Source organism: Paraburkholderia sp. MM5496-R1, from assembly GCF_050436205.1.
GTDB classification, from domain to species: domain Bacteria; phylum Pseudomonadota; class Gammaproteobacteria; order Burkholderiales; family Burkholderiaceae; genus Paraburkholderia; species Paraburkholderia tuberum.
The window spans coordinates 627,143-683,444 of the sequence record NZ_JBNDLT010000001.1 but is presented as its reverse complement, the minus strand read 5'-3'; the positions used below and the strand labels follow the sequence as shown (position 1 = coordinate 683,444).

Annotated in this window: 52 protein-coding genes and 7 pseudogenes (2 of these 59 cut by a window edge); 35 read left to right on the top strand and 24 right to left on the bottom strand. The window is 62.9% G+C overall.

The window, feature by feature from the left end; translation table 11 throughout:
• The 8 genes from OKW38_RS03510 to OKW38_RS03475 form a co-directional block, all read left to right on the top strand.
• Window positions 1-1,184: the 3' portion of an NAD(P)/FAD-dependent oxidoreductase gene (locus OKW38_RS03510; RefSeq protein WP_429359984.1), read on the top strand. Its footprint begins 94 nt before the window's first position; only the last 1,184 of its 1,278 coding nucleotides appear in the window; its start codon lies beyond the left edge, outside the window; the stop codon is at window positions 1,182-1,184.
• A gap of 77 nt (window positions 1,185-1,261) precedes the next feature.
• Window positions 1,262-2,065, top strand: a complete 804-nt coding sequence (locus OKW38_RS03505) for an ABC transporter substrate-binding protein (protein WP_090811104.1) — start codon at window positions 1,262-1,264, stop codon at window positions 2,063-2,065.
• Window positions 2,066-2,179: 114 nt separating this feature from the next.
• Complete coding sequence (locus OKW38_RS03500; RefSeq protein ID WP_018422365.1) at window positions 2,180-2,836, top strand: amino acid ABC transporter permease; 657 nt, start codon at window positions 2,180-2,182, stop codon at window positions 2,834-2,836.
• An 18-nt stretch (window positions 2,837-2,854) separates the two neighbouring features.
• Window positions 2,855-3,631: an amino acid ABC transporter ATP-binding protein gene (locus tag OKW38_RS03495; RefSeq protein WP_184005824.1), complete on the top strand. Its 777-nt coding sequence runs from the start codon at window positions 2,855-2,857 to the stop codon at window positions 3,629-3,631.
• Window positions 3,628-3,939 (top strand): (2Fe-2S)-binding protein, encoded by a 312-nt coding sequence (locus OKW38_RS03490; protein ID WP_184044624.1) that lies wholly within the window; start codon window positions 3,628-3,630, stop codon window positions 3,937-3,939. The genes OKW38_RS03495 and OKW38_RS03490 overlap by 4 nt, the downstream gene beginning before the upstream one ends.
• Entirely contained in the window at window positions 3,918-5,294 is a 1,377-nt protein-coding gene (locus tag OKW38_RS03485; protein ID WP_429359982.1) for an FAD-dependent oxidoreductase, read from the top strand. The genes OKW38_RS03490 and OKW38_RS03485 overlap by 22 nt, the downstream gene beginning before the upstream one ends.
• Entirely contained in the window at window positions 5,291-6,463 is a 1,173-nt protein-coding gene (locus OKW38_RS03480) for an NAD(P)/FAD-dependent oxidoreductase (RefSeq protein WP_429359980.1), read from the top strand. Before OKW38_RS03485 ends, OKW38_RS03480 begins: the two co-directional genes overlap by 4 nt.
• A gap of 11 nt (window positions 6,464-6,474) precedes the next feature.
• The gene (locus OKW38_RS03475; protein WP_090811113.1) at window positions 6,475-6,876 is read left to right on the top strand and encodes a helix-turn-helix domain-containing protein; all 402 of its coding nucleotides are present in this window, start codon (window positions 6,475-6,477) and stop codon (window positions 6,874-6,876) included.
• A gap of 93 nt (window positions 6,877-6,969) precedes the next feature.
• On the opposite strand, the gene OKW38_RS03470 is transcribed toward OKW38_RS03475, so the two are convergent.
• The 3 genes from OKW38_RS03470 to OKW38_RS03460 form a co-directional block, all read right to left on the bottom strand.
• On the bottom strand, window positions 6,970-7,473 hold the full coding sequence (locus tag OKW38_RS03470; protein WP_090811115.1) for an Lrp/AsnC family transcriptional regulator: 504 nt from the start codon (window positions 7,471-7,473) through the stop codon (window positions 6,970-6,972).
• A gap of 88 nt (window positions 7,474-7,561) precedes the next feature.
• Window positions 7,562-8,962 carry an aspartate aminotransferase family protein gene (locus OKW38_RS03465; RefSeq protein WP_187630692.1) on the bottom strand — a complete coding sequence of 467 codons (1,401 nt, stop codon included), beginning with the start codon at window positions 8,960-8,962 and terminating at the stop codon, window positions 7,562-7,564.
• A gap of 260 nt (window positions 8,963-9,222) precedes the next feature.
• A complete protein-coding gene (locus OKW38_RS03460; RefSeq protein WP_429359978.1) occupies window positions 9,223-10,113 on the bottom strand; it encodes a GNAT family N-acetyltransferase in 891 nt (296 codons plus the stop codon).
• Between the two features lie 316 nt (window positions 10,114-10,429).
• On the opposite strand from OKW38_RS03460, the pseudogene OKW38_RS03455 reads away from it, so the two are divergent.
• From OKW38_RS03455 to OKW38_RS03435, 5 genes and pseudogenes are all read left to right on the top strand, one after another.
• A pseudogene (locus OKW38_RS03455) lies at window positions 10,430-12,011 on the top strand (ABC transporter substrate-binding protein).
• A 132-nt stretch (window positions 12,012-12,143) separates the two neighbouring features.
• Window positions 12,144-13,097 carry an ABC transporter permease gene (locus OKW38_RS03450; RefSeq protein ID WP_090811123.1) on the top strand — a complete coding sequence of 318 codons (954 nt, stop codon included), beginning with the start codon at window positions 12,144-12,146 and terminating at the stop codon, window positions 13,095-13,097.
• The gene (locus OKW38_RS03445) at window positions 13,094-14,086 is read left to right on the top strand and encodes an ABC transporter permease (protein WP_090811125.1); all 993 of its coding nucleotides are present in this window, start codon (window positions 13,094-13,096) and stop codon (window positions 14,084-14,086) included. The genes OKW38_RS03450 and OKW38_RS03445 overlap by 4 nt, the downstream gene beginning before the upstream one ends.
• Window positions 14,086-16,041 (top strand): ABC transporter ATP-binding protein, encoded by a 1,956-nt coding sequence (locus OKW38_RS03440; protein ID WP_429359976.1) that lies wholly within the window; start codon window positions 14,086-14,088, stop codon window positions 16,039-16,041. Before OKW38_RS03445 ends, OKW38_RS03440 begins: the two co-directional genes overlap by 1 nt.
• Before the next feature lie 80 nt (window positions 16,042-16,121).
• The gene (locus tag OKW38_RS03435) at window positions 16,122-16,457 is read left to right on the top strand and encodes a helix-turn-helix domain-containing protein (protein WP_409259726.1); all 336 of its coding nucleotides are present in this window, start codon (window positions 16,122-16,124) and stop codon (window positions 16,455-16,457) included.
• A 146-nt stretch (window positions 16,458-16,603) separates the two neighbouring features.
• Here the strand turns inward: OKW38_RS03435 and OKW38_RS03430 are convergent, their stop codons facing one another.
• From OKW38_RS03430 to OKW38_RS03420, 3 genes are all read right to left on the bottom strand, one after another.
• Complete coding sequence (locus OKW38_RS03430; RefSeq protein WP_429359974.1) at window positions 16,604-20,236, bottom strand: hydantoinase B/oxoprolinase family protein; 3,633 nt, start codon at window positions 20,234-20,236, stop codon at window positions 16,604-16,606.
• Window positions 20,237-20,286: 50 nt separating this feature from the next.
• Window positions 20,287-21,594 carry an MFS transporter gene (locus tag OKW38_RS03425; RefSeq protein ID WP_429359972.1) on the bottom strand — a complete coding sequence of 436 codons (1,308 nt, stop codon included), beginning with the start codon at window positions 21,592-21,594 and terminating at the stop codon, window positions 20,287-20,289.
• A gap of 149 nt (window positions 21,595-21,743) precedes the next feature.
• Entirely contained in the window at window positions 21,744-22,544 is an 801-nt protein-coding gene (locus tag OKW38_RS03420; RefSeq protein ID WP_260321448.1) for a putative hydro-lyase, read from the bottom strand.
• A 189-nt stretch (window positions 22,545-22,733) separates the two neighbouring features.
• Here OKW38_RS03420 and OKW38_RS03415 point away from each other — a divergent pair, with 189 nt between their 5' ends.
• The gene (locus OKW38_RS03415; protein ID WP_429359970.1) at window positions 22,734-23,666 is read left to right on the top strand and encodes a LysR family transcriptional regulator; all 933 of its coding nucleotides are present in this window, start codon (window positions 22,734-22,736) and stop codon (window positions 23,664-23,666) included.
• A gap of 82 nt (window positions 23,667-23,748) precedes the next feature.
• On the opposite strand, the gene OKW38_RS03410 is transcribed toward OKW38_RS03415, so the two are convergent.
• Together OKW38_RS03410 and OKW38_RS03405 are read right to left on the bottom strand one after the other, a co-directional pair.
• The gene (locus tag OKW38_RS03410) at window positions 23,749-24,606 is read right to left on the bottom strand and encodes an MBL fold metallo-hydrolase (protein ID WP_429359968.1); all 858 of its coding nucleotides are present in this window, start codon (window positions 24,604-24,606) and stop codon (window positions 23,749-23,751) included.
• A gap of 197 nt (window positions 24,607-24,803) precedes the next feature.
• Window positions 24,804-25,778: a LysR family transcriptional regulator gene (locus OKW38_RS03405; protein WP_090811886.1), complete on the bottom strand. Its 975-nt coding sequence runs from the start codon at window positions 25,776-25,778 to the stop codon at window positions 24,804-24,806.
• Window positions 25,779-25,893: 115 nt separating this feature from the next.
• On the opposite strand from OKW38_RS03405, the gene OKW38_RS03400 reads away from it, so the two are divergent.
• Both OKW38_RS03400 and OKW38_RS03395 read left to right on the top strand, forming a co-directional pair.
• Window positions 25,894-26,751, top strand: coding sequence for an oxidoreductase (locus OKW38_RS03400; protein ID WP_429332853.1), 858 nt, complete (start codon window positions 25,894-25,896; stop codon window positions 26,749-26,751).
• A gap of 91 nt (window positions 26,752-26,842) precedes the next feature.
• The gene (locus OKW38_RS03395; RefSeq protein WP_090811140.1) at window positions 26,843-27,106 is read left to right on the top strand and encodes a DUF1348 family protein; all 264 of its coding nucleotides are present in this window, start codon (window positions 26,843-26,845) and stop codon (window positions 27,104-27,106) included.
• Between the two features lie 268 nt (window positions 27,107-27,374).
• Here OKW38_RS03395 and OKW38_RS03390 read toward each other — a convergent pair whose 3' ends face one another.
• From OKW38_RS03390 to OKW38_RS03370, 5 genes and pseudogenes are all read right to left on the bottom strand, one after another.
• The gene (locus OKW38_RS03390; protein WP_187613508.1) at window positions 27,375-27,635 is read right to left on the bottom strand and encodes a hypothetical protein; all 261 of its coding nucleotides are present in this window, start codon (window positions 27,633-27,635) and stop codon (window positions 27,375-27,377) included.
• Window positions 27,616-28,134, bottom strand: a complete 519-nt coding sequence (locus tag OKW38_RS03385; protein ID WP_090811146.1) for a DUF2778 domain-containing protein — start codon at window positions 28,132-28,134, stop codon at window positions 27,616-27,618. The genes OKW38_RS03390 and OKW38_RS03385 overlap by 20 nt, the downstream gene beginning before the upstream one ends.
• A gap of 12 nt (window positions 28,135-28,146) precedes the next feature.
• Window positions 28,147-28,632, bottom strand: coding sequence for an Hcp family type VI secretion system effector (locus OKW38_RS03380; RefSeq protein ID WP_090811148.1), 486 nt, complete (start codon window positions 28,630-28,632; stop codon window positions 28,147-28,149).
• 149 nt (window positions 28,633-28,781) lie between these two features.
• A complete protein-coding gene (locus OKW38_RS03375; RefSeq protein ID WP_090811150.1) occupies window positions 28,782-29,033 on the bottom strand; it encodes a helix-turn-helix transcriptional regulator in 252 nt (83 codons plus the stop codon).
• Window positions 29,026-29,349 (bottom strand): annotated as a pseudogene (locus OKW38_RS03370) (hypothetical protein); the annotation flags it as partial. The pseudogene OKW38_RS03370 and the gene OKW38_RS03375, both read right to left, overlap by 8 nt.
• A gap of 438 nt (window positions 29,350-29,787) precedes the next feature.
• Between OKW38_RS03370 and OKW38_RS03365 the strand changes: the two are divergent.
• Window positions 29,788-30,705, top strand: a complete 918-nt coding sequence (locus OKW38_RS03365) for a mechanosensitive ion channel family protein (protein WP_184058637.1) — start codon at window positions 29,788-29,790, stop codon at window positions 30,703-30,705.
• On the opposite strand, the gene OKW38_RS03360 is transcribed toward OKW38_RS03365, so the two are convergent.
• Together OKW38_RS03360 and OKW38_RS03355 are read right to left on the bottom strand one after the other, a co-directional pair.
• Entirely contained in the window at window positions 30,660-31,418 is a 759-nt protein-coding gene (locus OKW38_RS03360) for a M48 family metalloprotease (protein WP_429359966.1), read from the bottom strand. The genes OKW38_RS03365 and OKW38_RS03360 overlap by 46 nt on opposite strands.
• A gap of 52 nt (window positions 31,419-31,470) precedes the next feature.
• On the bottom strand, window positions 31,471-32,070 hold the full coding sequence (locus OKW38_RS03355) for a LemA family protein (RefSeq protein ID WP_090811154.1): 600 nt from the start codon (window positions 32,068-32,070) through the stop codon (window positions 31,471-31,473).
• 327 nt (window positions 32,071-32,397) lie between these two features.
• Between OKW38_RS03355 and OKW38_RS03350 the strand changes: the two genes are divergently transcribed.
• Window positions 32,398-32,559, top strand: a complete 162-nt coding sequence (locus OKW38_RS03350; RefSeq protein WP_429332767.1) for a hypothetical protein — start codon at window positions 32,398-32,400, stop codon at window positions 32,557-32,559.
• Between the two features lie 52 nt (window positions 32,560-32,611).
• Here OKW38_RS03350 and OKW38_RS03345 read toward each other — a convergent pair whose 3' ends face one another.
• On the bottom strand, window positions 32,612-32,938 hold the full coding sequence (locus OKW38_RS03345; RefSeq protein WP_429360675.1) for a LysR substrate-binding domain-containing protein: 327 nt from the start codon (window positions 32,936-32,938) through the stop codon (window positions 32,612-32,614).
• A gap of 155 nt (window positions 32,939-33,093) precedes the next feature.
• Between OKW38_RS03345 and OKW38_RS03340 the strand changes: the two genes are divergently transcribed.
• The 6 genes and pseudogenes from OKW38_RS03340 to OKW38_RS03315 form a co-directional block, all read left to right on the top strand.
• A complete protein-coding gene (locus OKW38_RS03340) occupies window positions 33,094-33,954 on the top strand; it encodes a transporter substrate-binding domain-containing protein (RefSeq protein WP_429359964.1) in 861 nt (286 codons plus the stop codon).
• A 94-nt stretch (window positions 33,955-34,048) separates the two neighbouring features.
• A complete protein-coding gene (locus OKW38_RS03335) occupies window positions 34,049-34,771 on the top strand; it encodes an ABC transporter permease (RefSeq protein ID WP_429332769.1) in 723 nt (240 codons plus the stop codon).
• A gap of 18 nt (window positions 34,772-34,789) precedes the next feature.
• Window positions 34,790-35,536 carry an ABC transporter permease gene (locus OKW38_RS03330; protein WP_184012210.1) on the top strand — a complete coding sequence of 249 codons (747 nt, stop codon included), beginning with the start codon at window positions 34,790-34,792 and terminating at the stop codon, window positions 35,534-35,536.
• Window positions 35,537-35,561: 25 nt separating this feature from the next.
• Window positions 35,562-36,353, top strand: coding sequence for an ABC transporter ATP-binding protein (locus tag OKW38_RS03325; RefSeq protein ID WP_429359962.1), 792 nt, complete (start codon window positions 35,562-35,564; stop codon window positions 36,351-36,353).
• Between the two features lie 19 nt (window positions 36,354-36,372).
• Entirely contained in the window at window positions 36,373-37,983 is a 1,611-nt protein-coding gene (locus tag OKW38_RS03320) for an HAL/PAL/TAL family ammonia-lyase (protein ID WP_429359960.1), read from the top strand.
• A gap of 130 nt (window positions 37,984-38,113) precedes the next feature.
• Window positions 38,114-38,269 (top strand): annotated as a pseudogene (locus tag OKW38_RS03315) (GntR family transcriptional regulator); the annotation flags it as partial.
• Here OKW38_RS03315 and OKW38_RS03310 read toward each other — a convergent pair.
• Window positions 38,262-38,405, bottom strand: a pseudogene (locus OKW38_RS03310) (IS6 family transposase); the annotation flags it as partial. The pseudogenes OKW38_RS03315 and OKW38_RS03310 overlap by 8 nt on opposite strands.
• 154 nt (window positions 38,406-38,559) lie before the next feature.
• Between OKW38_RS03310 and OKW38_RS03305 the strand changes: the two are divergent.
• Window positions 38,560-39,627: a purine-nucleoside phosphorylase gene (locus OKW38_RS03305; RefSeq protein WP_429359958.1), complete on the top strand. Its 1,068-nt coding sequence runs from the start codon at window positions 38,560-38,562 to the stop codon at window positions 39,625-39,627.
• 149 nt (window positions 39,628-39,776) lie between these two features.
• Here the strand turns inward: OKW38_RS03305 and OKW38_RS03300 are convergent, their stop codons facing one another.
• From OKW38_RS03300 to OKW38_RS03290, 3 genes are all read right to left on the bottom strand, one after another.
• On the bottom strand, window positions 39,777-40,313 hold the full coding sequence (locus OKW38_RS03300; protein WP_429359956.1) for a nucleoside deaminase: 537 nt from the start codon (window positions 40,311-40,313) through the stop codon (window positions 39,777-39,779).
• 26 nt (window positions 40,314-40,339) lie between these two features.
• Window positions 40,340-41,452 carry a BMP family ABC transporter substrate-binding protein gene (locus OKW38_RS03295; protein WP_429359954.1) on the bottom strand — a complete coding sequence of 371 codons (1,113 nt, stop codon included), beginning with the start codon at window positions 41,450-41,452 and terminating at the stop codon, window positions 40,340-40,342.
• Between the two features lie 229 nt (window positions 41,453-41,681).
• Window positions 41,682-43,562 (bottom strand): ATP-binding protein, encoded by a 1,881-nt coding sequence (locus OKW38_RS03290; protein WP_429359952.1) that lies wholly within the window; start codon window positions 43,560-43,562, stop codon window positions 41,682-41,684.
• A 326-nt stretch (window positions 43,563-43,888) separates the two neighbouring features.
• Between OKW38_RS03290 and OKW38_RS03285 the strand changes: the two genes are divergently transcribed.
• Window positions 43,889-44,818, top strand: a complete 930-nt coding sequence (locus tag OKW38_RS03285) for a LysR family transcriptional regulator (protein WP_187619893.1) — start codon at window positions 43,889-43,891, stop codon at window positions 44,816-44,818.
• A gap of 329 nt (window positions 44,819-45,147) precedes the next feature.
• Here OKW38_RS03285 and OKW38_RS03280 read toward each other — a convergent pair.
• Both OKW38_RS03280 and OKW38_RS03275 read right to left on the bottom strand, forming a co-directional pair.
• Window positions 45,148-45,651, bottom strand: a pseudogene (locus OKW38_RS03280) (MBL fold metallo-hydrolase); the annotation flags it as partial.
• Window positions 45,561-46,283: an IS6 family transposase gene (locus OKW38_RS03275; protein ID WP_429359950.1), complete on the bottom strand. Its 723-nt coding sequence runs from the start codon at window positions 46,281-46,283 to the stop codon at window positions 45,561-45,563. The pseudogene OKW38_RS03280 and the gene OKW38_RS03275, both read right to left, overlap by 91 nt.
• A gap of 135 nt (window positions 46,284-46,418) precedes the next feature.
• On the opposite strand from OKW38_RS03275, the gene OKW38_RS03270 reads away from it, so the two are divergent.
• Together OKW38_RS03270 and OKW38_RS03265 are read left to right on the top strand one after the other, a co-directional pair.
• Window positions 46,419-46,952: a hypothetical protein gene (locus OKW38_RS03270; protein ID WP_429359948.1), complete on the top strand. Its 534-nt coding sequence runs from the start codon at window positions 46,419-46,421 to the stop codon at window positions 46,950-46,952.
• Window positions 46,953-47,134: 182 nt separating this feature from the next.
• Window positions 47,135-49,132: a PhoX family protein gene (locus OKW38_RS03265; protein ID WP_090811175.1), complete on the top strand. Its 1,998-nt coding sequence runs from the start codon at window positions 47,135-47,137 to the stop codon at window positions 49,130-49,132.
• A 223-nt stretch (window positions 49,133-49,355) separates the two neighbouring features.
• Here the strand turns inward: OKW38_RS03265 and OKW38_RS03260 are convergent.
• Window positions 49,356-49,829, bottom strand: a pseudogene (locus OKW38_RS03260) (tyrosine-type recombinase/integrase); the annotation flags it as partial.
• On the opposite strand from OKW38_RS03260, the gene OKW38_RS03255 reads away from it, so the two are divergent.
• The 4 genes and pseudogenes from OKW38_RS03255 to OKW38_RS03240 all read left to right on the top strand — a co-directional run bounded on the left by OKW38_RS03255 (window position 49,744) and on the right by OKW38_RS03240 (window position 53,232).
• Window positions 49,744-50,844, top strand: coding sequence for a DNA-binding protein (locus OKW38_RS03255; RefSeq protein ID WP_429360673.1), 1,101 nt, complete (start codon window positions 49,744-49,746; stop codon window positions 50,842-50,844). The pseudogene OKW38_RS03260 and the gene OKW38_RS03255 sit on opposite strands and share 86 nt — an antisense overlap.
• On the top strand, window positions 50,834-51,019 hold the full coding sequence (locus OKW38_RS03250; protein WP_429359946.1) for a hypothetical protein: 186 nt from the start codon (window positions 50,834-50,836) through the stop codon (window positions 51,017-51,019). Before OKW38_RS03255 ends, OKW38_RS03250 begins: the two co-directional genes overlap by 11 nt.
• Before the next feature lie 5 nt (window positions 51,020-51,024).
• Window positions 51,025-51,936, top strand: coding sequence for a hypothetical protein (locus tag OKW38_RS03245; protein WP_429359944.1), 912 nt, complete (start codon window positions 51,025-51,027; stop codon window positions 51,934-51,936).
• 254 nt (window positions 51,937-52,190) lie between these two features.
• Window positions 52,191-53,232, top strand: a pseudogene (locus OKW38_RS03240) (PDDEXK nuclease domain-containing protein).
• Between the two features lie 81 nt (window positions 53,233-53,313).
• Here the strand turns inward: OKW38_RS03240 and OKW38_RS03235 are convergent.
• Window positions 53,314-54,036, bottom strand: a complete 723-nt coding sequence (locus tag OKW38_RS03235; protein WP_429332855.1) for an IS6 family transposase — start codon at window positions 54,034-54,036, stop codon at window positions 53,314-53,316.
• 117 nt (window positions 54,037-54,153) lie between these two features.
• Here OKW38_RS03235 and OKW38_RS03230 point away from each other — a divergent pair, with 117 nt between their 5' ends.
• The 3 genes from OKW38_RS03230 to OKW38_RS03220 all read left to right on the top strand — a co-directional run.
• Entirely contained in the window at window positions 54,154-54,825 is a 672-nt protein-coding gene (locus OKW38_RS03230) for an SCO family protein (protein WP_429359942.1), read from the top strand.
• Between the two features lie 736 nt (window positions 54,826-55,561).
• On the top strand, window positions 55,562-55,843 hold the full coding sequence (locus OKW38_RS03225) for a CopD family protein (RefSeq protein ID WP_429359940.1): 282 nt from the start codon (window positions 55,562-55,564) through the stop codon (window positions 55,841-55,843).
• Window positions 55,844-56,081: 238 nt separating this feature from the next.
• Window positions 56,082-56,302 carry the 5' end (the start) of a DUF1326 domain-containing protein gene (locus OKW38_RS03220; protein ID WP_184071866.1) on the top strand. The gene runs 382 nt beyond the window's last position, so 221 of the gene's 603 nt are visible here — the first part of the coding sequence; its start codon is at window positions 56,082-56,084; its stop codon lies beyond the right edge, outside the window.

Sequence of the window (56,302 nt, the reverse complement as noted above, 5' to 3'; positions counted from 1 at the left end):
GCGGCGGCTTCACCGGGCTGTCGGCTGCGTTGGAGCTGGCCAAACGTGGCATGTCGGTGATCGTGTTCGAGGCGGGTCGACTCGCGGCGCAGGCATCGGGCCGTAACGGCGGCCATTGCAATACGGGCGTCGCGCAGGACTACGCCGCGTTGTCCGCGCGCATCGGCAGCGAACGCGCGTCCGAGTTCTACCGTGCGTATGCCGGCGCCGTCGAAACGGTGAAAACGATCATCGGGGAGGAGCAGATCGATTGCGATCTGCGCCACTCCGGGAAGATCAAACTCGCCGCGAAACCGCAGCATTTCGCGTCGCTCGCGAAGTCGTACGAGGTGTTGCGGCGCGAAGTCGATTCCGATGTCGAACTCGTGCCGCCCGAGCAGATTCGCAACGAGATCGGGTCGGACAGCTTTTTCGGCGGCCTCGTGCAACACAACGGCATGCAGATGCACATGGGCAAATTCGGCGTGGGTCTCGGCACGGCAGCCGCACGGCGTGGGGCGCAGATCTACGAGAACACGCCGGTGACGAACCTCAAGCCGCTCGGCGGCAACGCGTTCGACGTGCAGTGTCCGCTCGGGACGGTACGCGCCGAGCGCGTGCTGATTGCCACCGGTGCGTCGCAGGTCGGTCCGCTGCAATGGTTCCGGCGCCGCATCGCGCCCGTCGGCAGCTTCATCGTCGCAACCGAGCCGCTGGGCAAGGCGCGCCTCGATGCGGTGTTGCCGACGCGCCGCTCGTATGTGACGACGCTGAACATCGGCAACTATTTTCGTGCGACGCCGGACGAGCGTCTGCTGTTCGGCGGCCGCGCGCGCTTCGCGATGTCGAATCCGCGTTCGGACGAGAAAAGCGGGCGGATTCTGCGTGATGGGCTCGCGTGCTATTTCCCGCAACTTGCCGACGTGCGCATCGATTATTGCTGGGGCGGCCTCGTCGACATGACGGCCGACCGGCTGCCGCGCGCAGGCCAGCATGAAGGACTGTTCTATTCAATGGGCTACAGCGGCCACGGTGTGCAGATGTCCGTGCACATGGGTCGTCTGATGGCCGACGTGATGTTCGGCGCCGCCTCGCGCAATCCGTGGCGAACGCTCGAATGGCCCGCGATTCCAGGACACTTTGGACGCGCGTGGTTTCTGCCGCTCGTCGGCGCGTATTACAGGTTGCAGGATGTACTGCATTGAATGGATCGACTGATCGCTACCGTTAGATGGTCGGGCAGCGCATAGATTGAAAATCACTATTCCCAGAGGAAATCCCCATGTTGCGTTTCATGTTCCAGCCTGCAGCCGCCGTCCGCTTCAACACTGTGCAGCGCTTTGCCGCCGGCGCGGGCCTCGCGATGACGATGATGTTCGGCGCCGCCCACGCTGCCGAAACGGCGACGCTCACCGCCGGCTCGCCGCCGTCGAGCGCGCCGACCACGTTCATGAACGTGAAGACACAGCAGATCGAAGGCCTGATGCCGGATGTCGTCAAGGAGATCGGCAAGCGCGAAAACTTTAACGTGTCGTACGACGCGGTGCCGTTCTCGGCGCTGATCCAGTCGGTGGTATCGGGCAAGATCGACATCATCGTTGCCGGCATGACGCCGACGCCGAAGCGCGCCGAAGTGGTCGATTTCTCGCAGCCGGTGACGGCGTTTGGCGAAGGCATCATCGTGAAGGACACGAACAAGGCGGTCTATCACTCGGTGCAGGACCTGAAGGGCATGACGGTCGGGGCGCCGACCGGTACCGACTACGGCGATCAGTTGAAGAAACTCGGCATCTTCACCGAAGTGAAGATGTACGACAGCCCCGCCGACATGACGCGCGATGTCGCGCTTGGCCGCATCGTCGCGGGCTTCAACGACTATCCGATCCTGAAGGCCCAGGAAGCAGCGGGCGCGATGGCGGGGACGCGGGTCGACGACGCGTATGTGCCGATGGAAAAGTTCGACATCGCGATCGCGGTGAAGAAGGGCAATAGCGCGCTGATGGCGAAGATCAACGACGCGCTGACGAAGATGAAGGCCGACGGCACGCTCGACGCGATCCTCAAAAAGTGGCACCTGGTGAGCTGATTGGCTTCGCGTGAAAAGAGCCGTGCCCGCGGCGACGCGGGACTCGTCCTGCCAGGTCCGTCGCGCAGCGGCGCGGCGGACTGAACGAATACGAAGAGCAATGGAAGGCACGACATGCACTGGCAAGATATAGCCGACTTTGTACCGATTTTGCTGCAAGGCGCGGTGATGAGCATCGTCATCACGCTGGGTTGTCTGGTGTTGAGCACCGTGCTCGGCCTGACCTGGGCATTGCTGAAGATGTCGCGCTATCCCCTCGTCGTACGCGGTGTGAGCACGATGATCAACGTCGTGCGCGGCCTGCCGATGATCGTGCTGCTGTTCTACATCTACTTCGTGCTGCCGGAAATCCACATCCAGGTGTCGGCGCTGCAAGCCAGCATCATTGGGCTTGGTTTCGGTTACTCGACTTACGTCGCGGAAATTTTCCGGGCGGGTATCGAGGCAGTCGATCCAGGCCAGTACGAAGCCGCGCAGTCGATCGGCATGGGCCGCGTGAAGACGATGATACGGGTGATCCTGCCGCAGGCGATCAAGGTCGCGCTGCCGCCGTACAGCAACACGCTCGTGATGATGCTGAAGGATTCATCGCTCGCGTCGACCATCACGGTCGCCGAAATGACGCGCGAAGGCCAACTGATCGCGTCGTCGACGTTTCAGAATCTGACGGTATATACGCTCGTCGCGCTCGGCTATCTCGCGATGAGCTTGCCGCTGATGAGCATGACCCGCACGCTTGAACGACGTTTCGGTCGGCACAGGGCGAGATAAGTGCGAAGTGAGGATGCGATGATCGAAATCACGAATGTGCACAAGAGCTTTGGCACCGTACCCGTTCTCAAGGGCATTTCGCTCAACGTCCGCCAGGGCGAAGTGGTCTGCCTGATCGGTGCGTCGGGCTCGGGAAAGTCAACCCTGCTGCGCTGCATTAACGCGCTGGAGTCATACGACGAAGGCGAAATTCGTCTGCTCGGCGAGCGCGTCGAACAGCGCGCGCGTAACATCAACCAGTTGCGCACCCAGGTCGGCATGGTGTTTCAGCGCTTCAACCTGTTCCCGCACCGTACGGCGCTCGAGAACGTGATGGAAGGGCCGGTGCATGTCAAGCGCCTCGCGCGCGCGGACGCGCAACGCGAAGCGTCTGAACTGCTCGACAAGGTGGGGCTCGGCCACAAGCTGCACGCCTATCCTCATCAGCTTTCGGGCGGGCAGCAGCAACGGGTGGCGATTGCGCGCTCGCTCGCGATGAAGCCGAAGGCGATCCTGTTCGACGAGCCGACCTCGGCGCTCGATCCAGAACTGGTCGGCGAAGTGCTCGGCGTGATGCGCACCCTCGCACGGGAAGGCATGACGATGCTGGTGGTCACCCACGAAATGGGCTTTGCGCGTGAGGTGGCAGACCGGGTGTGTTTTCTGCACGCGGGACTCATCATCGAGGAGGGCACGGCGCAGCAGGTGCTGGGCTCGCCGCGCGAGGCGCGCACCCGCGAGTTCCTGCGCCACGTGCTGACCAATCGCAGCGACGCTCACGTCGCGCCCGACGGTATGGCAGGAGCCGCGGCATGAACGGCAGATTCGTACGCGTAGGCGAGACGGTTCGCGCCAAAGTCGAACTGACGATCAACGGCGCGCCGGTCGAAGCGCTGGCCGGCGACACGCTGCTCACTGCGATGCTGTGCTCGGTGCGGCATGTGCGGCAGTCCGAGTTCGGCGCGGAACAACGCGCGGGCTTTTGCCTGATGGGCGCGTGTCAGGACTGCTGGGTATGGACCGCGGACGGCGAGCGGCTGCGCGCCTGCACCACGGTGGTCGAAGCAGGCATGCGCGTCGTCACGACGCAACCGGAGGCGCAATGGCCGAACCTCGCATCGTAATCGTCGGCGCAGGGCCTGCAGGGGTGCGCTGCGCGCAAACGCTGCTGGCGGCCGGCATCCGCCCGATCGTCGTCGACGAAGGCAGGCGCGATGGCGGCCAGATCTACCGGCGTCAGCCCGATGGCTTCACGCGGCCGTATTCGAAGCTGTACGGCACGGAAGCCGCGCGCGCGGAGAACCTCCATCGAACTTTCGAGCGACTGCGCCCGCAGATCGATTACCGTCCGCAGACGCTGGCGTGGAACGTCGCGCAAGGCAAGCTGCATATCGTGCATGAAGGACACGCGAGCGTGTTGCGCTACGACGCGCTGATCCTGTGCCCCGGCGCGACCGACCGGTTGATGCCGGTCAAAGGCTGGCAGTTCGCCGGTACCTACAGCCTCGGTGCCGCGCAGATCGCGCTGAAGTCGCAGGCCTGCGCGATTGGCCGTCAGGTCGTTTTCATGGGTACCGGCCCATTGCTGTATCTGGTCGCGAACCAGTATGTGCAGGCGGGTGCCAGGGTAGCGGCAGTACTCGACACGTCGAAGACCGGTGCGCGCTTGCGCGCGCTGCCCAAATTGCTGGCGCGCGTCGACGTATTGCGCAAGGGCCGCGCGCTCGTGAGCGCGTTGAAGCGCTCAGGCGTGCGGGTGGAAAACGGCATCGAGCCGCTCGAAATTCTCGGCACTCCGGACGACGGCGTGCTTGGCGTACGCTTTCGCGATGCGCGCGGCAACGTCGCGCAGGTCGAATGCGACGCGGTCGGTCTCGGCTATCACCTGCGGCCGGAAACCCAGCTTGCCGATCTCGCGCGCTGTGCGTTCCGTTTCGACGCGATCACGCGGCAATGGGTGCCGCAAATCGACGAACTCGGTCGCAGTAGCGAAAAGGGCGTCTATATTGCGGGCGATGGCGCGCGCGTGCTCGGCGCGGACGGCGCCGAGGTCGCCGGACGGCTCGCGGCCCACGCCGCGCTGAGCGATCTCGGGCGGCCCGTCGCGGCGACCACGCTCGACGCGTTGACGCGTGAACAGCGCAAAATGGATCGCTTCCGGCTGGGTCTGGCAGAGGCGTTTGCGTGGCCTGCCGCGCAGGCGGCGCGTCTTTCCGACGATACGATCGTTTGCCGGTGCGAAGGCATCACCGCGGGCGAACTGCGCCGCGTGGTGCGCGATGAAGGCGCGCAGGAAGCGAACCGTGCCAAGGCCTTTAGCCGTGTCGGTATGGGGCGCTGTCAGGGACGTTACTGCGGCCATGCGGGTGCGGAGGTGATCGCGGCGGCGGCGAACGTGCCGCTCGAGCAGGTTGGCAGACTTCGTGGACAGGCGCCGGTCAAGCCGCTGGCCATTGCAACCGTGGAGGATACCGAGTGAACCGTGCACAAGCCGATGTTCTGATCGTGGGCGGCGGGTTCATGGGTGCGTCCGCCGCATTTTTTCTGAGGCAGCGGGGCCGCTCGGTGATCCTGCTCGAGCGCCAGCTCGTCGGGCAGCAGGCGAGCGGCACCAACTTCGGTAACGTGCGCCGTCAAGGGCGGTTTCTGCCGCAGTTGCCGCTGGCGAACCGTTCGCGCGAAATCTGGGGGCGTCTGCCGGAATTGATCCAGCACGACGCCGAGTTTCTGATGTCGGGCCATGTCCGCGTCTGTTATCGCGAAGAGCAGGCCGACCAGTTCGAAACCTATGCGAAGGAGGCCGCGCACTACGGTCTCAAGCTCGACCTGTTGCGCGGCGACGCGCTGCGCGCGCGGTTTCCGTTTCTCGGTGCGGAGGTGCTGGCGGGCTCCTATTCGCAGATGGACGGGCACGCGAATCCGCGCCTCGCGGCGCCCGCGTTCGCCCGCGCCGCGGCTCGGCTCGGTGCGCGGATCGTCGAAAACTGCGATGTCGTGACGGTGGAAAAAGAGGGCGCCGAGTTTCGCGCGACGAGCGCCGACGGCCGCACGTTCCATGCGCCCGTGCTGCTGATCACGGCGGGTGCGTGGGGCAACCTGCTGTCGGAGCAATTCGGCGAAGCGGTGCCGATCGCCGTCAACGGTCCACAGATGGCCGTTACCGAACCCGTGCCGTATGCGATCCAGCCGGTGGTCGGCGTGTCGTCGCCGCAGATCGAAGAGGTGGTGTATTTCCGCCAGGTCGCGCGCGGCAATATCGTGATCGGCGGCTGCGCGCGTGCGCCTGCGTATCTCGACGAACGCCGCGCGAAGGTTCTCCCGTCAAGCACGTTGCTGCAGTTCAGACAGCTGCAGCGGGTCGCGCCGATGCTGCGCAAGCTGAGCATCATCCGGGTGTGGAGCGGCGTGGAGGGCTATATGCCCGATGACAAGCCGATCATGGGCGCAAGCGGGACGACCGGCGGCCTGTTCTATGCGTTCGGTTTTTGCGGCCACGGTTTTCAGCTTGGTCCGGGCGTAGGCGACACGATGGCCGAACTGATCGACACCGGCGCCACCAGCACGCCGCTCGAGCCGTTCGACATCCGCCGCTTCGCGGCCAGTCGGGAGACGGCACCGACAGTGCCGCCCACGTCGCGCGTTGCGTGAGCGGAGCGTCGATGCTGAGCCTGAGCCCAACCTCATCATCATCCGCGCCCGAGCTTGCGGGCGCGAGCCGTCATCCGACGCGCGCGCCGAATCGCGTGAGCCGCGCCGTGCAGCGTGCGCTCGACTTCATCGATGCCTGTTTCGCCGAGCCAATCAGCCTGTCCGAACTGGCGGCCGTCGCGCAGTTGAGCATTTCGAGGTTTGCGGTGCGCTTCAGCGCGGAGATTGGCGTGTCGCCGCAGCAATATGTGCGGCTAGTGCGCGTACGGCATGCGCAGTGCCTGTTGCGACGAGGCTTGCCGCCGTCGATCGTGGCGACCGAGGTGGGCTTCTTCGATCAAAGCCATCTATGCCGGCACTTCAAACGTGTGCTTGGCAGAACGCCGGGGGAATGGCTGAGCGCGAATGGTTGACTGCAAGTCGACAGGCCACCGGCGTCGCGCCGGTGGCCTCGAACGCATTCGACCCGATCGGGCCGGCTGCGCGTAGCCGAAACCATCACCGCTTCATTGATGCTGCTGCGAGAAGAGCGTTTCCAGCGGGTATTCGGATTTCACGAATGGCGTCTTGATGATGACGTAGCTGAAATACTTCTCGATGCCGATGTCCCGCTCCAGCAGCCCTTCGATCACGCTCTGATAATGATTGACGCTGCGCGTGACGAACTTCAGCAGGTAATCGTAGCCGCCGCTCGCCAGATGGCATTCAATGATCTCGTCCACAGGACGGATCGCCGCCTCGAACTTGGCGAAGTCTTCGCGACGATGGTCGGCGAGCGTGACCTCGGTGAACACGATCTGCACGTCACCGAGTTTCTGCAGTTGGATATGTGCGCCGTAGCCGACGATATAGCCGGCCTTTTCAAGCCTTTTCACGCGAATCAGACAGGGGCTCGGCGAGAGCCCCACGGCGTCCGCAAGCTCGACGTTCGTGATACGGCCTTTCTTCTGGAGTTGCGAAAGAATACGCAGGTCGATCCGGTCCAGCTTCGTGTCGCCGCTTGTCGTCATGTATCGGTCTGCCCGTCGAAGGTTCTGCTTTTCGCTTCGTTGCGCTTCGCCTTGGTCAAGCAACGCGCAGGCCGATGTTATCACGCGCTCAGGCGGCCGCGCGGCTCGCGCCGCGCAATGCGGCACGCACCTCCGCCTGCTCGAGCACGTCGTCGAGCGTGCGCCGCAGACGGCCGAACAGTTGTTCGAACTCGGCCTCGCCGAAGCACAGCGCGGGCGCGAAACCGAGAATGCTGTCGCCGAATGCGCGGAACACGAGGCGGTTGCGGTAGGCTGCGGCCGTGATCCGGTCCGGCAGCTTCAGCGACGGATCGAAGCGTGCCCGCGAGTTCTTGTCCGCGACCAGTTCCAGCGCGCCGAGCAGCCCGCGATGACGCGAGTCGCCCACCAGCGGATGAGCGAGCAGCGCGTCGAGCCCGGCGGCAAAGCGCGGTGCCTGCGCGATGCCGTTCGCGAGCAGACCGCCCTCCTGATAGAGCCGCAGTACTTCGAGTCCGATGGCGGCGCTCACCGGATGCGCGGAGTAGGTCTGACCGTGACCGACGACCGCGGTATCGCGCGCATCGCCTGCAATGCCCTGGTAGATTTCGTCGGACATCAGCACCGCGCCCATCGGCGCATAACCGGAGGTCAGCCCCTTCGCCACCGTCATCAGATCCGGCTCGACCTGTTCGGCCTCGCACGCGAAGAGCGGGCCGGTACGACCGAAGCCCGTGATGACCTCGTCGGCGACGAACAGGATGTCGAGGCGACGGCACGCGTCGCGCATCGCCTTTAACCAGCCGACCGGCGGCACGATCACGCCGCCCGAACCCTGGATCGGCTCGCAGAAGAACGCGGCGACGTTCTCCGCCCCGAGTGACGCGACTTTCGCTTCGAGCGCGGCGACGGATGCGGCGATCAGCGCTTGCGCGTCACTGCCTTGCGGCTGACGGTACGCATACGGCGACGGCAGATGGTGCTGGTGCGGCAGCGGCAGGTCGAAGTTGCGGTGGAACGCGGGCAGCGCAGTGAGCCCCGCGCCGACCGACGACGATCCGTGATAGCCACGTTCGAGCGCGATCATCTGCTTTTTCGCCGGGCGCCCCGTTGCATTGAAGTAATGCGTAATGAAGCGTATCGCGGAGTCGATCGCATCGGAGCCGCCGAGCGTGAAATAGACGTGCTGCAGCGAAGCGGGCGCAAGCGACACCAGTTTTTCGGCCAGTTCGATCGCGGGTTCCGACGAGAAGTGGAAGTAGGTGGTCGCGTAGGGCAGCTTCGTCATCTGGCGCGTCGCCGCTTCGACGATGCTCTGCTGGCCGTAACCCACGTTCACGCACCACAGGCCCGCAAATGCGTCGAGCAGTTCATTGCCGTCGATATCGCGCAGATACGCGCCCTGGCCGGATTCGAGTACGGTGGTGCCGCGCGCTTCGTGCGCGCGATAGTTGATGACCGGGTGAATCAGGTGCTTGCGGTCGGCGTCGATCAGCGATGAGTTTGACATGATGGTGGTTCCCCGCACGTGGCGATCAGGTAAGAGTCACCCCTCGATAGTAGCGACAGCCGTATGCGTGTCGTTCAGCCAAAAAAAAGCCTAAAGAGCGTCGACGCAGCGTTTTTCACCCTGCAGACAGCATTTTCTGCTGCGTGTGCTTAATAGCAGGGCGAACCCCAACGCTGCCGTGCATGAGCGAGCGTGTTTGCGTGTGGAAGAGAGAGGCGCCGCGGTGCAGCGGGTTCAGGTTCAGCGTGGCTTCACCTGGCTCAGGTGAGCGACTGCGCGATCACCGCATACTGATGCAGCCCCGGGTCGGCGCGGCTCGACTCGCCATCGGCTTGCGCGGATGCAAGCCGGCGCATCTTCACGACCGTCTCCGAGCGTGCGAGACCGAGGCCGGTTAGCCACTCGCGCAGGCCGTGCCCGTGCGGCACGTCGATGCGCACCAGCGCGCCTTCGTTCAGCGCGAGCCAATGGCTGATCAGCGCCTTGGCCCGCACGGCGTCGGGAAACGCGCTGGCGACGACGGGGCCGATCACGAAGCCGCGTCCGAAGCGGCGGAACAGCGAGAAGCCGAGCAGTTCGCCGTCGCGATCGAGCGCGATACCGTCGGCCAGATCGAGCAGCGGCGGCAGTACGTGGCTGCGATCGAGGCCGCTAGCGCGTGATTCGAGCGCGACGAGTTGCTGCGCGTCGCTCGTCCCGAGCGGGCGCAGCCGCTCGTTGGCGGGCAGCGCAACGAGCGGCGGCCGGAACGCTGCACCCTGCATCTGGTCGAGGGCGCCGCAGCGCTCGAAGCCGAGCGCGTCGCACAACGGCTGGCCAGCCTCGGTCGCATAGAGCGTGATGTCACGCTTGCCAAGCTCGTCGAGCGCGTGCGCGAGCAACGTGCGGCCGATACCCACGCCGCGATGCTCCGGCGCGACGATCAGCATGCCCAGCGTCGCCTGATCCGCGCCGAACTTCCAGCAGACCACGGTGCCGACCAGCGCGCCCGCCGTCTCGGCGATGAAGCCGATCCCGGTGCGCGCCGAGAACCGCCAATCTTCACGGCGATGCGGCCAGCCAATCGCGGCGGACAGGCGTTGAGCGGCAGGGATGTCGTCGGCTGTCAGGCGTCTGTAGGTGAAACGTGCGTGAGGCGTTGGATCGGACACGGGGCGCTCCGTGAATAGTCGGCCGTGCCGCGACTGTTGCACGTTGCCCGGTGATTGACTAGTACGAACTTCTCATCGTGGGGGGGGCGTCCTGTCCAGAACATCAGGGTCAACGCCAGGAGCGGCAAATCATGCTGTTTTGACCACTCAAAACCATGTTTTCGAATGGTCGAGTCCACCGATACGCGATCAACGCCATTTTTTGCAGTGCTTAAATCGATTCATGCAATGCCACCGCGCCGCGACCAGCACGCGGAGCGCCGTCGAACACCAATGCTGGATACCCCGCGTTCAATCCCGAGTGAGGAGCAGTTGCATGTACGACGACCCAATCAAAACGGGCGGCTTCAGCCGCCGTGACATGATGCGTTTGCTGGCCGCCGGCGGCATCCTTGCCACCGGCGCGGGAGGTCTGCTGGCGGGGGCTCGCCCGGCATTCGCGGCACCCATGCCGAAGAAAGGCGGCAAGATCCGGGTGGCCTACGACGCATCCTCGACCGCGGATACGCTCGACCCGGCCAAGGGTTCGGCAGGCTCCGATTACATCCGCTTCTTCATGTTCTATAGCAGCCTGACGCAGCTCGATTCGTCGCTGACGCCGAGGATGAATCTCGCCGAATCGATCGATACCAGCGACGCGAAAGTGTGGGTGATCAAACTGCGCAAAGGCGTCACGTTCCACGACGGCAAGCCACTCGCGCCCGCCGATGTCGTCTACTCGCTGATGCGTCACAAGAATCCGGCAACGGCGTCGAAGGTGAAGACGCTGGCCGATCAGTTCGTGGAGGCGAAGCAGACCGGTCCCAACGAAGTCACGCTGACGCTCGTTTCGCGCCAACGCGGACCTGCCGGTGATTCTTGCCACGCCGCAATTCGTGATCATCAAGGACGGCACGACGGACTTCACGACGGCCGTCGGCACCGGCCCGTACAAGCTGAAGACGTTCAAGCCCGGCGTTTCGACCGTCGGCATCCGTAACGACAGTTTCTGGAAGACCGGCGGCGGCCCTTACCTCGACCAGATCGAACTGATCGGTATCGGCGATAACTCGGCACGGGTGAATGCGCTGCTGTCCGGCGATGTTCACCTGATCAATTCCGTCGATCCGCGCGCGACGCAGCGCATTGCCGCGACGCCGGGCTACGAGGTGCGCGAGACCAAGTCGGGCCTCTATACCGATCTGATCATGCGCCGCGACAACCCGCTGACGGGCAACCCCGATTTCGTGCAGGGCATGAAGTATCTGTTCGACCGTGAGCAGATCCGCTCGGCGGTGTTTCGCGGTTATGCGGTGATCGGCAACGATCAGCCGATTCCGCCCGGACACCGCTACTTCAATGCGTCGCTGCCGCAGCGTCCCCACGACCCGGACAAGGCGAAGTTCCACTTCCAGAAAGCCGGAGCTATCGGTACGACGCTGCCGCCGATCTATGCGACCACCGATGCGAACGGCTCGATCGAGATGGGTGTGCTGCTGCAGCAGTCCGCCGCGAAGATCGGCGTGAACCTGGAGATCAACCGCGTGCCGGCGGATGGTTACTGGTCGACGCACTGGATGAAGCATCCGCTCGGGTTCGGCAACGTCAATCCGCGCTCGAGCGCCGATGTGCTGTTCACGCAGTTCTTCAAGTCGGACGCCCCGTGGAACGAGTCGGGCTGGAACAACCCGAAGTTCGACCAGTTGCTGGCCGCGGCCCGCTCGGAAACCGACGATGCGAAGCGCAAGCAGATGTACGGCGACATGCAGGTGCTGGTATCGGAGCAGGGCGGCATTGGCATCCCGACCTTCCTGAGCCTGCTCGACGCGAACGACAAGCACTTGCAAGGGCTCCAGCCCGTGCCTACCGGCGCGATGATGGGCTTCAACTTCGCCGAGTACGTGTGGTGGAACGCGTGACCCGCTGAAGCGCCCGGACGCGGCGGGTGGCCCCCGCCGCGCCGCTCGCGGCAGGCAGCCGCAGCGCGCCCGAGCGGCACGGCTCATGTATGACTCGCCGTGTCGCGCAGCCTAACCGAGGAGCTCATGCCCATGAACGGGAATATCGCCCAGTTGATCGGCCGGCGCGTCGCCGTCACTGCGCTGACGCTGCTGATTGTCTCGATCATCATCTTCGTGATCACCAACCTGTTGCCGGGCGATGCCGCGCAGGCCGCACTCGGCCAGTCGGCGACGGCGGATACGGTCGCGGCGCTGCGGCTGCAGTTCGGCCTCGACCAGCCGGCATACCTGCGGTACTTCCATTGGCTCGTCGGTCTGCTGCACGCGAACTTTGGCGTGTCGCTGTCGAGCAATCTGCCGGTGTCCGAGATGATCGAAGGGCGCCTGCCGAAGTCGCTGACCCTCGCGGCGATCACCACCGGGGTGTCGGTGCCGATCGCGGTGTCGGCGGGCATTCTCGCGGCAGTCAAGCGCGACTCGCTGATCGATCGGATCGTGAGCCTCGGTACGCTGTCGCTGGTCGCCACGCCCGAGTTCCTGATCGCGACGCTGGCGGTGCTGGTGCTGGCCGTCAAGCTGCACTGGCTGTCGGCGCTGTCGTACAGCGGTGAGATCGAGAGCCTGCACGACTTTCTGCGCGCGTATGCGATGCCGGTCGTCACGCTGTGCGCGGTCGTGATCGCGCAGATGGCCCGCATGACACGCGCCGCGGTGATCGAGCAACTCAGTTCTTCGTATGTGGAAATGGCGATGCTCAAGGGCGCGAGCCCCGCCCGCATCGTACTGCGCCACGCACTGCCGAATGCGATCGGCCCGATCGCCAATGCAATCGCGCTGAGCCTGTCTTATCTGCTTGGCGGCGTGATCGTCGTCGAGACCATCTTCAACTACCCGGGCCTCGCCAGCCTGATGGTCGACGCGGTCAGCAACCGCGACTTCCCGCTCGTACAGGCCTGCACGCTGCTGTTCTGCCTCGGCTATCTGCTGCTCGTGCTGCTAGCCGACCTGTGCGCCATCATCTCGAACCCGAGGCTGCGGACATGACGATTCTTCGACCTTCTTCCGATGCGCCTCACCGGCTCGGTGCGCTCGAACCGGTGCAACGCAGCAGCATGATGCCGGAGGGCGCCGATCCCGCGCGGTCCTGGGGCGGCGGCGGAGGCCCGGCGCCTCGACCGGTGCGCCGCCGCAGCCTCGCGCAACGCATGAACCTGTCGACCGGCGGCTGGATCGGCCTGGCGATGGTCAGTTGCGCGTTGTTCGTCGCGGCGTTCGCACCGTGGCTCGCGCCGCATTCGATCGGCGCGATCCTCACGCCTGACGTATTCGCGGGCTTCAGCGCGAAGCTGCCGTTCGGCTCCGACTACCTGGGTCGCGACATGTTGACCCGCATCATCTACGGGATGCGCCTGACGGTCGTGCTCGCGCTGGCGGCGGCGCTGCTCGCGGCGCTCACGGGGACCATGCTGGGACTGCTGGCGGCCGTGGCCGGCCGCCGTATCGACGAAACCATGAGCCGGCTGCTCGATGCGGTGACGTCGATCCCGTCGAAGATGTTCGCGCTGATGATCGTCGCCGCGTTCGGCTCGTCACTGCCGTTGCTGATCGTGACCGCGGCGATCAGCTACATGCCGGGCTCGTACCGGATCGCCCGCTCGCTGGCGGTCAATATCGGCACGCTCGAATACGTGCAGGTCGCGCGGGCGCGCGGCGAAAGCGCGCTCTACATCGCGTGCTTCGAGATGCTGCCGAACATGATTCATCCGATCCTCGCCGACACCGGACTGCGCTTCACTTTCGTCGTGCTGCTATTGAGCAGCCTGAGCTTTCTCGGTCTCGGCGTGCAGCCGCCGTATGCCGATCTCGGTTCGCTGGTACGCGAGAACATCGCCGGCCTCGGTGAAGGCGTGCCGGTCGTGATCCTGCCCGCGATCGCAATCGCGATCCTCACGGTCGGCGTGAACCTGCTGATCGACGGACTGCCGCATCATGGCCGCCGCAAGGGCATGCCTGATGCCGATGGAGGCCACTGATGAAGGCACCCTTTTTCAGACGTGCTCACGCGGCCTTTGAGACCATCTCGAGGACCGCGCCGCTACCCCCATCGAATCTGGTCGAGGTACGAGGCCTGCGCGTGGTGGGAAGCCGGCCCGGCGAGCCGGATACGACGATCGTGCATGACATCGACTTCGAGATTGCGCGCGGCGAGGTGCTCGCATTGATCGGCGAGTCGGGCTCGGGCAAAACCACGATTGCACTGTCGCTGATGGGCCATGCACGCAGCGGCTGCCGCATCGCGGGCGGCGCGATCCGGGTGGGCGACACCGACGTGCTCGGGCTCTCGCCGAAAGCGCTCGCGGGATTGCGTGGCCGCAAGGTTGCCTACATCGCGCAAAGCGCGGCCGCGGCGTTCAACCCGGCGCGCCCGCTCATGGACCAGGTGATCGAAAGCGCGCTGATTCACGGCACGCTCAGCAAGCGCGCCGCGCGGGCCAAAGCGGTCGAACTGTTCCGCGCGCTCGCGCTGCCCGAGCCGGAGACGATCGGCCGGCGCTACCCGCACCAGGTGTCGGGCGGCCAGTTGCAGCGGCTGATGGCGGCGATGGCGCTGATCACCGACCCCGAACTCGTGATCCTCGATGAACCGACCACGGCGCTCGACGTCACCACGCAGATCGACGTGCTGCAAGCGTTTCGCAGCGTGATCCGCCAATGCGGAATGACGGCCGTCTACGTATCGCACGATCTGGCGGTGGTCGCGCAGATGGCGGATCGCATCGTCGTGCTAAGCAATGGTGAAATCCGCGAAACGGGCCGCACTGAACAGATTCTGCATGCGCCGGCGCACCCGTATACGCAAAGCCTGATTGCTGCCGTGACGCCCGTGGCCCCAACTGCCTGCACCTCGGCGGCTCCCGACGCAGCCCGGCCGAACACGCCGCTGCTCGAACTGCGCGGTCTGACGGCCGGCTACGGCCGCACCGACGCGAAGGGCTGGCCGCACAAGGTCATTCTGCGCGACGTGGACCTCGTGATCGATCGTGGTCAGACGGTAGGCGTGATCGGCGAATCCGGTTCGGGCAAGACGACGCTCGCGAAGGTGATCGCCGGGCTCGTGCCGATGGCGCGCGGCAATCTGCTGCTCGACGGTGAGCCGCTCGCCGCCAACCTCGGCCGCCGCAGCCGCGAACAGTTTCGCTGTATCCAGATCGTGTTCCAGAACGCCGACACCGCGCTTAATCCGACGCACACCGTCGAGCGCACGCTGGCGCGTCCGCTGAAGTTCTATCACGGCATGAAGGGCGAGGCCGCGCGGCGCCGCGTCGCCGAACTGCTCGGCCTGGTGCGCCTGCCTGCCGAGCTGGCGCAGCGGCGCACCGGAGAGCTGTCGGGCGGGCAGAAACAGCGCGTGAATCTCGCGCGGGCGCTGGCCGCCGAACCCAAGTTGATCCTGTGCGACGAAGTCACGTCCGCGCTCGATACGGTGGTCGGCGCTGCCATTCTCGAGCTGTTGCGCGATCTGCAAAAGAAGCTCGGCGTGTCATATCTGTTCATCACGCACGACATCGCCAAGGTGCGTGCGATCAGCGACGACATCGTCGTGCTGTACGCGGGGCACCGCGTCGAGACGGGCAACCGCGACGCGTTGTCGGCGCCGCCGTATCACCCGTATTCGCATCTGCTCGTGTCGTCGGCGCCGGAGCTTCGCGCCGGCTGGCTCGAAGAAGCGGGCGAGCGTTGTCATCAGACGTTGCCGCCGATCGGTGAGTCGACTCATGAGCCGGAGCTTTGCACATTTCTCGCGCGATGCCCGATGCGCATCGACGGTGTCTGCAATCGCACGTCGCCGAGCGTGCGCACGCTCGCGAGCGGCGCGCAGGTGCTGTGCCATCGCAGCGAAGCGGAACTGGAGCGATACCAGAGCGGGCCGCCCGACGGTGCTGCTGCGGCGAGCGTGCTCGCGCAGTCTGGCACGGTGCGGGTCTGATGCCGCTAGGAAAACGTAGCGCGAGGGGATAGAACATGACCGGAGTCTTCTACGACTGCGCAGGCGACAGGACCGTGGCGATGTCGCGCGCGATCAGGCGGGCCGTGGCTTTTATCGAGAGTTCGTTCGCGCAGCCCGTCAGCCTCGCGACGCTCGCCGGCACCGCCGGGCTGAGTGTTTCGCGCTTCGCCACCCTGTTTCGCAAAGAGGTGGGTATTTCGCCTCATCGCTATGTGTGTCTGGTGCGAATTCAGCACGCTAAACGGCTATTGCGTGACGGCGTCCCGCCCTGTGAGGTCGCTGCCGAAGTCGGATTTTTCGATCAAAGTCACCTTGGCCGACACTTTCGGCGCGCGGTCGGCGTGACGCCGGGGCATTTCGTTGCTTCGCCAGAATCGGGCAGCGCATTCAGATGAAGCGAGGGGCCGATGGAGATGAGCTGGACGCGTTGCAGTGGGGTAGGCGAAAGAGCTGCCTGGTTCCGGGATAGCGTGGGCAACCTGCTCGGCATCGGCGAGCCGACGCCGCTGTCCGGCATTGAACATCCGCAGTCCATGAAGCATTACGGTTCCCCGAAACCCCCGCCACCCGGCGTTTCCACCACGAACACGTCGCCCGCGGCCATCTCGACGCTCGCGATATGGCCCAATGCGACGATCTCGCCGTCCGCGCGCTCGACGCGATTGCTGCCCCGCGTTCCCGCGCGTCCACCTGCCGCGCCGAAAGGCGCGTGAATGCGGTTGTTCGAGAGAATCGACGCGGTCATCGGCGCGAGAAAGCGGATGCGCCGGACCGCGCCGTTACCGCCGCGCCAGCGTCCCGCGCCGCCCGACTCCGCGCGGATCAGGTGCGACTCGAGCCGCACGGGATAGCGCCATTCGAGCACTTCGGGATCGGTCAGGCGCGAGTTGGTCATGTGCGTCTGTACCGCGTCGACGCCGCAGAAGCCATCGCCCGCGCCGCTGCCGCCTGCGATCGTCTCGTAGTACTGGTAGCGCGCGTCGCCGAACGTGAAGTTGTTCATCGTGCCCTGACTGGACGCGACGATGCCCAGCGCACCATAGAGCGCATTCGTAATCGCGGACGATGTCTCCACGTTGCCCGAGACCACCGCTGCCGGATAAACCGGATTGAGCATCGAGCGGTCCGGGACGATCACCGAGAGGGGCTTCAGGCAACCCGCGTTGAGCGGGATGTCGTCGCCGACGAGCGTGCGGAACACGTACAGCACGGCTGCCATGCAGACCGCCTTCGGCGCGTTGAAGTTGTTCGGCAGTTGCACGGACGTTCCGCTGAAGTCCACGGTCGCACTGCGCGTCGCAGCATCGACGCGAATCGCGACGTCGATCACCGCGCCGTTATCGAGTTCGTAACGGTACGCGCCGTCCTTGAGGGCGCCGATCACGCGGCGCACCGCTTCTTCGGCATTGTCCTGCACGTGCTGCATGAAGGCGAGCACCACGTCGCGGCCGAATTGCGCGACCATGCGGCGCAGCTCGTCCACGCCCTTCTGGTTCGCGGCGATCTGCGCGCGCAGATCGGCCATGTTCTGTGCGACGTTGCGTGCCGGATAGCGGCCCGATGCGAGCAGCGCGCGTGTTTCGGCGTCGCGCAGCACGCCCGCTGAAACAAGCTGCCAGTTATCGACCAATACGCCTTCTTCTTCGATATGCGACGAAGCGGCCGGCATCGAACCGGGTGTGATTCCGCCGATATCCGCATGGTGGCCGCGCGAGCCGACGTAGAAGAGCGGCTCGGCCGAACCGTCTGCGAACACGGGCGTGATGACGGTCACGTCGGGCAAATGTGTGCCGCCGTGATACGGGTCGTTGAGCATGAACACATCGCCGTCGCGCATCGCGCCGCGATTTCGCTCGATGACGGTCTTGATGCTCTCGCCCATCGATCCCAGATGCACGGGCATGTGCGGCGCGTTCGCAATCAGATTGCCCGCGGCATCGAAGATCGCGCACGAGAAGTCGAGGCGCTCCTTGATGTTCACCGAATACGCCGTGTTTTGCAGACGCAATCCCATCTGCTCGGCAATCGACATGAACAGATTGTTGAATATTTCGAGGCGCACGGGGTCGGCCTCGGTGCCGATCGAGCGGCGTGTGGGCAGCGGTTGCACGCGGGTCATCACCACGTTGCCTTGAACGGTCAGCACCGCCTGCCATCCCGGCTCGACCACGGTCGTGCCGTTCTTTTCGGCGATGATCGCCGGGCCGTCGAGCGTGTCGCCTGCGCACAGCGTTTCGCGCTGGTAGAGCGATGCGTCGTGCCAGCTACCGCTCGAATACATGCGCACAACCGACTGCGCATGGGGCGCGTCGCCTGCCGCGCGCTGCGGCAGGCTGCCGGCATCGACTGGCGCGTCGGCATGGCCGATCGCTTCGACGCAAGCGAGTTCCGCGATGAGCGGCGTATCTGCCATCAGGAACGCATAGCGTTGACGATACGCAGCTTCGAAAGCGGCGCGCATCGCATCGACGCTGCCCGCTGGCACTGCGAGCGATGAATCGGTGCCCTGATAGCGCAGATGGACACGTCGCTCAGTCGTGATACGCGCGGCGTCCACGCCCTGTTCGAGCAGTGCGCCGGTTGCATCGGCCGCGAGCGCATCGAGCGCGGCTTCCAGCGTCGCAAGCGATGAGTCGTCGAGCGAGATTTCGAGCGCTCGCTCGCGCATCGCCGTCTGATCCGCGAGGCCCATGCCGTAAGCGGAGAGCACACCGGCAAGCGGATGCGCGAACACCCGCGTCATGCCGAGCGCGTCGGCCACACCGCACGCATGCTGGCCGCCCGCGCCGCCGAAAGTCGTCAGCACATACTGCGAGACGTCGTGGCCGCGTTGCACTGAAATTTTCTTGATCGCGTTAGCCATGCTGCCAATGGCGATCTCCAGGAAACCTTCAGCGAGCTCTTCTGGTGTGCGACGCTGACCCGTAGCCGCGAAGATTTCATCGGCGAGTGCCCGAAAGCGTTCAGCGACGACCTCGCGATCGAGCGACTCGTTCGCGTTCGGACCGAAGACGCGCGGGAAATAGTCGGGCTGAATCTTGCCGAGCATCACGTTGCAGTCGGTGACCGCGAGCGGGCCGCCGCGCCGGTACGCCGCCGGACCCGGATTGGCGCCCGCCGAGTCGGGGCCGACACGCAGCCGGGCGCCGTCGAAGCCGAGCACCGAGCCGCCACCTGCCGCCACGGTATGGATGCTCATCATCGGCGCGCGCATCCGCACGCCTGCCACCTGCGTTTCGAATACGCGCTCGAACTCGCCGTTGAAGTGCGAGACATCCGTCGACGTGCCGCCCATGTCGAAGCCGATCACGCGCTCGAAACCCGCTGCCTGTGCCGCGCGCACCATGCCGACGATACCGCCCGCCGGGCCGGAGAGAATCGCATCTTTGCCCTGAAATACATCGGCGCGTGTCAGTCCGCCGCTGCTTTGCATGAACTGCAGGTTCACGCCCGGCATTTCGCTGGCGACCTGGTCCACATATCGGCGCAGGATGGGCGACAGATAGGCATCCACCACGGTCGTATCGCCGCGCGAGACCATTTTCATCAGCGGCGAGACTTCGTGGGACACCGAGATCTGCGTGAAGCCGATTCGGCGCGCCAGATCCGCAAGCTCGCTTTCATGCGACGTGTGGCGATAACCGTGGATCAGCACGATTGCGAGTGCGCGGATGCCCTTGTGGTAGACCTCGCGCAGTGCGCGCTCCGCTGCCGCGTGATCGAGCGTCGCGACCACTTCGCCTTGCGCGCTCATGCGTTCGTCGATTTCCACCACGCTCTCATAGAGCGCTTCCGGCAACGCGATGTCGAGATCGAACAGGCGGGGGCGGTTCTGATACGCGATCCGCAACACATCGCGCAAGCCTCGCGTGGTGACGAGCGCTACCGGCTCGCCCTTGCGTTCGAGCAGCGCGTTGGTCGCGACCGTCGTGCCCATTTTGACCATCTCGACGTCGCGCGGCGTAATGGGTTCTCCAGCTCGCAGGCCAAGCACATGGCGAATCCCGGCGACAGCCGCATCGCGATACTGCTCCGGGTGTTCGGAAAGCAGCTTGTGCGTGGTGAGCGTGCCATCCGGGCGGCGCGCGACGATATCGGTGAACGTGCCGCCGCGGTCGATCCAGAACTGCCAGCGGGACGGCGTGCAAACATCGGAGGCGTGATCGTGCTTCATGGTGTCGTGGTCGTGATGCGAAAGTGGTAGTGGTGTGCGCAAGGTGAAAATCAGGCCGATTCGAGTTCGCGACCGCGCGTCTCGGGCAGCGTAAGCGCGGCGATGATCAGTACGCCATACGCGGCCACGGCGAAAATCCCGATGCTCGTGCCCAGGCCGAAGCGGCTCGACAGCACGCCGATCAGCACCGGAAACAGCGCCCCGATCGCGCGGCCGACGTTGTAGCAAAACCCCTGGCCCGAGCCGCGCACACGGGTCGGAAACAGTTCGGTGAGAAACGCGCCCATGCCGGAAAAAATGCCCGACGCGAAAAAGCCGAGCGGAAAGCCGAGCCATAGCATCGATGCATTCGTGAGCGGCAACGAGGTATACGCGAAGGCAATCGCCATCGAGCCCAGCGCGAACAAAATGAAGTTCGGCTTGCGGCCGATGCGGTCCGTGAGCCACGCGCTGCACAGATAGCCCGCGTACGAGCCCGCGATGATCATCGCCAGATAGCCGCCGGTGCCCATTACCGTGAGATGACGTTCGGTCTTGAGGAAAGTCGGCAGCCACGTCGTGATCGCGTAGTAGCCGCCCTGTGCGCCCGTCGTAAGCAGTGCGGCGCGCAATGTCGTCGAAAGCAGCTTGGGAGAGAAGATCTCAGTGAAGCGCGGCGTGTCCTGAGTGTCGTACTGCTGAACCCTGGCCTGTTCGAATACTTCAGGTTCCTTCACATAGCGGCGGATCGCGAGCACGAGCAGGGCAGGCACGAGTCCGATCAGGAACAATGCGCGCCACGCGATTTCAGGCGCCATCACGGAGAACAGCACCGCATAGAGCAGGGCCGCCACGCCCCAGCCGAGCGCCCAGCCCGACTGCACGAGACCGACCGCCTTGCCGCGGTCGCGCGCGCGGATCACCTCGCCGATCAGCACCGCGCCCGCCGTCCACTCGCCGCCGAAGCCGAAGCCCATCAACGCGCGAGCCGCGAGCAACTGGCCGTAGTTCTGCGCGAGGCCGCATAGGCCGGTGAACACGGCGAACCACAAGACGGTGAGCTGCAACGTGCGCACACGGCCGATGCGATCGGAAAGAATGCCGGCAATCCAGCCGCCGAGCGCAGAGGACAGCAGCGTCAACGTGCCGATGAAGCCGGCGTCCGCGAGCGAGATGCCCCAGGTAGCGACGAGCGTCGGGATGACGAAGGAAAGCATCTGCGTGTCCATGCCGTCGAGCATGTAGCCGACCTTGCAACTCCAGAACGCGCGACGCGCGTGCGGACCGGCTTCGGCATACCAGGAAAGCTGCGGGCTTCCCGTGCTTGACTTCATGTCGGCGGCATCGTCGACGCTCGCCGTGAGTGTCTTGCTGTCCATCTGCTGCTCCTATGGATAGACGCATGCGAAACGATCGAAGCCACGCACGAACGTAGGGATGCGTCATTCCCTCCGGGCCGCGCGGCCCGATGGCTTCAAGGTGCTGTGAATCGCTTGTTGCACGACGGCGCGGCGCGCCGCCGGGACGGTCAGAAAATAGCCAGCGACGCGTTAGTGATATCCGTCATCAGCATGTGGCCCGGCGCGTGCGCAACCGCGAGCGGCAGCTTCGCGGCCATCAGTGCCGTTTGCGGCGTCACGCCGCAAGCCCAGTAGACAGGCAGTTCGCCCGCGCGGATCGTCACCGGGTCGCCGAACTCGGGGCGCGCGAGATCGACGATGCCGAGTTCCGCTGGATCGCCAATATGCACGGGCGCGCCATGCACGCCCGGAAAGCGGCTCGTGATCTGCACGGCACGGATCGCGTCGGCGCCGCGCAGCGGCCGCATCGACACGACGAGTTCGCCGCCGAACACGCCCGCCCGCTGGTTGGCGATGCTGGTGCGGTACATCGGCACGTTGCGGCCTTCTTCGACGTGGCGCAGGCCGATGCCTTCCTTCGCGAGCATGTGCTCGAACGAGAACGAACAGCCAATTGCAAATACGACGAAATCGTCCTGCCAGAGCGCTTCGATCGATTCGACGCGCTCGCTCAGGTTGCCGTCGCGATATACGTTGTACGCGGGCACGTCGGTGCGGATGTCGATGTCGCGCCCGAGCATCGGCACGCGGAACTCGCCAGGCTCGCCCACGCCGAGCAGCGGACATGGCTTCGGATTCGCATGGCAAAAGCGCAGGAAATCGTGCGCGTGCGCAGCGGGCAGGATCGCGAGATTGGCTTGCGCGTAGTCGCCGCAATGGCCGGCCGTCGGGCCACGGAAGTCGCGGTGACGGACGGCCTGGCGGAATTCGGATGGAGTCATGGTGTTAGCGTGCTCTGGCGGTTGCATCGGATTGTCTGCGGTGGGCGATGCGTCTTGCCTACCGTCAGGCCAAGCATAGAAAAGAAGAAAATTTGACGCCAGCTAGTTTTCTTTGCGCCAGGTGAATAGAATTTCTTAATGGAATCGAGGGTTTTCCCGAGTCACGTTGAGATTTTTGGAGCGGTTTGCTTCCGTTGCACTGCCCACCTTTGACTGATGAATACGCGCTTCCTCGAAACCTTCGTCACGCTTGCCAAGCTGCGCAGTTTCCGCACGACGGCGACCGCGCTTCACGCCACGCCGGCGGCGATCTCGCAGCGCCTGAAGGCACTGGAAGACGAATTGCATACCGTGCTCGTCGATCGCGAGAGCCGCGAATTTCGGCTCACGCCGAACGGCGAATATCTGCTCGGCTACGCGAAGGCCGTGGTCGAGGCGACGCGCCAGTTGCAGGCCGCCGCGTCACATGAAGGCGCGATGCGCGGCAAGTTGCGACTCGGCGTGATCGAGACGGTCGTGCATAGCTGGCTTGCCGACTATCTGCGGCGGCTCTCGAAGGACTATCCGCAGCTCGAAGTGGAGCTTGCGGTGGACGTGAGCGTGGTGCTGCAGCGGCGTCTGATGGCGGGCGAACTCGATCTCATCATTCGCGTGGAAGGCAGCGACGAGGAATCGATCGTCTGCGATGCGCTCGCGAACTATCCGGTGCACTGGATCGCGCGCGCGGGGCTGCTGCCGCCTTCGCGCAGCGGACTCGCGAAACGCGTGCTGCGTCATCCGATCCTCACATTCGGGCGCGGGACGGCGCCTCATCGCGCGCTGGAGGACATCGTCAGCAAGCTCGCACTCGCCAACGGCGTGCCGCTCGCGGATACGCGCATTACGGGTTCGCCATCGATTTCGGTGATCGTGCAACTCGTGCGCGATGGCTTCGGCGTGGCGGCAATTCCGCGTCTGTTCGTCGATGATCTGATCGCGCGAGGCGAGGTGGTCGAACTGCCGCTGCAGCCCTCGCCGCCGTCCATCGTGGTGTCGATGTCCCGACGCGCGGATGCGCCGCTTTTCGTGCACGGCGCAGCGAACGCGGCACGTGCGGCGTGTCATGAATACTGCGAGCAGGGAGACCGACGCCTGATCGAGCGGCTATAGAACCCGGCTCTTGCACGTGCGGTTCGAGTTCAAGCGTTTCCACAGGGGCAAGGACGACGCGTTTTAGCGAAAAACAGCGAATTCAGTCCGTTCGCATGCGTGCAACCAATGCGAGCAAGCGGGCATTCATTTCCGCAGCCTGCAAATGCGCGTGCCAACCGTGACCAGGAAGCAGCCATTCGAAGCGATACGCGGCCAACTTGCCGAGCGATTCGGTGAGCGCTGTCCACGAGTACCAGCACGCGTCCCTGAACGCGACGAGGTCCTGCTGGCGTGGGCTCCAGGCAAGCGAATCCCCCGAGAACAGCACGCGATCATCGAGCTGGTACACGACGCTACCCCGAGTGTGCCCGGGTACAGGGATCGCGCGCACGCCGGCCGCAATGTTCAGTGCTGAACCGTCGTCGAGCAGATCCGTCGCATATGGGGCGGCCAACACGTCCTCGCGGTGAATCCAGACGCGCGCGCCGAATTGACGCGCGTATTTGTCCGCGTCTGCGACGTCGTCACGATGCGACAGCAGAATGTGCGCAATACCGCCAGCGCCGTCAAACCATTTCACGAGTTCCGCCGCATAGCGCGGAGAGTCGATGAGCAGATTGCCTTCCGGACGCGCGGCAAAATAAGAATGTGCGCCAAACGACGACCGTGCGTTGAATCCGCAGCGCCACACGCCCGATGTGATCTGCTGCGGAAAGATCGCCGCGTTAGGACGAAGCTGTTTCGTTTCGCTGCGTACCGACGCCGTAGGGCAGACGAGCACCGCACGCCAGGCATCAAGCTGCTCTTCCGGTGTGGTCGGCTGCCGAACGAAGACACTCTTGTCGTTGCGCTCGACAATCAGCCCAGGCGCGACGTGACGAGATGCACCGCAATTGATGCATGCAGTGTCGATGTACCACTCTCCTGAAGCAGAGTCGGTATTACGTATGGGCTTCATCTGATGCTCCCGGGCTGACGTGCGCATCCGCCGGCTCGACGCTCGCTGGCGTCTCGCGGTCGTTGGAGGGATTGTTACACGATCATTGATGTACAGGCGCAAACGGCTCGTTCGCCACGCCCTTGTCCCGCTACGAAGCCTTGTCTGCGTTTGGAGTGATTTACCACGGCTGGCTACGCTTGCCGCAACAGACACCCCTACGCGGCACTTCGTCTGCTCCTGGCGCGGCCGCTTCTGCTCGTCGAAGTAACCAACTCCTCTGCTGTGAGGAAAAATTGACTGTTGTCCGCGAGGCGCGCAACGATGAAGTCGATGAAGGTTCTCACGCGCAGCGGTTGTTCCGTCCGGCGACGGTAGTAGACGTAAATCGACTCGCGCTGGGTCAAATGCTGAGTGAGCAAAGGCACGAGCCGTCCAGCCCGGATGTGTGAGACGGCCGAGAAACTTCCAAGCTGCCCAATTGCCACGCCGGCCAGTACCGCTTCGGTTTCCGCGTCGATATCGTTCGAACAGACCGAAGCAGCCATCTCCCGATACACAATCTCCCCGCCCACCATAAATTCCCACGGCGCCTGCTTGCCGGTGTTCGCACGCCGGTATCCAGAACAACGATGCGCATCGAGCTCGTCCACGGTTTTCGGCGTGCCGTACCGTTCGAGATAGGCTGGCGACGCGCATACGATCAACTGAATCGGTAGCAGTCGCCTGGCAATCGCCCCCTCGGACGGCGGGGACCCGCCGCGCAAGCCGACGTCGGCGCGATCGCTGACGAGGTCCGTGAAATGATCGTCGAAGCGAATATCGATCTGCACGTCAGGGTATAGCGCCGCAAACTCAAGGATCGATGGCCAGAGTGCCGTTCGCCCGAGTGCCGTCGGAGCGCTTATCCGTAGGGGCCCCGCAACTTCTTCCCCTGAACGGCGAGCATCGTCAATCGCGGACGACAACATAGCGAGCGCTGGCTCGACACCTTGCAATAGTCTTTGCCCCTCTTCGGTCAGACTCAACTTTCGCGTTGTCCGATGAAACAGCCGGACGCCAAGCGACTTTTCGAGCTGCATGACCGCGTGGCTCGCGGCCTGCGGCGAGATGCCCAGGTCCGCAGCTGCCCGACGGAAGCTGCCGAGCGTTGCTGCGCGGACGAACACCGAAATCGCCCGGACCTCATTCATGGCTGAGTCCATTCGCAAATATTGGTTGATTATGAGTCTAGCATTCGATGCCTAGTAGCTGTTAATCGCGCGCCCTATGCTTCTCTTCACGTTCACCACGAAACGGGAGCAAATCATGAGCAACGCTACGAAGCACGAGTTCAAGCGCGTCTGGTTCGTTACGGGCGCCTCACGCGGGTTAGGCGCACTGATCGCACAAGCGGCCCTGGCGGACGGAAATGCAGTGGTTGCGGCGGGACGCAACGTTCGGGCGATCATTGAGCGTCTCGGCGAATCATCTGCGCTGTTGCCGGTCGCGCTCGACGTAACTGACGAGGAGCAGGCCAAAAGAGCCGCGCAGGCAGCTTTGGCAAAGTTTGGCAGGATCGACGTGTTGGTCAACAACGCCGGCTTCGGACTGCTCGCAGCCGTAGAGGAATCGGCCGACGCAGACGTGCGTCGCATATACGACACCAACGTTTTTGGACTGCTCAATGTCACGCGTGCGGTGCTGCCAGTGATGCGGGGACAGCGCTCGGGCCATGTGATCAACGTGTCCTCGATCGGCGGCTATCGCTCGGCGGCGGGATTCGGGGTGTATTGCTCGACGAAATTCGCCGTCGAAGGCATTACGGAAGCGCTCCACGCGGAGTTGAAGCCACTCGGCATTCACGCGACCGTCGTTGAGCCCGGCTATTTCCGTACCGATTTCCTCGATGCGTCGTCGCTCGTCGTCGGCAAGGAGGTCATCGACGACTACGACGAGACGTCGGGCAACGTGCGTCGATTCGCTGAAGGAATGAATCACAATCAGCCGGGCGACCCGCAGAAGCTTGCGAAGGCCCTCGTCACGCTTGTCGATGTACCGAGACCGCCACTGCGTCTGCCGCTCGGAACCGACACGCTGAAGGCGATAGCCGAAAAGAACGCCTATGTGGCTACGGAAACTGAAACATGGAAGGCACTGTCGGCGTCAACCGATTTCTCAGACTGAGTTCTCTCGAGATGACGAACGTGTAGCGCGGTTGCGCTGCTGAGTAGTGCCCATTTTTGTCTCAATCCCGCCTGGATAAGGGGAGTCTGTGATGTCCATAAACGCTGAAGTGCGCCCGCACATCCCACCGTTCACCCTTGAATCGGCAATCGAGAAGGTTCGACTTGCGGAAGACGCTGGTAATTGGTTTCGCTCCTACGGAAACGGGAACTGGGAGTTTGGACCTGATGGTCTGATGCACCACCGGTATGCCTGTATCAACGACATGCCGATCAAGGCAAGCGATCGCAAGTTCCATTCGCCGCTGGGTCGCCGCCCCGACGATCACCCAGGTCTGAGCGAGCTGGGTCTTTGAAAAATTGCGCTGAGCACCGTCGTTGGTCGATACGATGAGCGAGATCAGGACGAGTTCCACCAGAATCGCGGATATCACCGGGATCATCGAAGGGATCGCCTTCCAGACCAAAATTCGCGCGCGCCGTGCAAAGCCTTGTCCCGCCTGGCTCTGAGCAAACGCGCACTTTCTGACCCACCAGTTAACCCCCGCAACGCGATCATCACGCGCCGGACTGGACGGGACCGCGCAGGAATGAATTCGGCCTGATCGCTGCTCATCGACCCTGTTAGTTTTTGCGTTGATAGCGCCGCCATAGCCTCATGATCACCACATAGGCAAGCGTCGCCACAAGCAGATCAGCCAGCAGCATGACCGGGATGTATAAATCATCCGGGTCGCGAATGCCAAGCCGATTTGCAGCGTGTAACCACGCAAGCGCCTGCCTTTCCGGCATCGGTATAGGGTATGTGTGGACGTAGGGCACGGAAAGGCAGAACAGGCCGACAAATAGCGCCACCTTGAACAGCCTACGGACAAGTGTTGCCATACGTGATGACCTCAATTGTTCCGTAGGCGCGAAGCCCCGAATTGCCGGCAGGAATGGTCATGGTGTGCAGCAGCGCGTTACGGATTCTCAGAAAATCCGTGCGGCTCGGAAGCGTAATACAGCCGAGTGAAATACCTTCGCCACCTGCCGGATGCAACCGGAATTGTCCGCGCTTGACACCATCAATCCATGTCACGTCGTCAATAAGTCCATCATCCCGATACAGTGCGAACCATTCGCGATGATGTACCGCACTCCCAATCGCTGAATTAACTGTGTCCTTTATCGAAGCCCAAGCTTGAGACCCGATACCGCCAGTGGGCCGGTCTACGATCCAGTATTTTCCGGTAGGGATTGGACCGTTACTTGGCACAGCCGTGCAGCCACCGCGATTGCGGTATTGACCGTTTCCAGAATACGCGTCGAACGTGCCGACACCGAAAATTGTGAGCGGTGAAAACTGCTCGTTGTTCACCAAAAACTTACCCTGATAGGCCATTGTCACGCCCCCTTATCCGCGCTCATTCCACGAATCGGTGTATTTGATATTGCCATCAAGGTAATGCCACGTGATGCGGTCGTACATCATGGAGACCGCTTCAACGTGATTGAGTGCGGATGCCTGCGCCAGCCTGGTATTAGCCATGCCGGGGTTGATGCCACACACTTTCACACCTTCGATCGTCATCATGAAATAGACTTCCTCTTTGCCTGCATCGTTGATGCGATACCACTTGATCTCGGCGGACTGCAGCGTTTGCCCCTTCGCCACGGCCTTGTAAAGATAAGGCGTCGCCGCATCGAACTCCTTTTCGAACGCAATCGGCGAGTGCGCACGCGCGCCGGTGATCTTGCCGTTAGCCGCATCAACCGGCAGATTCACGCCGTGGCTGAAGCCGATAATTTCAATACTTCCCTCGCGATCCTGAACGGTTGACGAGCCTTTGATGTCTGCGCCGCCATCATCTTTCAGCCACATATGGGCAGGAATTGGCATCTTGAATTTTTCCTTGAATGGTCAAATGAGCGCTGCATGGTTACGACCTCATTTTTAATAAGGTATGCACTACGAACGGACAATCTTTTACCCAGATACGCAAGCATTTGCAACGGGGATGCTATGCACTGTCAATACTTTGACGTGATTTAACAAACATCGGAAGTGTGATTGCGATCTGATCGAGCGCAGCGCGCAGGCAAAAAAAGACCCGCGCGATGCGGGTCGGGTGGATGTCCTGCGATCCATTGATTGACCTCGCTTTCACGCCAGCGCACCGCCGCCACGCCGACCTTGATGGGTTTGGGGAACTTGCCTTGCGCGATCTTCAGATAGATCGTCGATCCGGTCAGGCCGATACGCTGCTCGACCTCGGCGCGGCGTAGCAGGCGCTCATTCATGCGCTGCGTGACCTCTTATCGCCGCCAGCCACCGGAAGGGTTGCCAGACCACGGCGATGCCCGCGCCACGAAAGAGTATGGCCTGGCCGAGCTCGACGAAATGCGTGGTGGGCGCGGCGAGCATGACGTTCTGCACGAACTGCGGCATGCTGCGCGCGAGCGTGGCCATGAAAATGCCCATCGAAGTGGTGGCGAACAGGTGCAGCGCCGCGCCAGCGAGAAAGAGCGCGATCGATCCTTCAATCGGTACGTGCAGCGCGCCGCGCACGATGAAGGTGAGCGAGAGCGCCGCCGCGGCGACGGCGGCTCGTCCGACACGCGTGTGGCCGCGACGCAGCCGACCTATCGGAAGCATGTGAGTGAAAACCAATGCGCTCAAGGAGTTGAGCGAGTCATGAGCCTGTTTTCCACAGGCTTGTGCCCAGCTTCTGTGGGTATCTTGAGTGGTTATCGAAACGCCTGCAGAGAAGGTCGAACGGGCCGTGAGGACATCGTTTCCGTCTTCTCGAAGTCACGCCGGCGGGGCCGTTCACCGAACTCGAGGCGGGCAGCCGCTAGCTCGGGCGGCTGCCGTTACGACAGAAGCGATCTGGATAACAGCTCAGAAAAAACACGCAGCTTTAACCGCTGATAATGTCCAAAACGGAAGTTATCTGGTTAAATTCCCGGAAGCCAGTCGAGTTCGTCCACATATACCGTCGATGCTCGCGCGCGGCAATCTACCCGCTGTCCAATATAGGGATCGTCAAGACACATGGAGAATCTTCTCGTCGAAATCAGTCCGGGCAGATGGGCCTTCCTGCTGGATATGCTCACCGCGTTCTCGATTCATCTGGGCGCCGCTGCGGGCATACTGGTGATCGGATGGTGGGTCGCGCGCCGCGCTTCGATGTCGCTGAGCCGGCTTCTTGCGCGTCAATCACGCATGGACGCCACGCTGCGACCGATCCTCTGCGACATCGGCCTGTGGGGCATTCGCATTGTCGCGATCGTCGGTGCGCTGTCGCAGTTAGGCATCCAGACGGCCAGCATCATTGCCGTGCTTGGCGCAGCCGGTCTTGCGGTCGGTCTCGCGCTGCAAGGCACGATGCAGAACATCGCGGCCGGCATCATGCTGCTAGTGTTGCGGCCGTTCAAGGTCGGCGAGTATATCGAGGGCGGAGCCGGCAGTGTCGCGGGCACGGTCGACGAAGTCAATCTGTTCACGACGCGTCTCACCAAACCCGATGGCATCTGCGAATACGTGCCGAACAGCGCGTTGTGGAGCAATTCGATCCGCAACTTCAGCCGTAATCCGATGCGCCGGCTCGATCTCGAAGTGGAGATCTCGATCGGTGACGATGTGGATCGCGCGCTTGAGGCGCTGCGCACGCTCGCCGCCGCCGACCCGCGTGCGCTCCGCGATCCCGCGCCGCAGGTGATGGTCATCCGCTTCGACGACAGCACCGCGGTGCTGAATATCCGCGTCTGGTCGAACACGGACATGTTCTGGACCATGCGCTGGGAACTCGCGCGCCGGGTGCGTCAAACATTGACCGACGCGCAATGTTCGCTGCCGTTGCGCACCCGTGAATTGCACATCGTGCCGAGCGCGACGGCCGCGTCGGTCACCGGCGCAGCCGCCGGTCAGGCAGGGTCATCCGCGATCAGAAAACCGGAGCAGGGGGTGTAACCCCCGGTTCTTCGATCCCGCGCTGTTGGCGTGGGAAGGCCGGCCGGAACCCGCCAGTTTTTGCGGCGAGCTGTGCAATGGACGCGTCTGACGCTGCGGCAGGAACTGGGGCTGCGGCCGATGATGGACAACGCCATGATCCCAAAGATCAGGCCGATCAGCCGGATGTTGAGCCGCATGTCGCCGTTGAGGATATGGCTGAACTCGTGCGCCACCACGCCCTGCAACTCGTCACGGGTCAAGTAGTCGAGGCAGCCCTGGGAGACGGCGACCACAGCATCGCCCGGGGCGTAGCCGGCTGCGAAGGCATTGATGCCGGTCTCCGGCAGAACATATACGGGGGGCACCGGCACTCCCGCAGCGAGGGCCATCTCCTCGATGACGTTGAGCAGCCGCTTCTGCCGCGCGTCGGTGGTCGTGCCGGGCACCTCCTTACCGCCCAACATCAAGGCGACGGCCTGCCCGCCAGAAGCGAGCTGGGCCACCTTGAGCGCGCTGGCACCGCCGACCAGGATGCCCACCGCCGGCGCCGCGAGCAGGAGCATGTCAGGTTGCCACCAGGACACTGGCTCGTGAGCGCCATACATGCTGAGCGCCACCAACAGACCGTACACGAGGGCGATCAGAATCAGGATCGCGAGGACGAAATAGACCACCAGCTGGAAGGTCTTGCGCCGTGCCGAATCCTGCTGCTGAAAGAAATTGGTGGCCATGGTCGGCGCGGTTTTTGAGAGCGTGAAGCGCACGGAGCCGTGGCGGTTCCGGTTACCGGAACGACACCTTGGGCGCTGCGCGCTCGGCCTCTGTGGTTTCGAGCAGTGACGCTTCCTTGAAACCAAACATGCCGGCCACCATGACGGCTGGGAAGACTTCGCGCTGGTTGTTGTAGTCGGTGGCGGCGTCGTTGAAGGCTTGCCTGGCGAAGCCGATCTTGTTCTCGGTCGAGCTCAGTTCCTCCTGCAGGGCGAGCATGTTCTGGTTGGCCTTGAGGTCCGGGTACGCTTCGGATAGCGCAAAGAGCCGGCCCAGAATGCCGCCGAGCTGGGCCTCGGCCTCGTTAAACCCTTTGATGGCCGCTGGGTCGCTGGGGTTGGCGGCGACTTTCTGCTCGGCTGCCATCGCGCTGTTGCGGGCCTTGATGACGGCGTCGAGCGTCTCCCTCTCGTGACCCATGTAGCCCTTGACCGCTTCGACTAAGTTCGGAATCAGCTCGTAGCGGCGTTTGAGCTGCACGTCGATTTGGGCGAAGGCGTTCGCGAAGCGGTTCCGGGCGACCACTAGCCCGTTGTAGATGCCCATGAGGCGGAGCGCGAGCAGTAGCCCGACGCCCAGCAGCACGAGCAGGGTGACGACGACGGGACTCATTGGCCGTGACCTCCGACGAGAGGACTGCTGGTTTGGACCATCGCGCGACTATGGAAACAGGATAAGTGAAATGACATTTAATTCAATCAATTCGTGAAACTGTTATAAGACAAAGGGTGCGAATTAAGCGTGCTTCATCAATTGCCGGGTACTGGAGTAAAGAGGGCGCAGTCCGCGTGTGTGCGACGTTTTTTCGAAGACGCTTTTCCACGATGGCGATCTGTGCGGAGAGCGTCGTAATGACCGCGACGTTCGCGCGGACCGCGAGCGCAACGTCGTCGGCGAGATGCAACTGGTCGACAGGACGCGATCGACGAGCGGCAACTCGTGCTGCCGTTTAAAACCGCCGTTGGAAGTGGTGACGCGTATTACCTCATCAGACCGGAAGATTCCGACCAAGCGGCGCAGGTGCAGGAACTCCGCACCTGCCTGGAAAGCAGGCTGCCAAAACTCACCTGGCCGGGTATCCAGTTCAAGACACTGAGCTAGCGCCTGAGCCTTCGGTCGACTCATTGAGACGATCAGGAAAGGGCGAACTTCGTTACGCAGATCGGGAGCCTCCCGAGAGGTAGCTGGCCAGCAATGCAGAGCAGCCCTCGCGCAGGAAGGCATTCAACGCGCTGATCGTCGGTGTCAGTTGCGCACGGTGAGCACAAATCAAGTGCAGCGGCGAAGGCTCGCAATACGCCGGCGGAAACAACTCCACCAGTCGACCTGCCTTCAGATCGTCGATGAGGTCCAGTCGCGACTTGTAGACAAGGCCTTCCCCGGCTATCGCCCAGCGACGAACTGCATCGGCATCGTCGCTGATGCGATTACCCGTGACTGCCACTGTGCGTTCGCCGCCAGGCGGGGTAAAGCGCCAGATCCGAGACCCTGACCTGGTGGATACCCTGAATCGGCGACATTTTCAGAAATTGCGCTTGCGCCAAAATTCGACTTCCCGCATCTTGTCTAGACAAGACGAAACCGCGATTGGCGCGCTACCGTAATGAAGTTTTCGGCAATCCAAGGAGTGTGGACATGCAGGCGAAGTGCAGATGGTTGGTCAAGAGTTTGATCGGTGCCGCATTTGGAGCGGCGGCGCTTGCGGGCAACACCGCCGAGGCGAAGGACTGGACGACAGTGACGATCGCCCTCGAAGGCGGCTACGCGCCCTGGAACATGACGCTGCCGGGCGGCAAGCTGGGCGGCTTCGAACCCGAACTCGCCGCTAACCTGTGCGCGCGGGCGCAACTCAAGTGCAATCTCGTGGCGCAGGACTGGGACGGCATGATTCCCGGCTTGCAAGCCGGAAAGTTCGATGTTCTGATGGATGCGATCTCGATCACGCCAGAGCGCGAGAAGATCATTGCCTTCTCGAAGCCGTATGCGTCCACGCCGGCGACCTTCGCGGTCACCGACACGAAGATCCTGCCGAAGGCAACCGGCAACCCGGCGCCGCTGAAGCTCGACACCGACGCCAAGTCGAACGCGCCCGCCGTCCAGGCGCTGCGCACGGCGCTCAAGGGCAAGACCATCGGCATTCAGTCGGGCACGGTCTATACGCGCTTCATCAACGAGAACTTCAAGGATGTCGCGTCGATCCGCGTCTACAAGACCTCGCCGGAACGCGATCTCGATCTGTCCAATGGCCGCATCGACGCGTCGTTCGACGATGTGACGTACTACGCCGCAAATGCCGACAAGAAGGAAGCGGTGCCGACGGTGACGGCCGGCCCGAAGATCGGCGGCCTGATCTGGGGGCCGGGCGAAGGCCTCGCGTTCCGCAAGCAGGACGCGGACCTGAAGGCGAAGTTCGACGCGGCGATAACGTCGGCGATTACCGACGGGACTGTGAAGAAGCTTTCGGAGAAGTGGTTCAAGACCGACGTGACGCCCTGAGCGTCGCTCACAACGTGACCGCGCGCTTCGGCCTGATCCGGCTCGAAAGGCTGATGCCGCGCGGCTTGTTTCGCAGGCTTGGTGAGGTGGCTTGATGGCTCTTTTCGAAATGCTCGGCTTCGGGACCGATGGCTGGGGCGGCCTGCTCCTGCTCGGTGCGTTCATGACGGTGGTGCTGACGCTTGCGGCGCTCGCGATCGGCGCGGTATTCGGCGCGCTCGTCGCAGCGGCAAAGCTCTCGCGCTTTCGCACGGCGCGCGTGATCGGCGACTTCTACACGACCGTCTTCCGCGGCGTGCCGGAACTGCTTGTCATCTATCTGTTCTACTTTGGCGGCTCGACGCTGGTGTCCTCGATCGGGCAGTGGTTCGGTGCCGACGGCTTCATCGGCGTGCCGCCGTTCGTGATTGGCGCGTTCGCGGTGGGCATGATTTCCGGCGCGTATCAAACGGAGGTCTATCGCGCCGCCGTGCTAGCTGTCTCGCGCGGCGAACTCGAAGCTGCGCGCGCGATCGGCATGCCGACGTTCACCATGGCGCGCCGCATCCTGATTCCCCAGGTGCTGCGATTCGCACTGCCGGGTATCGGCAATGTGTGGCAGTTGAGCCTCAAGGACTCGGCGCTGATCTCGGTCACCGGTCTCGTCGAATTGCTGCGTGCCAGCCAGGTCGCGGCGGGATCGACACACCAGTACTTCCTGTTCTTCGTCGTTGGCGGAGCGCTCTATCTCGCGATGACGGGCGTTTCGAACCGTGTGTTCGGCCGGGCGGAGACGATCGTCGGCCGCTCCTTCAAGCGCAACTTCGCGCGCAACTGACGCAAGGGCGGCCTCATCATGCATATCGATTTCGATTTTCTTCTCGACACGACGCGCCAGCTCGTTGCCGCCGTGCCGACCACGCTGAGCCTCTTTTTCACCTCGCTCGTGCTCGGCGGCCTGCTTTCGCTCGTGATCGTCACGATGCGCGTCTCGCCGCACTGGCTGCCTAACCGCTTCGCGCGCGCCTATATTCTCGTGTTCCGCGGCTCGCCGCTGCTGATCCAGATGTTTCTCGTCTACTACGGGCTCGGACAGTTCGGCGTGATCCGCGAAAGCTTCCTGTGGCCCGTGCTGCGCGAGCCCTACGTGTGCGCCGTGCTCTCGCTCGCGCTGTGCACGGCGGGCTACACCGCCGAGATCATCCGCGGCGGCCTGATGGCCGTGCCGGTCGGGCAGATCGAGGCGGGTCATGCAATCGGCCTGTCGGGCTTCGCGCTGCTGCGCCGCGTGATCGGCCCCATCGCGTTGCGGCAGTGCCTGCCCGCCTATTCGACTGAAGCCGTGCTGCTCGTCAAATCGACGGCGCTCGCAAGCCTTGTCACCGTCTGGGAAGTGACTGGTGTCGCGCAACAGATCATTCAGCAGACCTATCGCACGACGGAGGTGTTCACGTGCGCTGCGCTGATCTATCTATGCCTGAATTTCCTCGTGGTGCGCCTCATCGGCCTCGTCGAGCGGCGCCTCTCGCGCCATCTGCGTGCCGCGCCCACCGTCGTGCGCCGTCCCGCCACGCAACTCGAAACCCGCCGCGTCGCGTCTTGATCGGCCCATCTTTCCGGAGAATCGTATGAACGCAGTCGCACCGGTCGCCCTGTCCGTGAGGAACATCCACAAGTCGTTCGGCGACCATCACGTGCTCAAGGGCATTTCGCTCGACGCCCACGAAGGCGACGTGATTTCGATCCTGGGTGCGAGCGGCTCGGGCAAGAGCACGTTCCTGCGCTGCCTGAACCTACTTGAGATGCCTGACGACGGCACCGTCGCGCTTGCCGGCGAAGCGCTGAAGATGAAGCGCCGCCGTGACGGCAAGCTGCAACCGGGCGACCGCCGCCAGGTGGACCGCGTGCGCTCGCAACTCGGCATGGTGTTCCAGAACTTCAACCTGTGGTCGCACATGACGGTGCTGCAGAACCTGATCGAAGGCCCAATGCGCGTGCAAAAGCGCAGCCGCGCCGAAGCGCTCGAGGAAGCCGAGGCGCTGCTCGCGAAGGTCGGCCTCGCCGACAAGCGCGGCCACTATCCCGCACATCTTTCGGGCGGCCAGCAGCAGCGCGTGGCAATCGCGCGCGCACTCGCGATGCATCCGAAGGTGATGCTGTTCGACGAGCCAACTTCGGCGCTCGATCCCGAACTCGTGGGCGAAGTGCTGCGCGTCATGCGCACGCTTGCCGACGAGGGCCGCACGATGCTCGTCGTCACGCACGAGATGGGCTTCGCGAAACACGTTTCCAATCGCGTGATGTTCCTGGATCAGGGCCAGGTCGATTCGGACGGCACGCCCGCGGAGGTATTCGGCGAACTGAAGTCGGAGCGCTTCCGCCAGTTCGTGTCGAGCCATCAGGACCGCAACGCACATTGATCCATCGTCGGGGTTCATCATGACCGTCATCCGTACCGGAAACCCGCTGGACTGGCGCGAAGTCTGCGCCGTCGCGGCAGGCGCACCGCTCGAGCTTTCCGCGCAAGCGCGCGAGCGCATTGGCGCCGCGCGCGCGCTTGTTGAGCAGATCATCGCGCGCGGCATGCGCGCCTATGGCGTGAACACCGGGGTCGGCGCGTTGTGCGACGTGGTGGTGTCGCCGGCCGAACAGCACACGCTTTCGCACAACATTTTGATGAGCCACGCGGTGGGCGTCGGCGCGTCGCTCGGCGCGCAGGAGACGCGCGCGATCATGGCCGCAGCCATCAACAATTACGCGCACGGGCATTCGGGCGTGCGCGTCGAACTCGTCGAGCGGCTCGTCGCGCTGCTCCAGGCCGATTGCCTGCCCGAAGTGCCCGCGCTCGGTTCGGTCGGCTATCTGAGCCACATGGCGCATATCGCACTCGTGTGCGTCGGCGCGGGGCACGTGAACTGGCGTGGTGAGCGCATCAGCGGCGCCGAGGCGCTGCGCCGGCTGGGGCTCGAACCCTTGTCGCTCGAAGCGAAAGAAGGCTTGAGCCTCGTGAACGGCACGCCGTGCGTGACCGGGCTCGCGGCGCTCGCGCTGCAACGCGCGCACCGGCTGCTCGACTGGGCTGACGCCGTGGCGGCGATGAGCTTCGAGAATCTCGGCGGGCAGATGGTGGCGTTCGACGCGGGCTCGCTCGCGTATCGCATCTCACCGGGCCTTGCGCAGGTCGGCGCGCGCATGCGCGCGGCGCTGCTGGGCAGCGGTCTGCTGGCGGCGGCACTCGGACGGCGTACGCAGGATCCGCTCAGCATGCGCACGATTCCGCATGTGCACGGTGCGGCGCGCGATGTGCTGGCTGCGACGGCCGAAGTCGTGAACCGCGAACTCGCCTCGACGACTGACAATCCGATCATCGCCGGCACGCCCGAGGAGCCGCGCGTGTTCTCGCAGGCGCACGCCGTCGGCGCGTCGATCGCGCTCGCCATGGACAGCCTCGCGGTTGCGGTCGCGCAGGTGGCCGCGATGGCGGAGCGGCGTCTCGATCGTCTCGTCAATCCGCTCGTGAGCGGGTTGCCCGCGTTTCTCGCGCAAGCGAGCGGCACCCGCTCGGGCTTCATGATCGCGCAATACACGGCGGCGGCGCTGGTCGCGCAGAACCGCCGCGAGGCCGCGCCCGCGAGCCTCGACGGCGGTGTGACGTCCGGCTTGCAGGAAGATCACCTTTGCCACGCCACGCCGGCCGCGCTCAAGGCGCTGGCCGTCATCGACAACAGCGGCCGCATATTTGGCATTGAACTGCTTGCCGCGGTTCAGGCATACGACCTGCAGCCTATCGTGGCCGAGCGCGCGCCGTATACGCAGGCGTTGTATAGCCAGGTTCGCGCTGTCTTGCCGACCTACCGTGACGACCGTCCGCTTGCGGACGACATGACACGCGCATTCCACATGATCATGGATGATGGTCCGCCGCCGTTGCCCGGCCCGCTGACGGTCCGGCCCTCACGGGATTTCTGCATTCCGGCACCAACGGACTGCGTGGCGGGCAGCGCGGCGGCCTCGGCGAACGATGCTTTGCCCGGGGCGGTCGGTACTTGAGGCCGGCGTCGCGCGGCGCGCGCAAATCGTTCACGGTGCAACCAGGACAGTCATGACTGAGGCGGCGCAGGCGGGTGGAGAGGCGAAGCGGTTGAAGCCGCAGCGCAAGCTTGCGCCAGCATACGAATAGATCAAGCGCTATGTAATCGAGCGCATAGCCGATGGCACCTGGAAGCCTGGAGACGCAATCCCTTCGGAAACCGAGTTGGTCAAGGAGTCCGGAGTCGCACGCATGACCGTTTCGCGCGTGTTGCGCGAGTTGAGCGCACAACGTGTGCTCACGCGGCGGTATCTTTGAGCCCGAGCTTCGCCAGGTTGAATTGGCCTTTGCGAATGCGATGCGTCAACTCAATGCCTGCCAGAGTGATCGCGGCGTTCCTGAAACGGTTGAAGCCGAGCATGACATTCGTCCGCTTGGCAATTCAGATTTTTCTCTGCTTATACTCACTGTCACCTGAACGGCTCACGCCCAGGTCCCACGCTGCACGCCGACAAAAAACCACGACGTCAGTCGACAACACGGCACGCGACTCACTTTTCGCAACCGCAGTTCTTACATATCAGGTGGGACCTCTTATGCTAAATCGTGCTTTTGGTGCAGCGATTTCATCGTTGCTCGTGGCAGGCGCGGCAGTTGCACCGGCCATCGCGCATGCCGACGACAGCTTCGCGCGGGACGACGGCGCGTCGCATGGCCGGCCGGTCAAGGTGATGATCATTTCGATGTTCGGTCCGGAAGGCCAGGTGTGGCTCGATCATCTCGGCCCGTGGCAGGACATCACCGTCGCGGGCCTGTCTCCTGACTACCCTGCCGTACACTGCAATCGCCAGGAGGTCTGCGTGATGACGACGGGCATGGGGCACGCGAATGCCGCCGCGTCGATCATGGCGCTGACGTTCTCGCCGCGTTTCGACTTGCGCCATACGTACTTCATGGTGGCGGGCATCGCTGGTATTGATCCGCTTCAGGGCACCGTCGGTTCCGCTGCGTGGGCGAACTGGCTCGTCGACTTCGGGATTCAATGGGAAATCGACGGACGCGAAATTCCGCCTGGCTGGAATACCGGTTATCTCGGCATCAACACGACGGGCCCGACGCAGAAGCCGCCGCTCGACTATCGCACCGAAGTGTTCCAGCTCAATCCGGCGCTTTCGAACGCGGCATTCGCGCTGTCGCGCAACGTGACGCTGACCGACGACGCACAGGCGCAGGCTGCCCGTGCCAAATACAACTATGCGCCCGCGAACCGTCCGCCGACCGTGATCCAGTGTGACACGCTGGCGGGCGATACCTGGTGGTCGGGCACCGATCTCGGCGAGCGCGCGCGGCAATGGACGAAGATCCTGACCGACGGCAAGGGCACCTATTGCACGACGCAGCAGGAAGACAACGCCACCTTCGAGGCGCTGACGCGCGCGGCGACCGTGCATCGCGTTGACCTGAACCGTGTCGCGGTGCTGCGCGCTGGCTCGGACTTCGACCGGCCGTACGCGGGCCAGTCGAGCGCGGACAATCTGCTCAACTACTCGTCGCAGGGCGGCTTCACGATCGCGATCGACAATCTGTTCCTCACGGGCAATCCGCTCGTGCAGGACATCGTCACGCATTGGGGCGAGTGGCGCGACGGCGTACCGCAGCGGTAGCGCGTTTGCGGCGTGGTGAAGGGTACCGCGTGCCGGTCTGCACAGCGCTCGTGTCCACCGTTGTCGTCAGTTGCTGCGGCGGCCGCTGCGCGGGCGGTGGCGGCTCCGCGCGCGGCATGATGCGAACATAAGGCCGCGATGCGCCATGCTCATCGGCGTCCCCAGAACCTGCGCTGCACCTGCATCACTTCTTCCTCGACCTCGGCCACGGGTCCAACCAGTTCAATGCGCTTCTGGCAATGGTCGAAGACATACCGCGACGACACACTCATCGTCGAATTCTCTGCATGATTGCCCGTGGCTTGCAGCAGGCGCTCTTCCGTCATTGCAAACACCACCCGCCCAATGTTGGCCCAATATGCCGTGCCTGCGCACATACAACATGGCTCAACCGTCGTATAGAGCGTGCAACCCCACAAGAATTGCGGCGTAAAGTTGAGCGCGGCGATACGCGCGAGCACCGCTTCCGCATGATTGACGGAATCGACATTGCCCTGTTCTATTAGAACCGACTCCTGATCAGGCCCGACGAGTATGGCGCCAAACGGGTGACGGCCCAACAGCATCGCACGTTCTGCGATGACGCTTGCATGACGCAGATGGCGGACGATCTGCTCGCGTGTCGGCGCGAGCCCCTGCTCAGGGAACGCCGACGCGTTCTGTTTCGGAGAAGTGACAAGGCTCAAAGTGTGTCTCCTCCACGTTGGCTGGGTTACTTCGGCAACGTGCCCTCGACCCCCTGCACGAACCAGTTGAGCCGCAGCAGCTCGGCGTCGGGCAGCGACGTGCCGGCTGCCACCTTGATCGCGCCATTCTGATCCCTGATCGGGCCGGAGAACGGATCGAATCTGCCCGCGATAATGTCGTCGCGCTTTTGCGCCAGCGCCTTTTGCGCGGCAGGCGATACGGCTGCAGTGTTGATGTCAGCGAGGTCGATTGCTTTTTCCTTGAGACCCCACCACGTCGGCGCGTTGGTCCACGTGCCGGATTGCACCTGTTCGATCAGGTGAGAGTAGTAGACGCCCCAGTAGCTCACGCATGCGCCCAGTTGGGCATTCGGGCCGAACTTCTTCATGTCCGAGTCCCAACCGAACGCGTGCACTTTCTTCTGCTCGGCAGTCTGCATTGTCGCCGTCGAATCGGTGTTCTGGATCAGCACGTCGGCTCCCTGGCCGATCAGCGTTTCGGCCGCCTGTTTCTCCTTGCCTGGATCGAACCAGCTATTGATCCATATGACCTTTACCTTCGCATTCGGATTGATGGAACGCGCACCCATTGTGAAAGCGTTAATGTTGCGCACCACTTCCGGGACCGGCACCGAGGCGACGAAGCCGAGCGTATTCGTCTTCGTCGTATAGCCGGCGACGAGCCCAGCCAGATAGGCGCTCTGGTACGTGCGCACGTCATAGGTCGCAAAGTTCGTGGCCTTCTTGTATCCGGTCGCATGCTCGAAGACGACGTCGGGATAATCCTTTGCAGTCTTCAGTTCGAAGTCCTGGAATCCGAAGCTCGAGCCCACGATAATCTTGTTGCCCTTGTTCGCGAGGTCGCGAAACACGCGCTCCGAGTCAGCGGATTCGGGTACGTTCTCGACGCGCGTGACCTTGATCTTGTCACCGAACCTCGCTTCGATCGCCTTCACACCCTGTTCGTGTGCGTAGGTCCAGCCAGCGTCACCGGGGTTGCCGAGGTAGACGAACGCGACGCCCATCGGCACCGCGGCGGTGGCAGTGGGGCTCAATGCGACATAGATGCCAAGCGCGGCTAAAAGCGTAACCGCAGGGCGCAGTGAGCGCACCACCGCGCGAGCGAAGTTTGTTCTCATGGAGTCTCCGAAGATAGGGAACGGGAAGGAGACGACGCCAGTCGTCCAGACGACTGGCTGCGTCGCGTCAGCGATGATGGTGAGTCAATATCAAGGCCGAAATATCGATTCGTTATGTGTCGTATAACGGAATGGATATGAAGCCATTGGGAAATTGGCCTGCGGATCGCGGAGTTCGAATAGGAGACCGCGATCGTCGTGTGGGCCAGCGACAGGCCGCGCTCGGACATCATTGTCGGATGATGAGATCGGGGGGCAACACTTTAACCGATTCACCTTCACTATTTGCACCAGAACCGTCGCCTGTATCGCCAGCAAGAGCCAGCACTTCCGTCCACGATTGTGCCGACTTTGACACGGGCCCCTGAGCATAGATCAATGCCGAGGCGAGAGTGGCACGTACGCGCATTTCGGTGTCTGAGTCCACCGAGGCAGGGGGCAGTTCTTCAAGCGCATCGATGGCCTGCTCAGCACGCGTGCGGCATTCGTGAATCAGGCCCGCATCGAGCAGCGCCTCTGTGAGACCTGCCGCGAGCTCGACTCCAATCCGCGTATCGCCATGCTGTGAGAACGCCCAATCGAAAGCGCTGCGTGCATCATCCAGCGACTGCCGGAAATCGATTTCCAGGTCCAATTGTTCAGCGAGACTGTCAGCCAGACACGGTCGCAAGCAATGGGAGACATAGCGTGCATGGCGCGCCGCGATCAGCCTCTGCTCGCCTTGCGCATGCAGCTTCTCCAGCGCATAGGCACGTGCCGAATCGGAAAGGCGATACCTGCTTACCGGCCCCTCCAGCTCAATGTTGACGAGCGATTTCGCCACCAGATCGCCGATGCCGCCGATCGCGTCCGCCACAGCGTATTTCTCGTCGCACACCACCGCGCACATCGCATCGAACGTAAAGCCGCCGCTGAATACCGCGAGGCGCCTGAACAGTAACTGATGGCATGGATTCAGGATGAAGAAACTCCAGTCGAACGTCGCACGTAAGGTTTGATGGCGTGGCAGAGCGGTCCGGTAGCCGCCCGTCAGCAAACTGAAACGGTCGTGCAGATAGCGATGAACACCCCCAATGCCGAGGCCAGCGACGCGCGCCGCTGCCAGCTCGATCGCCAAAGGAATGCCGTCCAGCCGGCGGCAGATCTCGCCGATGAGATGAATTTCCTCGCAGCCGGCGTATGCATACCGTTGGATTGAATTGACGCGCAGCAAAAACAACTTTACCGCTGAAAACTGGACGATCTCCGCATGGGTTGAATGCGAAGGCGGCACGTCGAGCGGCTCGACCCGGTACACCGTCTCTTGCATCAGGCGAAGCGGTTCACGACTCGTTACCATCACACGCAGAATTTCGCTTGCCGCTACGAGTGCGTCGACGATCCGCGCGACCGCGTCGATCACATGCTCGGCGTTATCCAGCACGAGGAGCAGACGTTTGCCGGAAACCGCCGCAGCCAGTTGCGCAATGTCGACTGCAGCATCGAGCGTGGACAGCCCGCATGCTTCGGCGACCTCGCATAGGACCGCATCTTCGGTTGTTGCCGTGGCAAGGTCGACAAAACACACAGCGCGGGAAGAATCGTTCGATGCCTGCCGTGCTACCTCTATCGCCAGGCTCGTCTTCCCTATACCGCCGGCTCCAGTGAGCGTCAATACCTGCGTAGTCTGGAGCAACATGCTGATCTGCCGAACGGCCGCGTCGCGGCCTGTGAGGCGGGTTTCGCGTAGCGGCAGGCTACGTCTGAAGGCTCGGGACTCGACCGCAGGAGCCGGGCTCTCAACGGGTCGTCGTCGCAACTGATACCCGCGACCAGGGATCGTGACAATCAGGTTGCGATCCTCACCAAGTATTTTGCGTAACGCGGACAGATGGACCTGGATATTGTTTTCTTCGACGACGGTTTTCGGCCAGACACTATCCAACAATTCGTCTTTCGTAACGAGTCGTCCAGCGGCCGACACGAGCACGGCAAGAATATCGAAGGCGCGAGATCCGACAGGTACGAGCGTGCCGCTTTGGTGCAGCGTCCGCATCTCCAAATCGATCTGAAACCGGCCCAGGTCGATCATGCTGGTGCCGTAATTCGCGGGTCGCTCGGTAACCGTCATGTTTGTGCTCGCATTGATCGAGGTGAGTTGCGCGCCGGCTTTATGCCGGTGTCAGTCGCATTCCGGCTAAGCAGAGTAGTTGCCCGTCTGGTCTGCGGAAGCCTGAACGTCGCGGCGTATGTATCCAGAAACAGCCTGTTTGATTTATTAAATCTCCGTGACATTGGAGAAAGTTTTGTCTCACCAGACTCGACAGCGCGCCTGCGCCCTCCGGCGGCTGTATTCCCTCGCGAAGGAATTGAGGATTCTGACGGACCGAGTCTGCCAGCTTTACTTTTGTTCACAAACTGGTCTATAAACAAAATTCTTTTGAAAAGAAATCAAGAATGAATATCACCCTCGACGAATTGGCGACTTTCATGGCCGTGGTCGATACCGGCTCGATGACGGCAGCTGCCCAACATCTCGACCTGACAGTGTCGGCGGCCAGCCGGACGCTGGGGCGCCTCGAGGAAAAGCTGAAAACGACCTTGATGCGCCGGACCACGCGCAGGATGGAGCTGACCGAGGAAGGGCGCGCGTTCCTTCAACACGCGCGCGCCATCATCGATTCCGTGGAAAGCGCGGAGGAACAGATGGTCGCGCGGCGGGAAAACCCATCGGGGCTCCTGCGGATCAATGCAGCGTCGCCTTTCATGCTGCACGTGATCGCACCGCTTGTGCAAGGCTACCGCGTGCGCTATCCGCACGTTCACCTGGAGCTGAACACGAACGACGGCATCATCGATCTACTCGAGAGCCGCACCGATGTCGCTATTCGAATTGGCCGGCTCAAGGATTCGACGCTGCATAGCCGGCTTGTTGGCAGTAGCCGCATGCGTGTTCTTGCGAGTCCCGACTATCTTGAGGCGCACGGACATCCGCGCGAGGTCGCTGACCTTGGCAAGCACGTACTGCTGGGCTTTACTCAACCGGAGTCGCTCAATGTCTGGCCGTTGCTCGGTGCCGACGGTGAGCCGTACCGTATCGAGCCGGTGGCAAGTTCATCGAGCGGCGAGACGCTTCGTCAACTGGCGCTCGAAGGCGTGGGCGTTGTCTGCCTGTCGGATTTCATGACCGACCGGGACCGCGAAACAGGGCGTCTCGTGCAGATCCTCGCCCGTCAGACCAAGGACGTCCGTCAGCCAATCCATGCTGTCTATTACCGCAATACAGCCGTTTCTTCGCGAATAGCGTCGTTCATCGATTATCTGATGGGCGAGATTGGAGGCAACGGGGCGACTCAGCATCAGACTGCGTGGGCGCGTCAAGCTTAGCCCGGATCGACTACAGCCCGTGCCTGGCTATTTGCGAGGTTTAACGTTTCCAGTCGCTTGAACGTCCGTTACGGAGAAATCCAACTGTCCCTTGTGGGTCGGGATGGGCCGATCAGCGTCGGGCAGAGGTCGGCGGCGGATTCAACCGGTGGATGCAACACAATGAACGTCGCATGAGCGGCGGGAGTGTTGCAAATGAAACAGAGGCGCCGGATCTATTACAGCGAAAGCCAGAAGGCGTTGATGTGGGAACGCTGGCGTAGTGTTCGTCGTTGGTCCAGTGCAGAGTGCCGGACCGGTATCAGACATGGTTGCTTCTGTTCGCGGCCTCATGCTTCGGTCTCGTAAAGCAGACCGTAGCTTCCGCTCGTTCGCTTTATTCGCGCGAAGCCGAGTTCCCCCAAATGCATACCGGCGATCAAAAGTCCCTCCGAGCTGACCAGGTCCAGAAGCCGTGAACGTGTGGTGGCTGCCAGGGAAGGGTCTTGATCGAATGCAATCGATACGTCTGGCCGTTTAATCTGGATGTGAGGAAAATGAACAATATCTCCCCAAACAAGCAGGCCCTGATCATGGGATTCGAGAAGATATCCGGAGTGTCCATCTGTGTGTCCCGGTAGCGGCATCGCTCTGATACCGGGCAGCACTTCGCCCTCGTCGAAAGTACGGAGCTTGTCGCGGTAGCCGTCGAACACTTGACGGGCTATCAGGAAGTTACCGCGGGCACGCTCGCTGGCACGGCTTAGATTTCCGTCATCCTGCCAAAATTCGACCTCTCGCTGATGAGCAACAAGTTCCGCATTCGGAAAGGTAACTTGTCCGGCTGTGTCCACGTCCTCCGACATTGAGCTACCTCGATGCCACCGAGCAGGATGCGTGCGCACCGGAAATTCTTGAACCCGAGCATGGAGCGGGTACGCCGTTTAATCGCGCGGGGGTCCTGTTCGATGATATTGTTCAAGTACTTCGTCTGCCGGATCTTGATGGGCGTTTCGCGCTCGGCGTTGATGGCTTGCAACGCTGCCATATTGGCGCCGCTTTTGTCGATCGTCACAGTCTCGGGTTCGCCATTCAGGGCCATCGACTTTTCGAAATACCGCCGCGCCGCAGTCTTATCCCGATGGGCCCGTAACAGAAAGTCGATGGTGTTGCCGGCCTTGTTGACGGCGCGATACAGGTATTTCCATTGGCCCTTGACCTTGATGTAGGTCTCGTCGACGCGCCAGCTCTTGCGCACGGGGCGTTTGTGGCGGCGAAACGCTTTTTCCAGCACCGGCAGCAGCTTGAGCGCCCAACGGTGCACGGTTGAATGATCCACTGAGATGCCTCGCTCGGCCATCATTTCTTCGAGGTTTCGCAGGCTAAGCAGATAGGCCACATACCAGCGAACACAAGTCAGGATCACATCAAGCGGGTAATGCAGGCGTTTGAGCACGCGGGCAACGGTCGGATTCAGAGTCTTCATCAAGCTTTCAGTCGTTCATCTGTTCCGCACATCATAGGCGACTGCCTTATTGCAACAGAACCGGTCCGCCGGACGGAAAAGTAAAGCGCAAAAGCCATTCGCGCTGGGCTTCGTGTCGACGCCGAACGTGCAGCGTTGCATACACCCGTTCCATCGTCCGACACCGCTGCTGATCCCACGACGGAAGGCTCGTCCGGATTAGGCGAAGCCGTGCACGAAGCACGTCTGTGGCGCGACGACGGCTGGACCGCGCGCGTCATCAAGAACGAAGACGACGAAGGCTGGGCCGTCGAAATGATCAAGGACGGCGAAGCGGAACCGGCGCTCGTCGGGCCGTGCACGGTGGGCCGCAACAAGAAGGATCCGAAACCCCTCGACACGTCGGCGTTCAACACGCTGGTGAAGACCGCCTCAGAAGTCCTGCGCCGCCATGAGCAGCAACTGCGTGCGCAACTCCATAAAGAAGTGCGGGTGGCGAGCGCGGACGGTAACGACGAACTCGACATCACGCTGGACATCGTTGCGGACGACATCGAACCGTACGCGCTGCTGACCGCGCTCGACACCTTCGGCGAGCAGTCGGCGCAAGTGCAGGTCGCGCCCAGCTTCAAGCTCAGCAAGGCGAGCGCCGTGGCCTGGGTCGAAAACGAATTTCGCCGCCCGGGCTAGAGGCGGGGCAGGCCGGCTGACCAGGCTGATTCAAAAATTACTAACGCCTGTCAATATTCTTTCATATTAACTTCATAGAATCCTCGCGTCATAGCGGCGCGAGCGTGAACCAATTGGTTTGGGGCTGACTGCGTGCCGGCTGTGCATTCACCCACGCTACCCGAACCCTGGATCACGACAACATGGCAGAGCCGTTCGACATTTCCCGCCGCAAGGCCCTGAAACTACTTGCCGGTGCGCCGATGCTGCCGCTAGGCGGCATCGCCACGGCGTCGATGCTGACCGCTTGCGGCGGCGATCTGGCGACTCCGTCGGCCAATTCCACCACGCCTACTACGCCTGCCACCCCGGTCGCGAACTTCACTTCGGCGTCTTTCACCAGCATGCCGGCGCCGTCGCTCGCCAATCCGTCGCTGATGGCAACCACCACGGTCGGCTCAGGCCTGACGGTTTCGTATTCCGACGGCTCCCAAAAGGCTTACAAACTCGCGTACCAGCCGTTCTTCATGACCGGCGATCTGGTCCCGGACGGCAACGGCGGCACCGTGCTGGCAGGCGGGTACTTCGACATCAACAACCAGCCGATCGACGACGATTCGGTGCCCGCGCAACGGCGCCAGTTCTTTTCGGACTCGCCGGACGGTACGTCGCTGCTGAAGATCGATGGCGCGAAGGTCGCCGGCGTAAAGGGCAACACGGTGTTCGCCGTGGTCCAGTTCGAATACACGACGCGCTCGCAGTCCGGCAGTGACATGTATGGCCGCCTCCCGTCGCCGATCGCGGTGCTGACGCTGGATCAGGATCCGGCCACCGGCAAGTTGACGCTCGTCAAGTATCACAACGTCGACACGTCGCCCGCGAATGGACTGTGGATTACCTGCGGCGCGAGCCTGTCGCCGTGGAACACGCATCTGTCGAGCGAGGAATACGAGCCGGATGCGTTCACGGCCAGTTCGAGCAATCTGGCGCAGTACAAGGCGTTCAACGATAACCTGTACGGCAACGCGAACATTGCTTTCAACCCGTATCTCTATGGTCATCTGCCGGAAATCACGGTCAAGGCGGATGGCACCGGCTCGGTCAGAAAACACTATTGCCTCGGGCGCATTTCGCACGAACTGGTGCAGGTGATGCCGGACAACCGCACGGTCCTGATGGGCGACGACGCGACCAACAGCGGCCTCTTCATGTTCGTGGCGGACAACGAGAAGGACCTGTCGGCCGGCACGTTGTATGTGGCGAAAGTGGGCGCGGGCTTCTCGGTCGATCCGGCCGCGGCGGGCGCGGACCTGACGTGGATCAAACTGGGTCACGCGACGAGCGCGGAAGTCGAGGCCATGGCTAAGTCGAATCGGCCGCAGGACGTCATCGACGTCAAGTGGACCGATCCTGCCGACGCTAACTACCGGAAGATCTTCGCCGGCGGCACTGCGCAGTGGGTCAGGATCATGCCGGGCAAGGAGAAGGTTGCGGCTTTCCTCGAAACCCATCGCTACGCTTACCTGGCGGGCGGCAGCATGGGCTTCACGAAGATGGAAGGGACGACGGTCAACATCAAGGACAAGATCGCGTACTCCGCTTTGCAGAACATCGTCGACTCGATGGTGAAGGGCAACGCGAAGGGCTGGAACCCGGAGAGCAACATTTCCGTCGACGCCGCGATCAACGCCGGCGGCGTGCTTCAGCACAAGCTCGCGGGCGGCCAGAAGGATAACCAGGGTGCCGCGATCAACAGCGAGTGGGTGCCGGTGCACACCAGCGCGCTGCTGGTCGGCAAGGACATCGCCGCCGACGCGCTCGGCAACAAGGCCGACCCGGAGTTGGTCGCCAACCCGGACAACCTGAAATTCTCGGAGAAGCTGCGCACGCTCTTTATCGGCGAGGACAGCGGCTACCACGTGAACAATTTCCTTTGGGCGTACAACGTCGACACGAAGCAGCTCACGCGTCTGCTGTCGACACCCGCCGGCGCCGAATCGACCGGTCTGCATGCGGTCGACGAACTCAACGGCTGGACCTACATCATGAGCAACTTCCAGCATGCCGGCGACTGGGGCAGCCAGCATACGCAGGCGCTCAGGGACACGCTCGATCCGCTTGTGCGCGCGAATTACAGGGATCGCTTCGGCGCGTCGGTCGGCTATCTGACAGCAGACCCGACATCGATCAAGCTGGTGTGACGGCAAGGCTCGCAGAGATCCTCGCAAGTCTCATTGTGGGGAAATTGATGGCGCGTTGATCCGATACGAAAAGCACGGTTCGCGAGCGGTTCATCGCCCCCTCTCTGGAGGGGGTTTTTTATTGGAGCCGGGAGGCAAAGTTGTGTGTTCGCAAGACACTCTTCGAACTGTGACATAGACCTGCATTCAGGCAACTGCGTGGTGATAGTCAGCGACTACGGGGCGGATTGCCAGCCAGATAGCCGGCTTCGACGAGCCACGCGAACAGCGCGTTGATGATCACCATCGCCTGGTACTGGCTACTCGGCCGGAGCGTCCTGTAGAACGGCCGCCAGCGCGGATCATGGCGCGGGTATTTGCGCCCGCCGTCGGCGACCCAGCGCGCGTGCGGCAACGGGTCTTTCAGGAATTGCCGGAAGAGTTGCAGGTCTTCGTGCGTGAGCGACGACAGCGGCTTGCCCAGTTGCACGATCGCCCATAGCAGCAGCCGTTCGGCTTCCTTGCGGTAATTCTCGAAGGTGGTCTTTTTGTCGGCGACCCGCGCGAGCCATGCGCGGACCGCATTCAGGTCGTCGTGGGCGGCGATCTGTGAATGCCCGCGCGCCCGGTTGCTGCCATCGCGGCCGTCGAGGTCGGCGGACAGTTCAAGCGCATCGAGGGGCGTCCTGCCCGACGAAACCCGCCTCTCGGCTGAAATCGACCGCCTGAAAGGCGAATTCCCGAAGACCCGCGAGCTGTACCGCGAAGTCTGCGCGCTCCTGTTCTTCCGCTTCGGGATCACGCCGACCGCGAACCGGCTTTACCAGTTGGTCAAGCGCGGCAGCATGAGCACGCCGACCCAGGTGCTCGGTGAATTCTGGGCCGAACTGCGCGAAAAGAGCCGGGTGCGCATCGACCACCCCGACCTGCCCGCCGATCTGGGGCCGGCTGCCGGCGAACTGGTCGCGGCGCTCTGGACCCGCGCAACCGCCTCTGCCGAAGCCGCGCTCGACGCGCTGCGCGACGAGGTCGAGGCGCAACGCGTTGAGGCGCAACGGTCGGTCGTTGCTGCCCGCGACGAACTGGGTCGCGTCGGGACCGCGCTCGAACAGCGCACGGCGGCGCTCCTTGCCGCGCAGGTCGAGGTGCGCGAACTGGAAAAGGCGCAGGCCGAGGGCCACGCGGCGCGGCAGGCGTGCGAGGCCGAGGTGGTCCGGCTCAAGGCCGAGGCGCTCGTGCGCGACCGTGAACTGGACAAGGTGCGCGAAGGTTTCTCGCGGGATCTCGGGAAGCTGCGCGAGAGCGCGGAACGCGCCGACGAGCGCCTGCGAGCGTCGGAAAAGCGCGCGCTGCTGGAGATCGACCGCGAGCGGGGTACGGCCGCGAAGCTGCAGAAGGACCTCGATGCCGCGGTGAAGCGGGCCGACAGTCGCGGGGCGGACCATCACCGGGCGGTCGAGGCGCTGCAGGCGCAGCTCGGGGACGTGCGTCACCAGGCGGGCGTGCTGCAGGGACGGCTCGGTGCCGTGCTGGCCACGAACGTCACGCTGCAGCAACAACCGGCGGCACTGCGGCAGGCGGACACTCGCGACGCCCGCCCAGCCCGCGCGAAGTCCGCCTCCACCGCGGCGCGCCCGGTGGCGACACGCCCTTCGCGCGCGCCGCGCGTCACGCCCGCGCCAGCCAGCCAGACCGTAGTGCACCGCAAGCGGGGAAAGAGGGATGGAAAATAGAACCCGCCCGCGCAAGAGACGGAAGGCCCCGGTCTGTCCGCCGATCGGCGCGCTGATGCGCTATGGCGAGCGGACCGTGCGCATGATCATCGAGTCGGTGCACGAAGACGGCAGCACCTTCCGCAGCACGGTGAAGTGGGCTAATCTGGCCGCTCTTCACGATCAGCTCTTCTGAGCGGGATGAACATGCAGCAGCCCACCATTCAGCAGCTCGACATTTTCGCCGACAGCCGTGATGTCATGTTGCGTAACGACGTGCTGGAGCCGCTGCAGCGGCGCGATGCGGTGGCGGCGCGAACGGCACTGGAGCTGCTCGCCGGCGAATATCCGGACGATGGCGCGCTCCCAGCGATGAGCGTGCTGGTTCGTGAGCTGGAACGCGGATCGCCCACGCCCTTTTCTGATCACGAGACGCTGGCCAGCGCACGCCGGCATCTCGAGGACGAGGTCGTACTTGCCGCCCGGCGGGTGCTGCCCGCGCAGAATGTTCAGTCGTGGCTCAGGCCGTGCTGGCGAGCGCTTGCTCAGCGGGCTGAATCGCTACCGTTTCGTACCGCCGACGCAGACAGTCACGCCGTGCCGCTGTGGCTTCTGGCGGGCGACGGGGCGGCTGCGATTGAAGCAGTCGAAGCCATCGAGTCCTGGTCGCGCATCCCGGCACCGCTTGCGTGGATGACCGAGGCACGCTACCGGGCGGCTGGCCTGGATGCGGCGTGGCCGCTGCTCGCGCAGTTGGCGTGGCTGGCGCCGGCGAGGTTCGTGGCGTTGTTGCCCACCTTGGGTGATGCTTCGCTGGACGCGCTGCGCCGGCGCTTCGATGCCGAATTCCCTGGCACCGGCGAGGTCGACGACTATTCCTGGTTTCCGGCATGGCTGCTGTTGGTGAAGCCGGCGCTCGCCGGCAGGTTAGGTGAGGCGCGCGTACAGCGTGACCAGGCGGCATCGCGCGCGACGGCCCTGCTCGGGGAGATCCGGCGCCGGGAGCACGAAGGCGACCAGCATGAACTCATCGGGCTGCGCCAGGAGCTCAGCCGGCTGCATGCGGGCCTGTTCGACACCTACATGGCGACACGGAAAGTGCAGCACCGTTGATCGGTGAGCGAGGCCGCGAATGGTCACATCGGGCAGTCGTCCTGCAATCATTCGCGAGATGCGACCCGGGGGCGGACGGTTCGCCCGGGCGAGGAGACGGCCGCGCGGCCGAACAGGTATCCGTAATTGTCTCCGCACTGCGGAGACAATTCGGACGCTCGCCGGCGCAAGCCCCGGTGACGGGTTTGAAGACAGATTGGGCCGTCCGCGGGCAGTTTTAACGCGGCGGTAGCCGCACACCTGAGCATGAAAGTATGAACGACCTTACGCCTTCCTCCTTGCTTGACGAAGTCCGACAGCTGATCGATTCGGCGCGCGAACGGGCCGCCGTTGCGATCAATGCAGAACTGACACTGCTGTACTGGCAGGTGGGGCATCGTATTGAGGCAGAGGTATTGCGGGGCGCCCGCGCGGAGTACGGGCAACAGGTGATCGGATCGTTGGCGCGTCAGCTTACCGCCGAATACGGGCGCGGCTGGAGCGACAAGCAGTTGCGCCACTGCATGCGTTGTGGGTCTTGCGGAGGTTTTTGCCGACGAAGCGATTGTCTCCGCAGTGCGGAGAGAATTGAGCTGGACGCACCTGAAGACGCTGATCTACATCGACGACGCGGTGAAGCGTGATTTTTATATTGAGCTTGCCTGTGTCGAACGCTGGTCCACGCGGCAGTTGCAGGAGCGCATCGACTCAATGCTTTTTGAGCGCAGTGCAATCTCGCGGAAACCCGAAGACGCAATCCGGCGGGATCTCGCGATGCTGAGGGACGAACGACGTGTGCCTCCCGACGCGTTGCTGAAGGACCCGTATGTGCTGGATTTTCTTGGTCTCAACGATCACTACCTCGAAAAGGATCTGGAGGATGCGATCCTGCGAGAGATGGAGCAGTTCCTTCTCGAACTTGGTGCTGGTTTCACGTTTGTGGCTCGTCAGAAACGCTTGCTGATTGATCACGACGATTTTTACATTGATCTTCTCTTTTACAACCGCAAGCTTCGAAGGCTTGTTGCAATCGAACTCAAGCTGGGCGCGTTCAAGGCCGAATACAAGAGTCAGATGGAGCTTTATTTGCGCTGGCTCGCGAAACATGAACAGGAGCCAGACGAGGAACCGCCGCTCGGCATTATCCTGTGTGCAGGCAAGAAGCAGGAGCAGATCGAGCTGCTCGAACTCGATAAAAGCGGTATCCATGTCGCAGAGTATCTGACTGTGCTGCCGCCACGAGAGCAGTTACAGGCGAAATTGCACCAGTCAATTGAAGCCGCAAGATCACGGCTCCAGGACAAGCGGCGCGAATGATTCGATCGCCAGGATCCGGCGACTGGGTTCTGTCGCGATAACAATCGCAGCTTGAGCAAAAGCTGATATGAGTAGGACTACTCACGCTGCCAAAGAATAGAATTGCTCGGCTGCAGTCGAGGCGACGCCGTCGTCACACATCTGCCCCTTGCGGTTCATGTGCGCGATCTCTATGCCAGACAGGATGATGCGCGCACAGCGGAATTCCTTGAACCCCAGCATCGGTTTGATGATGCGTTTAATGGCACGGTGATCCTGCTCGACGACGTTGTTCAGGTATTTGTTTTGACGGACCTTGATCGGTGTTAAACGCACGGCATTGAGCGCTTCAAGCGCAGCCAGGTTGGTGCCGCTCCTGTCCACGGTAATTGTCTCGGGCTCGCCGTTCTGCTCAATCGTTTTCTCGAAGTAGCGGCGAGCTGCAGCCTTATCGCGATGGGCGCGCAGCAGGAAATCGACAGTGTTGCCCGCCTTGTCGACGGCACGGTACAAGTATTTCCAGTTGCCTTTGACCTTGACGTAGGTCTCATCGACGCGCCAGCTTTTGCCCACAGGCCGTTTGCGTTGGCGGAATGCTTTTTCAAGCACCGGCAGCAGCTTGATAACCCACCGGTGCACGCTCGAATGATCCACCTCAATACCCCGCTCAGCCATCATTTCCTCGAGGTTACGTAGGCTCAGTGAGTACGCCACGTACCACCGCACGCACAGCAGGATCACGTCCAGCGGGTAGTGCAGCCGCTTCAGTACCTTGCCAATGCCAGCGGGCAGCGTCTTGCGCGGCGTCTTCGTCTTTGCCATCATGGTTGTCATGCGTTGCGGTCGACGCATTTTACTTGACCGCGTTAATGCGACAAAACCTCGAATGGAGCCTTGTCGTTGAGAGTTGAAAAGCGGATGAGGCACTACGTGGGCAGACGAATGAAAGCTCTCCGCAATAGACTGTACTTCCCAATCCTGATCTTTGCGACGGCAATGCCGCACCAATCCATGCCCCCATTCTTTGATCGCTGTGTGCGTCTCGTTGTCGGCGCAACGCTCTCTGTTTCACTTGCCGCCTGCCACCATGAAGAGCCATGGAAGCTCACGGACGTCCAGGGGCATTTGCCCGATCTGGATTTCGCGCTGACCTCCGACGCCGGCAAGCAGATTAGCCAGGCGAACCTGGCAGGTGATGTCACACTCGTCTACTTCGGCTACACGCATTGCCCGGACGTATGCCCGGAGACGCTGGCCAAACTGGCCCAAGTGACGCATCAACTTGGCGGCGCCGCACAGCATGTGAAGGTCCTGTTCGTGAGTGTCGACCCGGCGCGGGACACGCCCGCAGTGATGCATGCGTATGTCGATGCGTTTGACGCAAAGCACGACGTCGGCCTGACCGGTTCCGAGAGCGCGATCAAGGCGCTCGCGCAACGCTATCGCGTCGCGTACCAGGCTGACAAGCCCCGCGCGAACGGTGGATACGAGGTAACCCATAGCTCGGCGATCTACATATTCGATGCGAAAGGGCACGCACGCCTGATCGGTGCGGACGACGATCCGGTCGACGCATTTGTGCACGATCTGCGTCAATTGGCCGACGAGACCTGACGACAGGCGCCCGCGACGGTGCTGAAGAGGCCGCGAACGAGCCCGCGCACCCACGGTGTTTTCAACAGATAGAGTCGGACGTACGTCGGAGATTCCGGCCACATTCGCCCGGGGGAGCGCTTGTTGTCGCCGCCCGAAGTTCCACGCATACCACCGCGTTCAGCTGGTCAATAACCGGCTACGACCAGAATCCCTATGCACGCTCAACGCAAGGTTTCCTGGCATACAAGTGTGTGGCGCCAGTAGCATCGTGGATCACGCCACCGCTTGAGCAGGCTGGACCTCGACCGTGACATGGGACAACCCCTTAAAGCGCCGGAGCACCGCATGATGCCATCTTCGAAGATGGAAACGGCAAACACACCGGACGGAGCGAAGATCTTCTGCGCCTCGTCTTCGTAACCATGCCCGTGGTGGTCGCCGAGCAGCCACGCGCTCGCCAGGTTGACCAACAGGCCCACCGGGACGCGCCAGGCACGCGATCATTGCGATTGGCTCGTGCCGCGTTGGCGTCCGGTCACCAGGAAGAAGCAGGCATACTTTTTCCTGACGTGATCGGCTGCTTCTGGCCGGACACAGCATCGTGTGAGAAGAATATGCGCCGCGTGCTTCAGATGCTGCGAGCGACGCTACGCGAATCCGCCGGCCAACAAGTGACGTTCGCGAACGTCACTTTCAGTCGTTTTGTCCGCACCGGGCAGTCTCGGCCTGCTGCCACACGGAGCCCATTTATAACGTGACGCAGGATACGGCCCACCTCACTGCCCCGTTACTCAGCGTACCGTATGGACGCCCGCTCGCGTTTAAGTTCGTGTGCGTCACGCTCGCGGTGCTGCTGGGCGGCTACGACCGGATGATCCACTTGCCGCGCTCGCAGGCCGCGACGGCAGATGGCGGTCCCGCTTACCCTGACGCGCAACGCGGCTTCGACCGTCTGCTGGCCGTCGAAGCCGTCGCCATGCTGGCGGTACTGGCGGCCGCCGGCGTGCTTGGCCACACGGCGCCCTCGGGCGAATAGGCCTGGTTACGTTAGAGCCATCGCTCGCATCACCCGGGTATCCGAACCCCGACAGTCCGTCGCTTCGACGAACGTGGATCAGGCTCACTAATGATCGAGAGCCGGCAGTTCGCGCTAATGAACGCCCGTAGTGTGAATCCGCGCCTTTCCGGCCAGCATCAATGGTCTATTCTTGATGCCAGTAGCCGTTGAAGGCGAGGTGACGGCGCGAGGCGTGTAAAGGCGCAAGGAGGCTAACGTGAGCTACAAACTCGACGGCAGTATTCTGGAAGTGTGTAATTGCAACGTACTTTGCCCTTGCTGCATAGGTGAGGACGCCGACAATGGCAGCTGTTGCGCCGCGATCGCCCACCACTTCGACAAGGGCTCGATCGATGACATTGAGGTCTCTGGATTGACGGTGGCCTGTGCCACCTTCATTCCTGGCAATATCCTGCAGGGCAACTGGCAGGTAGCCGT

Coding starts and splice junctions, on each gene's coding strand:
- OKW38_RS03505 (WP_090811104.1), top strand. CDS start 1,262: ATGTTGCGTTTCATGTTCCAGCCTGCAGCCGCCGTCCGCTTCAACACT.
- OKW38_RS03500 (WP_018422365.1), top strand. CDS start 2,180: ATGCACTGGCAAGATATAGCCGACTTTGTACCGATTTTGCTGCAAGGC.
- OKW38_RS03495 (WP_184005824.1), top strand. CDS start 2,855: ATGATCGAAATCACGAATGTGCACAAGAGCTTTGGCACCGTACCCGTT.
- OKW38_RS03490 (WP_184044624.1), top strand. CDS start 3,628: ATGAACGGCAGATTCGTACGCGTAGGCGAGACGGTTCGCGCCAAAGTC.
- OKW38_RS03485 (WP_429359982.1), top strand. CDS start 3,918: ATGGCCGAACCTCGCATCGTAATCGTCGGCGCAGGGCCTGCAGGGGTG.
- OKW38_RS03475 (WP_090811113.1), top strand. CDS start 6,475: ATGCTGAGCCTGAGCCCAACCTCATCATCATCCGCGCCCGAGCTTGCG.
- OKW38_RS03470 (WP_090811115.1), bottom strand. CDS start 7,473: ATGACGACAAGCGGCGACACGAAGCTGGACCGGATCGACCTGCGTATT.
- OKW38_RS03465 (WP_187630692.1), bottom strand. CDS start 8,962: ATGTCAAACTCATCGCTGATCGACGCCGACCGCAAGCACCTGATTCAC.
- OKW38_RS03450 (WP_090811123.1), top strand. CDS start 12,144: ATGAACGGGAATATCGCCCAGTTGATCGGCCGGCGCGTCGCCGTCACT.
- OKW38_RS03445 (WP_090811125.1), top strand. CDS start 13,094: ATGACGATTCTTCGACCTTCTTCCGATGCGCCTCACCGGCTCGGTGCG.
- OKW38_RS03440 (WP_429359976.1), top strand. CDS start 14,086: ATGAAGGCACCCTTTTTCAGACGTGCTCACGCGGCCTTTGAGACCATC.
- OKW38_RS03435 (WP_409259726.1), top strand. CDS start 16,122: ATGTCGCGCGCGATCAGGCGGGCCGTGGCTTTTATCGAGAGTTCGTTC.
- OKW38_RS03430 (WP_429359974.1), bottom strand. CDS start 20,236: ATGAAGCACGATCACGCCTCCGATGTTTGCACGCCGTCCCGCTGGCAG.
- OKW38_RS03425 (WP_429359972.1), bottom strand. CDS start 21,594: ATGGACAGCAAGACACTCACGGCGAGCGTCGACGATGCCGCCGACATG.
- OKW38_RS03420 (WP_260321448.1), bottom strand. CDS start 22,544: ATGCAACCGCCAGAGCACGCTAACACCATGACTCCATCCGAATTCCGC.
- OKW38_RS03415 (WP_429359970.1), top strand. CDS start 22,734: ATGAATACGCGCTTCCTCGAAACCTTCGTCACGCTTGCCAAGCTGCGC.
- OKW38_RS03410 (WP_429359968.1), bottom strand. CDS start 24,606: ATGAAGCCCATACGTAATACCGACTCTGCTTCAGGAGAGTGGTACATC.
- OKW38_RS03405 (WP_090811886.1), bottom strand. CDS start 25,778: ATGAATGAGGTCCGGGCGATTTCGGTGTTCGTCCGCGCAGCAACGCTC.
- OKW38_RS03400 (WP_429332853.1), top strand. CDS start 25,894: ATGAGCAACGCTACGAAGCACGAGTTCAAGCGCGTCTGGTTCGTTACG.
- OKW38_RS03395 (WP_090811140.1), top strand. CDS start 26,843: ATGTCCATAAACGCTGAAGTGCGCCCGCACATCCCACCGTTCACCCTT.
- OKW38_RS03390 (WP_187613508.1), bottom strand. CDS start 27,635: ATGGCAACACTTGTCCGTAGGCTGTTCAAGGTGGCGCTATTTGTCGGC.
- OKW38_RS03385 (WP_090811146.1), bottom strand. CDS start 28,134: ATGGCCTATCAGGGTAAGTTTTTGGTGAACAACGAGCAGTTTTCACCG.
- OKW38_RS03380 (WP_090811148.1), bottom strand. CDS start 28,632: ATGCCAATTCCTGCCCATATGTGGCTGAAAGATGATGGCGGCGCAGAC.
- OKW38_RS03375 (WP_090811150.1), bottom strand. CDS start 29,033: ATGAATGAGCGCCTGCTACGCCGCGCCGAGGTCGAGCAGCGTATCGGC.
- OKW38_RS03365 (WP_184058637.1), top strand. CDS start 29,788: ATGGAGAATCTTCTCGTCGAAATCAGTCCGGGCAGATGGGCCTTCCTG.
- OKW38_RS03360 (WP_429359966.1), bottom strand. CDS start 31,418: ATGGCCACCAATTTCTTTCAGCAGCAGGATTCGGCACGGCGCAAGACC.
- OKW38_RS03355 (WP_090811154.1), bottom strand. CDS start 32,070: ATGAGTCCCGTCGTCGTCACCCTGCTCGTGCTGCTGGGCGTCGGGCTA.
- OKW38_RS03340 (WP_429359964.1), top strand. CDS start 33,094: ATGCAGGCGAAGTGCAGATGGTTGGTCAAGAGTTTGATCGGTGCCGCA.
- OKW38_RS03335 (WP_429332769.1), top strand. CDS start 34,049: ATGGCTCTTTTCGAAATGCTCGGCTTCGGGACCGATGGCTGGGGCGGC.
- OKW38_RS03330 (WP_184012210.1), top strand. CDS start 34,790: ATGCATATCGATTTCGATTTTCTTCTCGACACGACGCGCCAGCTCGTT.
- OKW38_RS03325 (WP_429359962.1), top strand. CDS start 35,562: ATGAACGCAGTCGCACCGGTCGCCCTGTCCGTGAGGAACATCCACAAG.
- OKW38_RS03320 (WP_429359960.1), top strand. CDS start 36,373: ATGACCGTCATCCGTACCGGAAACCCGCTGGACTGGCGCGAAGTCTGC.
- OKW38_RS03305 (WP_429359958.1), top strand. CDS start 38,560: ATGCTAAATCGTGCTTTTGGTGCAGCGATTTCATCGTTGCTCGTGGCA.
- OKW38_RS03295 (WP_429359954.1), bottom strand. CDS start 41,452: ATGAGAACAAACTTCGCTCGCGCGGTGGTGCGCTCACTGCGCCCTGCG.
- OKW38_RS03290 (WP_429359952.1), bottom strand. CDS start 43,562: ATGACGGTTACCGAGCGACCCGCGAATTACGGCACCAGCATGATCGAC.
- OKW38_RS03285 (WP_187619893.1), top strand. CDS start 43,889: ATGAATATCACCCTCGACGAATTGGCGACTTTCATGGCCGTGGTCGAT.
- OKW38_RS03275 (WP_429359950.1), bottom strand. CDS start 46,283: ATGAAGACTCTGAATCCGACCGTTGCCCGCGTGCTCAAACGCCTGCAT.
- OKW38_RS03265 (WP_090811175.1), top strand. CDS start 47,135: ATGGCAGAGCCGTTCGACATTTCCCGCCGCAAGGCCCTGAAACTACTT.
- OKW38_RS03250 (WP_429359946.1), top strand. CDS start 50,834: ATGGAAAATAGAACCCGCCCGCGCAAGAGACGGAAGGCCCCGGTCTGT.
- OKW38_RS03245 (WP_429359944.1), top strand. CDS start 51,025: ATGAACATGCAGCAGCCCACCATTCAGCAGCTCGACATTTTCGCCGAC.
- OKW38_RS03235 (WP_429332855.1), bottom strand. CDS start 54,036: ATGATGGCAAAGACGAAGACGCCGCGCAAGACGCTGCCCGCTGGCATT.
- OKW38_RS03230 (WP_429359942.1), top strand. CDS start 54,154: ATGAAAGCTCTCCGCAATAGACTGTACTTCCCAATCCTGATCTTTGCG.